Here is a 57,537-nt window from a genome sequence, read left to right as displayed (position 1 = left end):
GTTATGCAGTGCATGACCATGACCACTATTGAACGGGACGAGTTCGAGGGACTGCGGGCCGCCGTCGAGAACGGCACGGGCCTGGCCGGCTGGCACGGCGGGATCGCGGATTCCTACCGCAACAACTCCGACTACCTGCACCTGATCGGCGGCCAGTTCGCGTGCCACCCCGGCAAGCATCCGGACGAACGCCTCGGCGAGCAGTCCGACAACTACGTGCCGTACACCGTGAACATGGTCCCGGCCGCCGCCCACCACCCCATCACCGAGGGCATCTCCGACTTTGAACTTGTCACCGAACAGTACTGGGTCCTGGCCGACGACTACATCGACGTCCTTGCCACCACTACCCAGAAGGTCCGGGAGTGGGACCCCTGGCACCGTGAGGTGACCTCACCGGCCATCTGGACCCGCCAATGGGGCAAGGGCCGGATCTTCGTCGCTACCCCCGGCCATCGCGTCGACATTCTCCAGGACACCAATGTCCGCACCATCATCGAAAGGGGCCTGCTGTGGGCAAGTCGCTAGACGCAGGAGAGCACACAAGAGTAGGAATCATTGGCTGCGGCGCCATCATTGCCCAGTATCTCGCGAATTTCCGCCGGCTGGACCAGATCGAATTGGTGGCCGTGGCCGACCTGGACCCCGTGCGCGCGCAGGCCGTTGCGGACGACTACGACGGCGTCCGCGCACTTTCCGTGGACGGCCTCCTGGCCGCGGACGACGTCGACCTGGTCCTGAACCTGACCATCCCCGCGGCCCACGCCGACATCGCCCTGAAGGCCATTGCCGCCGGAAAGAGCGTTTACGGGGAGAAGCCGCTCGCGGCAACCACCGCCGAAGCACGGCAGGTGCTGGATGCGGCACGCGAGGCGGGCGTCGTCGTCGGCTGCGCCCCCGACACGGTGCTCGGCACCGGGATCCAAACCGCCCGCAAGGCGATCGACGACGGCCTGATCGGCGCCCCGATCAGCGCAACAGCCACCATGGTGACGCCCGGCCATGAACGCTGGCATCCCAACCCGGACTTCTACTACCAGCCCGGCGGCGGGCCCCTGCTGGACATGGGTCCCTACTATGTGAGCGCGCTGGTCACGCTGCTGGGCCCGGTGGTCTCCGTGGTCGGCGCCGCCAGCCACACCCGCAGCCAGCGGACCATCGGCTCCGGGCCGCGCGCTGGTGAGACCGTGCCGGTGGCGGTCGACTCGCATGTCACTGGGGTGCTGGTGCATGCCTCCGGCGCCCTGTCCACGCTGCTCATGAGCTTCGACGCCGTGAAGTCCAAGTCGCCCAACATCGAAGTCCACGGTGAACGCGGCTCCTTGGCGGTGCCCGACCCGAACCATTTCGACGGCGATGTCCAGGTCTTCCCGCTGGGCGCGGACGACTGGCAGCCCCTGCCGGTCTCTGCCGGCTACGTCGACTCCGGACGCGGTTTCGGGATCGCCGACCTCGCCGCAACACCACAGGGCTCCGAGCCGCGCGCCGGCGGCCAGTTGGCCTACCACGTCCTCGAGGTCATGGAGTCCATGCTGGCTTCGGCCCGGACGGGTTCCGCAGTGCAGATCAAGAGCACGGCGGCCCGTCCGGAACCGGTGGAACTGACGACGCTGGCGGCGCAGGTCGCCGAGGTCAGCTCTTAGGAACTAACTCCGCCCTTGGCCGGGTTCGGCGGCGGCGGTATGTCCGCCGCCGCTTCACCGGTTGCGGGTTCGTTTCTAACTGTTCCGGCTGGCTGGTTGTTCCGGCTGTCTGGCTACGGAGCAGGCTGGTTTCACTCAACCCGGTTCCGGTCATTCCAGATCCTGGCAGCGGCGGTGCGGTGGATCGGTAGGTGTGGCCGGTGGGGGTGGTGAGTTCGAGGGTGTGTCGGGGTCCGGGTCTGGGTTGGGTTTTCCAGCCGGGGAGTTCTTTGGTGTGGTTGCACGCTTCGCACAGTCCGGCGCCGTTGCTCAGTGTGGTGGGTCCGTCGTTGTGCCAGGGGATGATGTGGTCGTGGTGGCGGATGGGGGCGTCGCAGTAGGGGGTGCGGCAGGTGTCGTCGCGGATTTGGATGAAGCGGCGCAGTGGTGCCGGGAAGAAGCGCCGCCGCGAGTCCATGGCGACGAGGTCGCCGGTTGCGGGCATGGTGTAGAGCCGCCGGATCCAGATCTTCAGTTCCTTCAGCGGATCCTTCTGGCCTGTGGTTGAGCCGGAAGGGCTTGGGCCGGAAGGGGCTGGCTGGAGGCGACCCTGCTTTCCTTGTCCCCGGGCCTCTTCCTGGGTGATGAGGTCCCGCGCCCAGGCGCCGGGGACGGTGCCGTAGCCGGGGATCCGGGCGGGTTCGGTGTCGCCTTGGAGGAGGGTGTGGTCGGTCATGACGAGGTTGATCTCGATGCCGGTGATGCCGCCGGGTGTGCCGGTGGTGCGTTCGACGAGGGTGTCGGCCTTGATCTGGTCGCGGGAGCGCGGGTCTCCGGCGCCGTGGAGGCTATCGGCGTGCCGGATCAGGGCCGCGTAAACGGCGACGCCCTGCTGGACCGGGAGCAGCGCGGTCAGGTAGGTCATGCAGTCCGGGGCCGGGCGCAGGCTCACGGACCGCTCCGAGGCGGCATGGCTCGCCCGCTGGGCGACGGAGCGTGGGTCCCTGCGGGTTGCGGCGGCCCGGGCCGCGGCGATGACGGTGCGGGTTCCGGCGCCGGTGAAGGTTCCGGTGTCGGCGGCGAGTTCCTCATCGACCGCGGTCCGGTCGGCCGGACTCAGGCAGGCGGTCTCTTTCACGATGTGCGTGGCGCGCTCTTCGTTGAGCTGTCCGGTGTCCAGGGCGGCCAGGGTGTGGGGCATCTGGACCAGGGCTTTCGCTGTGCCGAGCAGCCGGCCGCCGCGGTTGGGGGACTCGCCCCGGGCCAGGGCGATCTGCTCGGCCACGCCCAGGCTGTGCTCTTTGGGGCGTTTCTTGCCGAGATCCTCGGCCGTCAGGGCGCTGCTGTTGGCCGGGGCTTCATTGTCGGCATGTTCCTCGCGGTGCCGTGCCTCGAAGGTGACGGCAAGCCTGGCCTGCTGCCCGGCCAGCATGTTTTTGACGTTCTCGAAGGCGTGCGTCTGGTCGATCAGTCCGGCATCGTCGGCGCTGAGGTCGGCCGTCAGAAGGGTGGTTGCCGCCGCGACCCGGTCCTCCAAAGCCGGCCGCGTCGTTCCGTGCCCGTGCGCGTCAGTGCTGGTGGCGGCGGCGTCGGCGAACAGCACGTCGGCAAACAGGGCCTCGGGAAAAGGGTCCTCCGGGAACTCATCGTCAGCACTCAGAGCCTCCGGGAAGGGGTCCTCCGGCAAGACGTCGTCGGGGTAGACGAAGTTGGGGTCACCGTCATACAGAAACCCGTCGGGGAACGCAGCAGGCAGGGCGGCGTCGCGCGGCGCCGCTGCTGTCAGTGCTGAATTCCCGATGCCTTCCATGGACACAGTCTTCCAAGGGGTACTGACAATAAAGCGCCGATCGGGCACCACATGAGGGCGGGATTCAAAAAAGTTTTTGAGGTCCGCTTCAGAACGACAACTGGGTGCCGCTGGCGGCGCTACGGCGGTTCGACGGCTCAACCAGCGGCCCGGGTTTCGACAGGCTCAACCGGCGGCCTGGGCCGCCTTCCGCTGCTCCACCCTGTATTGTTCCGCGATGGCAGGCTGGAAGTCCGGCGCGGGGTGCCCGTCCAGCGCCACGTTCCATGCCGGCCGCTCCCCCGTCAGTGCCCAGGCCGCCTGCACGGCAGCTCCCCGGGCCACGTATTCGCCGGGGCTCGGAACCAGCACGGGCAGGTCGAAAACCTGGGCCGCAATGCGCTGGACCGCAGGGTTCTGCACGGCGCCGCCGATCAGCAGAAGCCGCTCGGCCGGGTGGCCCAGGGCGCGGAGGGCATCCAGTCCCCCCGCCAGCCCGCACAGCATGCCTTCGACGGCGGCCCGCGCGAAGTTGCTCCGCGTAGCCGAGGCGATGGTCAGCCCGGAGAAGCTGGCCGTGGCGTGCGGCAGGTTCGGCGTCCGCTCCCCCTCGAAATACGGGACCAGCACCACCCCGCCCGCGCCCGGTTCAGCCTCCAGCGCCAGCCGGGACAGCTCGTCGAAGTCGACCCCCAGCAGCCCGGCGACCGACGTCAGCACCCGCGCTGCATTGAGGGTCACGGCAATCGGCAGGAACAGGCCACTCGCGTCGGCGAAGCCCGCCACCGTCCCACTCGGGTCGCCGATCGGCTCATCGGAGACGGCGAACACCGTCCCGCTGGTGCCCACGGACACGACGACGTCGCCCGCCCGGGCGCCCAGGCCCAGGGCCGCCGCGGCATTGTCCCCGGCGCCAGCACCTAGCAGCACGGACTGCCCTGGCGGCAACGCCTCCCCGGCGGCGGCAGGGTGGATCTGGCCAGGTGACTCGCCGGGTGCCAGGACGCGGGGCAGGATGACGGCATCGCCCGCTGTCCCAGCACCGGCTTCGACGGCGTCGCGGCCGAAGGCCAGGCTGAACAGCTCCAGGTCGTAGGTGCCGGCGGCCGGGTTCCAGTAACCGGTGCCGCTCGCGTCGGAGCGGTCGGTGATGAGCTGCCCCAGGTCGGGTCCCAGCGGGCTGGCGCCTGCGGGGCCGTAGCCCCGCAGGCGCCAGGTCAGCCAGTCGTGGGGCAGGGCGACGGCGGCCACCTGGCTGGCGATGTCCGGCTCATGATCGCGGACCCAGCGGACCTTGGTGACCGTGAAGGAGGCCACGGGTACCAGGCCGGTCCGCTTCGCATAGTCCTCCGCGCCCACTTCTTCGGTGAGGGCCGCCGCTGACTCTGCCGAGCGGGTGTCGTTCCAGAGCAGGGCCGGCCGCAGGACCTTGCCCTCCCGATCCAACAGCACCATGCCGTGCTGCTGGCCTCCCACGGAAAGCGCGCTGACCCCGGCGAGTCCCCCGGCGTCGTCGAACGCTTCGGACAGCGCCCGCCACCAGTGGTCCGGGTGGACCTCGGTACCGTCCGGATGGCCGGCACGGCCCTCCCGGACCAGGGCGCCGGTTTCCGCGTCCACCACCACGACCTTGCAGCTTTGGGTCGAGGAATCGACCCCGGCAACGAGTGACATAGGAGCAGCCGTCACCGTATCAGCGGGCGCCGAGCAGGTGCTCGATGAAGAGCTGCTGAAGCTTCACGAAGCCGAAGCCCTTGCCGCCGAAGTAGGCGTCGGCGTCGAATTCCTCGTAAGCGGACTTGTCGGCGAGGAGCTGCTCGTAGCCTTCGCCCGGGTTCAGGGTGGGGACGTTGATCTCGGAAACCCGCGACGCCTCCAGGGCAGCCTGCACGTCGGGATCGGCGCGGAAGGCCTTGGCGCGCTCCTTCAGAAGCAGGTAGGTCTGCATGTTGGCGGCCGCGGAGTCCCAGACGCCGTTGATGTCCTCCGTGCGGCTGGGCTTGTAGTCGAAGTGGCGCGGCCCGTTGTAGGCCGGCCCGCCCTGCGGACCGCCGTTCTCCAGCAGGTCGACCAGGGAGAAAGCGTTCTGAAGGTCCCCGTGGCCGAACACCAGGTCCTGGTCGAACTTGATGCTGCGCTGACCGTTGAGGTCAATGTGGAAGAGCTTGCCCTGGTACAGCGCCTGGGCAATGCCGTGGGTGAAGTTCAGCCCGGCCATCTGCTCGTGGCCGGTTTCGGGGTTGATGCCCACAAGCTCCGGGCGCTCGAGGGTCTCAATGAACGCCAGCGCGTGGCCGAGGGTGGGCAGCAGGATGTCGCCGCGCGGTTCGTTGGGCTTGGGCTCGATCGCGAAGCGGATGTTGTAGCCCTTGTCCGTCACGTAGTCGCCCAGCAGGTTCACAGCCTCGCGGTAGCGCTCGAGGGCACCGCGGATGTCCTTGGCGGCGTCGTACTCGCTGCCTTCGCGTCCGCCCCACATCACGAAGGTTTCAGCGCCCAGTTCGGCGGCGAGGTCGATGTTCTCCAGGACCTTGCGGAGGGCAAAGCGGCGCACACCCCGGTCGTTGCTGGTGAAGCCGCCATCCTTGAAGACCGGGTGGCTGAACAGGTTGGTGGTGACCATGGGCACCACCATGCCGGTGGCCTTCAGCGCACCGGTCAGGCGGTCGATTTCCCGCTGCCGGTCAGCCGCGGAGCAGCCGAACGGGAACAGGTCGTTGTCGTGGAAGGTAATGCCGTAGGCGCCCAGATCGCTGAGCCGGTTGATGGCCTCCACGGTGTCCAGCGGCGGGCGGGTCGCGGAACCGAACTGGTCCTGCGCCTCCCAGCCGACGGTCCACAGGCCGAAGGAAAACTTGTCATCACGCGTGGGCTGAATCGCCATTGAGTGCTCCCGATTGGTTTGGAGGGACCTGTCCCGCAGGCAGATCCGGAAAATGTTCCACACACAAACATATTCGCTTCTGGCCGCCTGTCAACCATTTTTTCGGGACGAAATCCGGAGACATGACACCACCAAACCCTATCCGCGCGACCCCATAGGGTGTTATGTTCTCTAGAACACCAAACGAAGGGCGCGCAATGGTCAGCGAAGCAGGAACTGAGCTGCACACCGAGGAGTACAACTGGGCAGGCAACCTCAGGTACGCCGCGGCGGAGGTGCGGGAACCGCAGACCGTGGCGGAGCTTCAGGACCTGGTTGCCGGCACGTCCCGGCTTCGCGCGCTGGGCTCGCGGCACTCCTTCAACCGCATCGCCGACACCACCGGCGCCCTGGTCTCGCTGGAACACCTGGCGCCCGCCATCGAGGTGGACTCCGCGAACATGACGGTGACAGTGAGCGGCGGCACGCGGTACGGAACCCTGGCGGCAGAGCTGCAGCGGCAAGGCTACGCGCTGCACAACCTGGCTTCCCTCCCCCACATCTCGGTGGCCGGGGCCGTCGCCACCGCCACCCACGGATCAGGTGACCGGAACGGCAACCTGGCCACCGCCGTCGCCGGCCTCGAACTGGTCACCGCCGACGGCGCGATCCTCACCGCCCGCCGCGGCGAAACCCCGGACTTCGACGGGATGGTGGTGGGCCTTGGCGCCCTGGGCGTGGTCAGCAGCCTGACGCTGGACATCGAGCCTACCTTCCCGGTCGCCCAGACCGTCTTTGAGGGTCTTTTCTGGGACCAGGTGCTGGAGAATTTCGACGACGTCACCTCCTCGGCCTACAGCGTCAGCCTGTTCACCGACTGGAGCGGGGACCGGATCGGGCAGGCCTGGCTCAAGGCCAGGACGGAGGAAGCAGGAGTAGCGGACCGCCCCAGTTTCTATGGCGGCAGCCCGGCCGCCGAAGCCCGGCACCCCATCGCCGGCGTGTCCGGCAGCACCTGCACTCAGCAGTTGGGCGTCCCGGGCCCGTGGTCGGACAGGCTGGCCCACTTCCGGATGGAATTCACTCCGAGCAAGGGCGACGAGCTGCAGAGCGAGTACCTCGTCCCCCGCGAGCACGCCGTGGACGCCATCGAGGCCATGCGCGGGCTGTCCCATCTGGTGACTCCGCTGCTGCTGGTCTCCGAAATCCGCACCATGGCCGCGGACAGCCTCTGGCTGAGCCCGAACTACGGAACCGACAGCATCGGCCTGCACCTCACCTGGCGGCAGGACCAGCCCGCCGTCGAGGCCGTGCTCCCGGTGATCGAGGCCGCACTGGCGCCGTTCGGCGCCCGTCCGCACTGGGGCAAGCTGTTCGACGGCGATGCCGCCAGCCTCGCGCCGCTTTACCCGCGCTTCGCCGACTTCAAGGCCCTCGCGGGGCGCCTCGATCCGGAGGGGAAGTTCCGCAATGACTTCCTCGACACCAAGGTCTTCGGCAGCTGATATCGTTCCGATGATGTCTTCACCTCGCCAACGGGCTGCCCCGACCGCCCCGCCCAGCGAGCTGGACCCCTCCCGGCGGAATAACCTGGCGCTGATCACGTCCCTGGTCCACCATCACCGCGTCCTCAGCCGGGCCCAGCTGACCAAAAGGACCGGGCTCAACAGGTCAACGGTCGGAACCTTGATCGGCCAGCTGGCTGCGCTCGGCCTGGTCTACGAGACGGCGCCCACCGGCGAGGCGCAGGTGGGCCGTCCGAGCCCCGAAGTGCGTCCGAGCCCTTCCATTGCGGCTCTTGCTGTCTACCCGGAGATCGATGCGGTCACCATCGGGCTGGTCAACCTGGGCGGCATCGTCCAGAAGAAGATCCGGTTCGCCACCGAACGGATCCCCAGCGCACGGGAGGCGGTCAACATCGCCGCCGCCGTGATCGAGGGAATGCGCACGGAGCTGGACCACTCGTACCGGATCACCGGGATCGGTGTGGCGGTGCCCGGCCTGGTAAACCCCGACGACGGGACGGTCCGCCACGCGCCGCACCTGGGTTGGCGGGACGAGCCTGTTGCCCGGATGCTGGGCGAAGCCACCGGTTACGCCTGCCAGGCCGCCAACGACGCCTCGCTCGCGGCCGAGGCGGAGCTGATCTTCGGGGCCGGCGCCGGCCGGGACAACCTCGTGTACCTCAACGGCGGGGCCAGCGGCATCGGCGGCGGGATCATTTCCAACGGCATGCTGCTCCGCGGCGCCTCCGGCTACGCCGGGGAACTGGGCCACACGTTCGTCCGCACCTCCGGCGAACAGTGCCACTGCGGCGCCACCGGTTGCCTGGAAACAGAGGTGTCCCAGGGACGGCTCTTCGAACTGCTCGGCCTCAGCGGCGGCGACACGACCCAGCTGGAACAGGCACTCCGGGGGTCAGGCAGCCCCGCCGTCGCCGAGGAAATATCCCGGCAGCTGGGCTTCCTGGCCATCGCGCTCCGGAACGCCGTTAACACCTTCAACCCTGAGGTGATCATCCTCGACGGCTTCCTCGGGGTCCTCTACGCGCTCGCGCCGTCCACCCTCGACGGCCTGCTGCTGTCCCAGGCGATGGACGGGCCCGCCGCCCAGGCCAAGGTGCACCCCGCGGCGCTCGGCTCCAACCTGATGATGGTCGGCGCAGCGGAACTGGGGTTCGCCCGGTTCCTGGCGGACCCCACGGGATTTGGGACTACCGGGCTGGGTTCCGTCGCGGAATAGCGACGGAACCCAGCTACCTACCGGAACCCAGCTTCCTACCTGCCGAAAACGACCTCGTAGGTCCGGGTCTGGCTCCCGTCTTCGCTCCGGACCGTGACGACGGCGGTTCCAGACTCTGATTGCGAAACGGTGACCACCGCGTACGGGTCAGCAGCCGTAGCCGTGACTTCCCGCCGCGCTCCCTGGACACCGGTCCGGTAGGAGGTGACGTCCGGATCGAAACCGGGCAGCGGCTGGCCGTTGACGAGAATTGCTGCCGCGGTCGCGTCGGAGGACTGGCCCGGAGCCAATGCCAGGACCTGCACTTCGCTGACCGTCATGTGGGTGTTCGGCCGGGCGGTGAGCACCACGCGGACGTCCTTGGTGTCCACGTTGGCAACCGGAACCGTGACCACGGGGGCGGGGCTGCCGCCGGGGACCCGGACCGCCGTGCCCGTGTTCTGCCACGTGCCGTCGGCCGCCTTGGTCTGCACCTGGAGGCTTTGGGCATAGCTGTCGGTGGATCCGTCGCGGTAGAAGTGGACCTTCACGCCGGTCACCGTCTTCTGGCTGGCCAGAGCCACGGACAGGGTGTCGGTGGCGTTCTTGGTGCCCGACTTCCAGTTGGACCAGGCCTTGTCCGTCAGGTTGCCGTTGCCCAGCCCGGCTGTGCCGTAGCCGGGTTCGGTGAAGGTTGCACTGAACGTGGCGCCGGGGTCATCGGCCACATTGTCTGCGGTCCCCTCCGTGACCTGGATCTGCACGGTGGCGGGCAGCGTCCGGCCGTCAGCGGCGTCGGCGGTGCCCGAAACCGTGGCCACGCCCGTCTCGGTAAACGGTCCAGCGGCATCCCAGACAACGGGCCGCTCCACCTTGCTGCCGCCGGCAGTCACCGCCGTTACGGTGGCAGGCAGCGCGGGCGTTCCGCCTGCATAGGTCTTGGCCCGGGCCGGAAGCGTCGCCACCAGCGTGTCGACGGTGACCTTGGCTGTCACCGGATGCGCAGCACCCAGCACGTCCGTCGCCGTTCCGCGAACATCAACGGTTCCGGGCTTGTTCCACCGGTTCTCCGGCGGCATCGCCCAGGTCACGGGCAGTTCACCGCGGGCACCGTCACGGTAGACGGGAACCACCGTTGGCGGCAGCTGCGGAGCGGTCCCGGGCACGGTGAAGGCCGCGACGTTCTGGAATCCCTGGACAGTTTCGTCGATGACCCGCCAGCGCTGGTTCTCGCCGGAGTTGGCGGTCCACAGGGTCACCGGTGATCCGTCCGCGGTGGCGTGCCCGCCCACCTCGAGGAGCCGGCCGGTGGCCGCGTTGACGAACGTGTAGGTGCCGTCGCCGGTGGTGGACATGGTCCACTGGGAGGCGTCAGCCGGCGCTTCCTCCGCCGGTACCAGCTGGGGCGTTCCGTCGACGACGGCGAGCTGCCGGCCGCCGTCGGGCGTTTCAATCGCGTAGCGGGCACGGCTGCTGTTCCCGCCGCTGACGCGGCGGATGTTCCACTGCTGGTCGGCGCCCGAGCCGGAACGGATGACGGCGGCGCTGCCGGTTCCCTGGGTAAGGGACTTGCCGCTTTCCACACCCTGGAGCCGGTAGACGTGGTCCGCCTGAACCAGCGCGGCGTCCTCGGCCACGCCGTGCACACCATTGACGAGGAACGTCGTGACGGATTCGGCCGGTACCGTGAGGACCGCGGTGCGGTCCTTTCCGACGGCGACCGGCTCGCCCTGCACCAGCGCTCCGGAGGCGTCGCTGGTCACCGGCGTCACGGTGGCGTTGCCCTGGACGGCTTCGAAGCCGGAAAGGTCCAGGGCAACCTGGCGCTGGACCTTGCTGTCGTTCACGTGCACCACAGTGGCTCCGGAGTCGGAGACGGCGGCCGCGCTGTTCGTGTCGTCCACCTTGACCAGGCGGTCCCCGGGCTTGATGTAGTGCGTGAAGTTCCGCGCGGTGTTGAACTTGGTGTTCGTGTAGATCGGGCAGCTTTCGAGGGTGTCCCCGGCAGCACAGTCGAAGGGCAGCTGGATCTCGCCCCAGTTGGAGCCGATGGCGCTTTCGCCGCCGGGCTTCATGTTGTTGTAGTCCTCAACGGGCTGCCAGAACACCCAGGCCTCGGGCTCGAGCTCGCGGAGGTCATTGACCATGTGCTGGGCCAGGCCCAGGCCGGGCTGCATGCTCGTGAAGTTCTGCCCGTCCAGCCAGGAGCCGCCGGTTTCGCTCATCCACAGGGGCTTTTCCTCGCCCTTGGCGATGTCCCGGACGGCTGTCCGCTGCCCGGTCCCGTAGGTGTGGACGTTGAGCTGCGCGACGTTTGCCTTGGCGTCGGCGGAATAGCTGTTCCAGTTGCTGGCGAAGGTCGAGGGGTTGGTCTCGTCCATGGCGCTGATGACGGCGCCGGTGTCCGCGCTCGCCAGTGCCTTGGCCAGGGACTGGACCACCTTCTGCTGCAGTTCGGGGCCCATGTGGGCGCCTTCCTGCCGGCCACCGACGGGCTGGCCCGCCGAATTCAGGGTGGTTCCCCAGTACGGCGTGTTCGGTTCGTTCATGGGATCGATGGTGTCGATCTTGATGCCGTGCGCTTTCTCCAGCTCCTGGACGACGCCCACCAGGTAGGAGGAGAAGTCGTCAACGCTCTCGGTCCGCAGCTGGTCCTGCGAGGAGTTGAAGCCGCCGGAAACGTAGCCGCTGACCGTCTGGAACCACGGCGGGGAGTTGCTGAAGGCTTCCCAGTGCGTGATGTCGTTCTTGATCCGGTCCACCCACCAGCGCTGTGTCTGGTCGGCGTCGAGGTTCCAGTGGGCCGGATTTTCCGGGTCCCACCAGTCCTTGTCCTGCCGGGTGGTGCCCTCGGGGGCCTTCCACCAACCTTCAACGGCGCCGCCGGCCCGCAAGTAGTCCTTCACGTCGGGCGCGTTGCCGCCGCCGACGTTGTACCGCGCGATGTTGAGGTTCAGCCCCTCGTCGCCGAAGACCATGTCGGCAAGCTTGCTGCGGATTTCTTCCGGATAGTCGCCGGTGGCGTTGGCGAACCAGACCAGGCTGGTGCCCCACCCTTCGAAGGCCTCGCCCTGGTAGGAGGGGTCCGGCCGCACGGTGACGGCGCCGGCCGGCACGGGTTCGTCGGCTGCCTTGACCGGTGCCTGCGCGGCGGACGCGGGTCCGGCCATGAGCCCTGCGGAGAAGACCGCCGCGGTGATTCCGGCGGCGGTCACGGCCCAGGGCCGTCTGGATCTGTTCGTCATTGAATTCCCTTCGGTGCGGTGATGCTGCTGGTCTCTGGGGACTGCTGGTCTATTTGGGGCTTTTGAGGACGGCCACGCCGCGGGCGGCGAGCTTGGCGGTGCCGTCGCCCGGCCCGGTGCCCGCGAGCCCGGCCCCGGGGACCGCCGAGATGTCGACGGCGTGGTCCGTTCGGTTGATCAGGAAAAGGAAGCGTCCGTCCTCCCCTGTGCGGACGGCGAGTTCGACGGCGCCACACAGTTCCGCGGGCAGTTCAGACTCGACCCCGGCCAGGGCCGCGAATTCCCGCAGGACAGGGACCAGGCCGGCGGGTCCGAGCCGTGTCGCCACGTAGCCGGCGGATCCGCTGCCCACGCTGCGCCGGGTTACGGCCGGTTCGCCGGCGTGCTCACCGGAGGCGAACCGGCGCAGGGCCCTCGTTTCGCCCGAGGTGGTGGCAACGGAGTCCGCCCACAGCGTGCCGGTTGACCCGTCGTCGAGCGTGGCTTCCTCTCCGGGCGCCAGCGGGCCGAACTCTTCCACCCGGATCCCCAGCAGATCGCTGAGGGCGCCGGGGTATCCGCCGAGCCATACATGGTCGTTCTGGTCCACGATGCCCGAGAAGTAGGTGGTCACGAGATGCCCGCCGGACTCGACGAACGCGGTCAGCCGCGAGCGCAGCTCCGCCGGCACAACGTGCAGGACCGGTGCGATGACCAGCTGGTAGCCATCAAGGGAGGCTGCCGCCGGGAGGACATCGGCGCGGATGCCGGTGGCCAGGAACGCGGAGTACCAGTCCAGTGCCTCCTGCCGGTAGCGGAGGCGGTCACTCGGATGGGAGTCCAGCTCGCTGGCCCACCAGGAATCCCAGTCGAAGAGGATCGCGGCCCGTGCCGGCTCGCGGCGGCTGCCAGTGACCGGCGAGAGTTCGCCCAGGGTGCGTCCCAGCGCGGTGACGTCGCGGAAGAGCCTGCTGTTGCTGCCTGCGTGCGAAACCATCGCGGAGTGGTATTTCTCTGCTCCCGCGCGCGACTGCCGCCATTGGAAGAAGCAGACCGCGTCTGCGCCGTGGGCCACATGGGTGAGCGAGTCCCGGGCGAGCGCACCGGGCTTCTTGGGCGTGTTCACGGGCTGCCAGTTGACGGCGCTGGTGGAGTGCTCCATAAGGAACCAGGGGTTGCCGCCGGCGATGTTGCCGGTCAAGTTCGCGGAGAAGGACAGTTCGTCATGGTCCTGCGGTCCCGGGACCACGTAGTGGTCGTTGGAGACGAAGTCGACGTCGGCGGCCCAGGCGGCGTAGTCCATTCCCTTCGTCTCCCCCATCACCATGAAATTGGTGGTGACGGGGATGTCCGGGGTGATGCTGCTGAGGATCCGGCGTTCGGCGCGGAGGTAGTCCCGCAGCGAGTCCGAGGAGAAGCGTTTGAAGTCCAGCTGCTGCGTGGGGTTCGGGTAGGACGCCGCCTTGCGAGGCGGGAGGATGTGGCTCCAGTCGGCGTAGCGCTGGGACCAGAAGTCGGTCCCCCAGGCGGTGTTCAGCTCCTCAAGGGTGCCGTAACGGTCCTGCAGCCAGCTGCGGAAGGCGGCCGCGGCGTCGTCGGAATAGTCGTAGATGTTGTGGCAGCCGAGCTCGTTGGAAACGTGCCAGGCGCAGACGGCGGGGTGGTCCTTGTAGCGCTCCGCCATGGTGCGCACGAGCGTCAGTGCGTGCTCGCGGAACACCGGCGACGTTGGCCGCCAGTGCTGCCGGCCGCCCGGCCAGAGGGTTTCGCCGTTCTGGGTGACAGGCAGGATTTCCGGGTGTTCGGCCGCGAGCCACGGCGGCGGGGACGCGGTGGCGGTGGCGAGGTCCACGGCAATGCCGTTGGCGTGGAGCAGGCCGATGATGTCGTCGAGCCAGGAAAAGTCCCAGCTGTCCCGCGCGGGCTGGATGCGTGCCCACGAGAAGATGGCGAGGGAGACGATGTTGACCCCGGACTCCCTCATGAGCCCCACATCCTCTGCCCAGACCTCGCGGGGCCACTGTTCGGGGTTGTAGTCGGCACCGAAGGCCAGCCTCTTGGTGTCCGGGGACGGCCAGCGCAGCCAGCGGTGGTGGGTGGTGTGGGTCATGGAGTTCCTCTTGTTGGGCGCGGTCGGGTGGCCGCGGACGCGCCGGGCTGGCTGGCGCGTCCGCGGAGATGGGTGGGTTGCTGCGGGCTCTTATTCCTTGACGTTGAAGCCCTGCTCGGTGCCGTACTTGACCGAGGCTTTCTGCCACGCGGTCAGGCCGTCCTTGAGCTTGGTGCCGGAGACGTAGGCCTGGCCTGCGGTGTCGTTGAAGATGCTGTTGGCGTAGACCTGGAAGGGCAGGTAGGACCAGCCGGCGGGAACGTTCTTCGCTGATTCGGCGAAGATCTGGTTGGCCTTCTGGCCCCCGAAGTACTTGAACCCGGTGTTCTGGAACTTCTCGGACGCGAGGTCCTTTGACGTGGCGGGGAACGCGCCGCCGTCGATCCTGGCCTGGACGCCTTCCTCAACGTTGGAGTACTTCAGGAAGCCGTATGCCAAGGCTGCCTGGCTGCTGGCGGCGGGGATGGCCAGCGAGCTGCCGCCGTTTTCGGCGCTGCTCTTGGCGCCCTTCTCCCACTGCGGCAGGGGTGCGACCCGCCATTTGCCGGCCCCGTCGGCAACGCCGGAGGCCAGGTTCCCGGGCATCCACGCGCCGGTGGAAAGGGTGGCGATGGTGCCGTTGCCGAGGCCCTTGTACCACTCGTCGCTCCAGGAGCTGATGGGGGCCAGGAGGTCCTCGTCGATGAGCTTTTGCCAGGTCTCGGCGAACTTGGTGGACCCTTCGTCCGAGAAGTTCACGCCGACGTTGGTGCCGTCCACCTGATAGGGCTTGCCGCCGGCCTGCCAGATCATGCTGGTGGTGAACCCGGCGTCGCCGGTGTCGTTGGCGATGTAGGCCTTGGGGTCAGCCTTCTTCAGCGCGCGTCCGGCCTCGAGGAATTCGTCCCAGGTGGTGGGCACTGCGATGCCGTGCTTGTCGAACAGTTCCTTGTTGTAGAACAAAGCCATGGGGCCGGAGTCCATGGGGAGGCCGTAGACGCCGCCCTGCGCCTGCACCGAGGACCACGGGCCGGCCGTGAACGTACCGTCGAGGTCTGCGGCGCCGAACTGGCCTAGATCCGCCAGTGACTTGCTGAGCGCAAACTGCGGAAGTGCGTAGTACTCGATCTGCGCGACGTCCGGCACGCCGGAGCCGGCGGAGATCGCGTTCTGCAGGGCGGTGTACTGGTCGTTGCCGGTGCCTGCGTTGACCAGGTTGACGTCCACGTTGGGGTACTTGGCCTCGAAGCCCTCGGCGACTTTCTTCAGCGACTGGTCCCAGGCCCACACCGTCAGCTTGCCGCCTTTCTGGAGGGCGGCTTCGACGGCGTCGCTGTTGACCGTTTGCTGCGGCGCCGCGCTGCCGCCGCCTCCGCAGGCGGTGAGCCCCAGGGCGAGTGCGGCGGCGACGGCGGAGCTCTGCAGCAGGCCGCGGCGGGTCAGGGTCTTGATCATGTCTTCCTTCTAACTGCGTTGTTGGGTGGGACGGGCGTTATTCTTTGACGCTTCCGGCGGAAAGGCCGGACTGCCAGTAGCGCTGGAGCAGCAGGAACGCTGCGATCAGCGGCAGGATGGTGAGCAGGGAACCGGTGATGACGAGGTTGAAGATGGCCTCCCCGCCGGCGGTGCCGGCCTGCGCGTTCCAGGCATTCAGGCCCAGGGTGAGGGGGTACCAGTCCGGGTTTTTCAGCATGATCAGTGGCAGGAAGTAGTTGTTCCAGGTGGCCACCATGGTGAAGAGCAGCACGGTGACAATGCCCGGTGTCAGCAGCGGCAGGCAGACCTGGAAGAAGGTGCGTGCCTCGCTGGCGCCGTCGATCCGGGCGGACTCCATGATCTCGGTGGGGATGGCCTCGGCGGCGAAGGTCCACATGAGGTACAGGCCGAAAGGCGAGATGAGCGAGGGGATGATCACGGCCCACGGGGTGTTGGTGATGCCCATCTGGCTGAACATGAGGAACGTGGGGACCGCGAGTGCCGTGCCGGGAATGGCCACCGCTCCGATGACGACGGCGAATACAGCCTTCCGGCCGGGGAAATCGAACTTGGCCAGCGCGTAGCCGCCGAGGACGGCGAGGAAAGTGGCACCGCCGGCGCCGAGCACGACGTAGAGGACAGTGTTGGCGAACCAGCGAAGGAAGATTCCGCCGTCGTAGGTTGCTGTCCGGGTGATGTTGTCCCAGAGGGCAAAATCGCCGTCGAACCACAGGCCGAAGGAGTTGAGCAGTCCGTCCTGCGTTTTGGTGGCGTTGACCAGGAGCCAGAACAGCGGGGCCAGGCTGTAGAGCAGGACAAGGCCCATCAGGAGAGTCAGTGCCAGGCTGCGGCGCGGGCGCCGGGCCCCGGCGGCGCGTGGGGACCGCAGGCGCGGGTTACGGAATTTCAGCGGGGACGACGTTCCTGCGGCGGCGATGCCGGGGCGTGCGGCTGACTGGACGCTCATTGTCAGCGCTCCTTTCGCATGCCGCGGACCTGGACGGCATAGGCAATGGCCATGGTGATCAGCCCCATGATGATCGCCACCGTGGCGGAGTAGTTGTACTGCTGCCCGGAGAACGACAGGGAGAAGGCGTACAGGTTGGGCGTGAAGTAGGTCGAGATGGTGTTGGGTGAGAGGCTCTTGAGGATGCTGGGCTCGTTGAAGAGCTGGAAACTGCCGATCACGGAGAAGATGGTGGCCACCACGATGGCGCCACGGATGGCCGGCAGCTTGATCGCGGCGATGACCCTCAGCTGGCCGGCGCCATCGATCTCGGCGGCCTCATAGAGGGACTTGGGGATGACGGTCAGCGCCGAGTAGAAGATCAGCATGTTGTAGCCGATGAACTCCCACGTGACGATGTTTCCGATGGAGGCCAGCACCAGTTCGGAGGAGAGCGGGCTGGGCAGGTTCAGGCCGAAGGCCTGGTTGATGTTTCCCACCAATCCGAATCGGGTGCCGTACATGAAGCCCCACATGAGGGTGGCGACGACCGCGGGCACGGCATAGGGCAGGAAGATCGAGATCCGGAAGAACGACTTCCCGTAGAGCCTGCCGCTGTCCAGGGCGAGGGACACAACGAGGGCGATCATCAGCATGACCGGCACCTGCACTGCCAGGAACAGCGAGACCCGCCCCAGCGCGGACCAGAACTGAGGGTCCCCCAACGCCCTGGCGTAGTTGTCCAGGCCCACGAACGCCGTGCCGCCAATGAGCTGGTTGCGGAAGACGCTCAGGTAGATGGAATAGGCGATCGGGGCAAGGAAAACCAGGCCGAAAACGGCCATGAACGGGCCGATGAACCACCAGCCGGCCCACGAACGGCGGCCGGCGCGACGGCTCGTGCGGCGGCCCGTGCGGCGGTTCGTGCGGCCCGCCGGGGCAGCCGCTCCGGCTCGCGCCGCGACTTGTGGGGACGTCATTGTCATGAAAGGTCCTCTTTAGGGCTGCGTCACCCAGCGGGCGACAGAACGTGTTCTGTTTACGTAAACATCCATGTGAGCTTTTGTGAGTGTTTGCGCAAACATGATTGGTACGATGGTGACATGGAGCACGAACCCGGTCAACCCCCGGCCCGCAATTTGGTCCCTGTGAAGGAGGCGGCCGGCGCCGCGCTGCGGCGCAAGCAGCAGGTCTCCATGGCCGACGTCGCCAAGCTCGCCGGGGTCTCGTCCCAAACGGTTTCCCGAGTGACCAACGGGAGCCCGGACGTCATCGAAAGCACGCGGCGCCAGGTCATTGCGGCGATGAACGAGCTGGGATACCGGCCGAACAGCGCCGCCCGGGCGCTTAAGCGGGGCAGTTTTCGGACCATCGGGGTGATCACGTTCTCGCTGTCCTCGCTGGGCAACATGCGCACGCTGGAGGCCATCGCACTGCATGCAGCCCGGCAGGACTTCGCCATTACGCTGATCCCGGTGACGGCACCAACGCAGGCCGGGATCCAGGGTGCGTTCTCGCGCATGGGCGAACTCGCCGTTGACGCGGTGATCGCCATCATGGAGGTCCACCTCCTGGATGCAGCGACCGTGACGCTGCCTCCGGGCGTGAAGGTCGTCGTCGTCGACTCCGACGCCGGAGACAGCTACAGCGTGGTGGACACAGACCAGGCGGACGGCGCCCAAAAGGCCGTCCAACACCTTTTGGACCTTGGCCACGAGACCGTCTGGCACGTGGCCGGCCCCGAGGAGTCCTTCGCCAGCGAACGCCGCGCCGCCGCGTGGCGCAGCACGCTCACTGCCGCCGGCCGTCCTGTCCCGCCTGTGCTCCGCGGTGACTGGTCAGCGGACTCCGGCTACGAGGCCGGGCTCCGGCTCGCCGACGAACCCGGCTGCACCGCCGTCTTCGCCGCGAACGACCACATGGCCCTCGGCCTGCTCCGCGCCTTCCGCGAAAAAGGAAAAGCAGTCCCCGAAGACATCAGCCTGGTCGGCTTCGACGACGTCCCCGAAGCCTCCTCCTACGCTCCCCCACTGACCACGGTCCACCAGAACTTCGCTGACGTCGGCAACCGGTGCGTCGACAACGTCCTGCAGCAGATCCGCACGAACACCACCGAACCCGGCGTCACGCTGGTGCCCACCGACCTGGTGGTCCGCGCAAGCACAGGAGCCCCGAAGGGGAAATAGGTCACATCCCCCAAGAATCGATTGCCGCCGAGGGAGGCTCGGTGGATAATGGTTAGAGAAGCTAATTAGCTTTGCTAACTAACTTGCTGACGAAAAGGAGGCGCACTTCCCCAATGCCTGCGACCCGAGCGGCACACCAAGAGACCCCCCAATCCATCAGGCCGGACATCCTGGCGATCGACCTTCGGACTGCCGTGATGCGGACCTCCCGCCGGCTCCGCGTTGAGGCCACCGGTGACGTCATCACGCCGGGCCAGTACACGGTGCTGGCCCAGCTCCACAGCGACGGTCCGAGCACCCCCCGGGAACTTGCGGAGCGGGAACATGTGCAGGCGCCCTCGATGACCCGGATCGTGAACGCCCTCGCAGAGCTGGGATTTGTGTCCCGCTCAGCGCATCCGGAGGACGGCCGGCAGATCCAGGTGGGCATCACGCCTGCCGGCGTGGACGTCCTGGAGGAGGCGCGGGGCCAGCGGACCGCCTGGCTGGCGCAGCGGGTCGCCGGCCTGAGCCCGGAGGACAGGCTGACCCTGAGCCGGGCCGCACACATCATGCAGGAGATGAGCGCCCGATGAGCGCCACCTTCCGGGCATTGCAGAACCCCAACTACCGGTTGTGGGCCAGCGGAGCCCTTGTGTCCAACATCGGCACCTGGATGCAGAGGGTCGCCCAGGATTGGCTGGTGCTGACCGTCCTCACCGATCATTCCGGCACCGCCGTCGGCATCACCACGGCGCTGCAGTTCCTGCCCATGCTTCTGCTTGGCCCCTATGCAGGGGTCCTCGCCGACCGGCACCGGAAGCGCGTGATCCTGCTGTGGACGCAGTCGGCCATGGGCCTGTGCGGGCTGGTCGTTGGGCTCCTGGTGGTGACCGGTGCGGCGCAGCTGTGGCAGGTGTACGCAGCCGCCCTCTGCCTTGGGCTGGCCAGCGCCATTGACGGGCCCGCACGCCAGTCCTTCGTCTCCGAACTCGTGGGACAGGACGATATCGCCAACGCGGTGTCCCTCAACTCCGCCTCCTTCAACACTGCCCGGCTTACGGGACCTGCGATCGCCGGAGTGCTCATCGCCTGGGTTGGCACCGGGCCTGTTTTCCTGCTCAACGCCGCCAGCTTCGCCGCCGTCCTGATCTCACTGGCCCGGATCCGCACAGCAGAGCTGGCCCCGACCACGCTGGCAGTCCGCAGCAAACACCAGGTAGCCGAAGGCCTGGGCTATGTGCGCCGGCGTCCGGATCTGGTGCTGATCCTTGCCCTGGTGGGCATCCTGGGGGCCTTCGGCATGAATTTCCCCATCACCAACGCGCTGATGTCCACGGCGGAATTCGGAATGGGGCCCGGTGAATTCGGGCTCCTGGGCTCCATCATGGCCGTCGGGACACTGGCCGGAGCACTGCTGGCAGCCCGCAGATCCGGCCCCCGGCTGCGCTTCCTGCTCGGCGGAGCGCTTGGCCTCGGTTTCTTCACCCTGGTCGGCAGCGTCTCGCCGTCGTTCTGGCTGTACGCCGCCGTCCTCGTCCCGGTCGGGCTCGCCTCGATGACCTTCCTGAACAGCTGCAATACGAGCATCCAGCTCTCGGTGGAGCCACAGTTCCGCGGCCGGGTGCTTGCCCTCTATCTGGCAACCCTGCAGGGCGGAACCGCTCTGGGAGCCCCGCTCATGGGCTGGCTCGGCAGCACGTTCGGCGCCCGCTGGTCAGTGGCCGCCGGCGGCGCCGTCGTGCTGCTGACCGGATTGCTCGCAGTGATTGTGGTGGTCCGGAGCAGCCGCCTCACCATGCGGCAGCAGGTTATGGCTTCCTTCCCGTGGAGGCGGGCTGCGCGGAGGGGCGGCTTCGTCAGCCCTTCCCCGGGAGGGCGTACTCCAGAATGAAGTCGCTCTCCACCGAGTCGCCCAGGGTGAACGACTTCGTCCCAACCTTCGTGAAGCCCGACTTCCCGTAGAAGCGGATGGCCTTGGCGTTCTGGCTGTTGACCCCCAGCCAGACACTTGCCGCGCCCTGGTCCGCAGCCCAGTCCAAGGAGGCCCGCATGAGCGTGGAGGCTGCGCCCCGTCCATGATGGTCCGGGTGCACATAGCACTTGCTCAGCTCCACGGACCGGTGTGCGCCCAGGGCGCGGAGTACATCGGGGTCCGTTGACTGCCGGTCGATGAGCAGGGTGTACCCGTCAAGCCGGCCGTCCTGCTCCAGCACCATGACGGCAATTTTGCGGTCGGCGAGATACTCCACGAACCTCTCCTCGCTGAGCGTCCGCTTGAGGTGGAGCTGAATGTCCTCCGGCGCGGAGTCGGGCGGGCAAGCGAGCGGGAAGGTCGCCGCCGCCAACTCAGCAAGGGCGGCAGCATCGCCGGCAACAGCCTTCCGAATCATTGATACTCCAAAGCGTGAGAGCGGGCAGAAATCAATACAAGGATTGTAGGCCGCCCCGGAGTTAGCCGCAGGTCAGCGGCTGCCGGGCACCTTGTGCTCAACGGCCCACAGCCGGCATGGCGGACGGCGTCAACCTTCGTTGACGCACGACGGTGGCGTCAACTATGGTTGACGCCATGGAGGTGGACCGGTTGAAAACCTTGGTGGGATCCATGGACGGCGACAATCCGGTGAATGGCCTGCAGGCCGTGGCTGAGCTGCACCGGGAGATCGGGCGGGCGGAAGCTGCCCTGGTGCGGCGGGCCCGTCTGGCGGGTTTGTCATGGGAGGCGATTGCGCACGCCCTCGGCGTCAGCAAGCAGGCTGTCCACAAGAAGTACGGCAAGAGATAAACGTGAAGAAACAGGAGACTCCGCCGGTACTGGACTGGTCAGTACCGGCGGAGCCCCTGTTCTTTAGCGGATCAGAGCCGAATCACAGCTGGCTGTGCAGGCGCTCCAGCTCCGTCCTGGTGACGGGCAGGACCGTGCCGTGGCGCGGTGCGCGGGGCAGCTCGTAGTTGGTGGACAGCTTCCAGTTGGGGTTTTCCAGGCTGGTGCTTTCCAGCGGGATGTAGCCGCGGCCGCCGAATTCGTCGACGAACAGGTAGTACTTTTCCTCGGTGTTCGACTTGAAGATGGTGGGCCCTTCCACGCCGCCCGTTCCGGCCTTCTTGCCGATGCAGTTGGCCATGAGCGTCCAGTTGCGCGGGTTCGTGGCGGGCACGTCGATGGCGAGCAGGTCGCTCGACTTTTCCTGCATGATGTCCAGGCAGCCGGAGACCTGCCCTTCGTCCTTGGTGAACCGGTAGTAGGTGTCGCCCTCCTTGATGACGGTGGAGTCAATGACCGAGTTGCCCGGGTCGTTCCACACCTTGGCCTCGGTGAAGGTCCGGAAGTCCCGTGTGGTGGAGTACATCATCTTGTTGTAGGTGCCGCCGGTGTGGCTGGGGTCGTTGTCGGCGTAGAGCTTGGAGGCCCAGTACACGACGTAGGCGCCAATCTTCTCGTCGTAGTGGGCTTCCGGAGCCCAGGTGTTCCCCGCGGTGTCCGGCGAGACCTTCACGTGCCGCTGCCCGGACCAGTTGACCAGGTCGGTCGATTCCCAGACCTCGATGTACTGGCTGCCCTGGCGCTGGGAGGAGTCCCAGCTGGTGCCGCTGCCGATGGAGAGGTCCGTGGCGATCATGTAGAACTTGTCACCCTCCGGGGAGCGGATGATGAACGGATCGCGCAGGCCCTTGGTGCCGAGCCCGGACTTCAGGATGGGCTTTCCGCCGTTCAGCTCGTCCCACTTGAGTGCGTCGTTGCCGCGGCTGGCCGCCATGTGGATGTTCTCGCCCGCGAGGTCGTTGCCGGTGAAGTACGCGAAGGCGTAGCCCTCCTTGGCCTCGGCCTTGGGCAGCGGCAGCACCGTGACGCGGAATTTCTTCCTGGCCTTGGTCTTGCCGAGGGAAACAGTGGCGTGCAGGTTGAGCCTGGCCTGCTCGCTGCCGTAGGCCGGCCGCGTCACCTCGCCGGTGGCAGTGACCACGGACTCGTCGCTCGACGTCCACTCCACCTTGGTTCCGTGCAGCCCCGCCGTGGGAAGGGTGATGTTCCCGCGGATCGCGTCGGCATCCCACACGGTCAGTGCTGCGGCGGACTCGCTGACCTTCTGGTCGTCGCTGATGTCTTCCGGCACCGTCACGGTGAACGCTTTCGACGCCGATGCCCCGCTTGAGGTGGCCGTGGCGGTCAGCGTCACGGTGGTATCACCGGTTCCGTTGGCCGGACGGGTGACCGCCCCCTGGGCTGAGACCGTGGCCGGATCCGAGGAGGACCAGGTGTAAGCCGAGCCGTTCGGGCCGGTAGTGGGCAGCTTCAAGTTGGCGGTCACTGCAGAAGTGTCCCCGAGCGAGAGGTCCTGCAGGTCGAGGGCAACCCGCTGTTCCGGGGAAACGTATCCGAGCTCGCGCACCTCGCCGGCCGAGAGTGCACGGTTGTAGATGCGGAAGTCGCGGACCTGGCCCTTGAGGTACTTGTCGCCGCTGTAGACGGACCGCCCAAGGTAGTTCGCCGTCGTCGTTCCTCCCCCAATGCTTCCCGGCGTGATGGTGACGCCGGTCTTCCGGGCGACTTCGGTGCCGTCCTCGTAGAGGACGGCGGTTCCGCCGCTGAGGGTGTAGGTGATGGTTTTCCAGGCTCCGCGTGACAGGTCCCGGTTCGCGCTGGTGGTCTGCTCCGTGGCCCAGTTGCCGGTGGCGATGGAGGTCCGGTATGCGTTGCCCGTGGTGAAGAGGTAGCCGTTGCCGGTGCCGTTGGTGGTGTTGCCCATCCCCCAGATGAAGTAGGGGGCGCCCTGGTCTGTCGCGATCTTCACGTCCGTGGAGACGGTGATGGAGTCGAGTCCGCGCATGACGTCGTTCGGGAGCCGGACGTGGGCATTCGTCCCGCCGAGCTGCAGGCCTTCGCCGCCCAGGGCGGTGGCGTCACCGCTGATCACACCGTTGCGGCCGTTGCCGGAGCTGTCCTCCGCCACGGTCCCGGCGGATTCCGTCAGGTTGTACTTGAGGACCAGGCCATAGTCGACGGCGGCGTGGGCCGGCGCCGCGGCGACCAGCCCGCCGAGCGCCAGGGAAGCGGAAGCGGCCAGTGCGGCCGCCGTCGTCATGGCCGGGCCCGTCCGGGCCCGTGAGTGGGTAGGGAGCATTGAGACACTTTCGTTCGGGCGGCCCGGGGCCGCTGTGATTGGGCGCAACGGGAGTTGCCTACTTGCGTGTGGCGTCTGCCAGCCGGATGAAGGTCACCGACTTCGGCTCGAACTCATACGTGAATTCGGGTCCCGCGCCCTTGAAGGTGCTTGCAGCCGGAGCCAGGTTCTGCGCGTCGGCGGTCTGGGTGAGGGTGGTGACCGCGGCGGAGGTGCCGATGTTGGCTGCACCCGCCACCTTGATGTCCACGGGCGCCTTGGCTGCGGAGGTGTTGACCACCTTCACGATCGTGTCGCCGGTTTTAGCGTCCTTCGTGACAACGGAGTAGACGGGATCGGCCTGCGTATCATCCACCGTGCCCCACAGGACGTTGTCCAGGTAGAGCTTGGCGGTGCGTCCTGAGACCACGATCCGGATGTCGTATTCATGCCCGGTCTGGATCACGGTGTTCTTTTCGATGACGTTCGACTTGCCGCCGTTGACGGCCTTTTCGACGACGGACTTCGAGTTGTTCCAGCCGCCCAGGTTCCACCAGAAGTAGTTTCCGGTGTCCTTGACCCCGAAGGAGACGAGGAAGCCTTCCGAGCCGGCCAGCTTGGTGGCCTTGGTGCTGAGCGTGTAGTTGCTCCAGTCGGCGCTGCCGGCGGTCACCATGGTGTTTTGCGCGGTGGTGCTCGACTGGACGTAGCCGCCGTCCTTGATGGACCAGGTACCCGTCCCGTTGCCGGTCCAGGCATCCGCCGTTCCGGAGAAGTCGTCGCTGAAGAGCGTGGCACCATCCGCCCCGGTGACCTTCACGTCGTCGTACCGTGCGGAGGTGGCCCACGTGGACAGGCCGATCTTGCCGGAAATCGGCACCACTGTGGAAGCCGGGTTGTCCTGCGTGCTCGGCACCACCTGGTTGCCGACGTTGTTCATGAACAGCTTCTGGACCTCGTAGTTGGGGGTGGTCCGGACAGAGGTGCCGTTGAAGAACATCATGTCCGGGCTCCACTGAGTGTTGGCCTCGTTGGCGATCAGCGGTGCGTAGGACGCCATCTTGACCACGTCGGCGTTCCGCTCCAGGCCGGTCATATAGGAGGCTTCCGCCAGTGCGTTCTCGGGCCTGTTCCCCTGCGACGCGTACTCGCCGAGGAACACCTTGTAGCTGTTGCGGTCGTAGGAGTCGTAGCGGTGGTTGTTGTTCAGGAACCAGGAGGGGGTGTTGTAGTAGTGCTCGTCGACGAGGTCCACACCTGTCTGGGCGTTGAAGCTGGCGAGGTCGTCGAATTCCGGTCCTTGGCTGAACGGGCCGGTGTTGCCGATGATCTTGATCTCGGGGTGCGCCTTGCGGACGGCGTTGTAGAACTGGGTGAAGTACTGCTTGAACTCCGGCTTGTACTCCTCGTTGCCCAGGGAGATGTGGTCGAGGTCGTACGGTGCCGGGTGGCCGTAGGCGATGCGCTTGGCGCCCCACTCGGTGCTCGCGTCGCCGTTCGCGAACTCGATCAGGTCCAGGGTGTCCTGGATGTACCGGTCGAGTGTCGCCTGGTCCGGGGCACGGTTGGAGTCGCCGCAGCCGGTCACGCCGACCGGAACCACCGGCACCGGAACGGCCCCCATGTCCTCGGCCCACTGGAAGTACTCCATGTAGCCCAGCCCATAGGTCTGGTTGTAGCCCCAGAAGTTGCGGTTCGCGGGGCGCTGCTCCACCGGACCGATGGTGTCTTTCCACTGGTAGGTGCGGGCACGCGTGTAGTTGGGGGCCGAGTAGGTGTCGTAGCTTCCGGTGTTGACGATGCAGCCGCCGGGGAAGCGCAGGAATCCGGGGTGCAGGTCATTAATCTTTTCGGCGAGGTCTTTGCGGAGGCCGTTTTCCCTGCCGTTCCAGGTGTCCTGGGGAAACAGCGACACCATGTCGAGGCGGACCGTGCCGGTGCCCTGGACGAGGGTGGTGAGCCGGCCGGCGCCCGTGGAGGACTTGGGCGAAAGGGTCACCTCGTACTTGGCCCAGCGGTCACCCTTAACCTTGATGGTGGCGATGTCCAGGCGGGTGCCTTCGGGCGTCTCCAGCGTCACGGCCAAGGTCGAGCCGGACGGGTTGGAGGTGCGCGCCCACACGGAGTAGCTGTACTTTTTCTTCGCCTCGAGCTTCTGCCCGGCGTTCCAGCCGCTGTTGCGCACGCCCACTCCGGCGCCGCTTCCCGCGCCAGCCGCGGAGGCGTCGATCTGCAGGTAGTTGCGGTTGTTTTCATTCAGCCGGTTGCTGTCATTGACGACGGCGACCGTTCCGTCGCTGCCCCGCTTCAGGGTTTCCCAGGCGGTCATCGGAGAGTAGGCGCGGTTGTCGGCGGAGCTGAACTCAAACGACCGGTTCTGGACGAGCTCCGCGTAGATGCCGCCGTCGGCGCCCTGGTTGATGTCCTCGTAGAAGGCACCGTACATGGTGGGGTCGATCGAAGGCCCTGACCCGGCGGCGTTGATGCTGATGGTCCGGTTCTCGCCGGACTCGGCATTGGCGCCCAGGGCGGGGGCCAGCGTCAGCAGCGCGGCTGCCAGGGACCCGGTGAGCACCAGGGTGCAGGTCCGTTTGGCGGGACTTGAGGGTTTTGATGGCATGGAAGGGATGGCCTTTCTCCATTGAACGGTTCGCCGGCAGCCGGTGTTAACGCTAACAAAAGGGCCGACCGGAGTTGAGTATTCGACATCTTTTCGCTCTTGTAAAGGGCATTCCCAAAAATCAACAGACCTTGCACGGCTCGAGCGAAATTGTGAACAGGGATACTTGACGACCCAATTGTTAGCGTTCACAATGATCCACAGAGCGCATCAGCTCACTTGCAGCAATGGCGGTGTTTGAAGTCTCCCGCCTGCATGTAACTAACGCTTCCGGGAGGATGTTGTGTTTAAGAAATCCCTGCTTGCGGTGGCCGCCGCATCAATGCTTACCCTCACTGCCTGCGGTGGAACGGCCGGCGCCGGCAGCGCTGGCGGAGACAAAATCACTATGGGCTTCGCCCAGGTGGGCGCCGAAAGCGGCTGGCGCACCGCCAACACCAAGTCGGTCCAGGACTCCGCCAAGAAGGCCGGCGTCGACCTGAAGTTCTCCGACGCCCAGCAGAAGCAGGAGAACCAGATCAAGGCCATCCGCTCCTACATCCAGCAGAAGGTCGATGTCATCGCGTTCTCCCCCGTGGTGGAGTCTGGCTGGGACACGGTGCTGAAGGAAGCCAAGAACGCCAAGATTCCGGTCATCCTGACGGACCGCGCGGTGGACTCCTCGGACAAGACGCTCTACAAGACCTTCCTCGGCTCCGACTTCGTTGAGGAAGGCAAGAAGGCCGGGGACTGGCTGGTCAAGGACTCCAAGTCAGCAACCGACACCGTCAACATCGTCGAAATCCAGGGCACCACTGGATCCGCACCCGCGAATGACCGGAAGGAAGGCTTCGCGGAAGCCATCAAGGCTGACCCGAAGCTGAAGATCGTCGCCTCGCAGAGCGGCGACTTCACCCGCAGTGGCGGCAAGCAGGTCATGGAGGCCTTCCTCAAGAACAACGCTGACATCGACGTCGTGTTCGCCCACAACGACGACGAGGGCCTCGGCGCCATCGAAGCGATCGAAGCCGCCGGCAAGGTTCCCGGCAAGGACATCAAGATCATCACCATCGACGCCGTGAAGGACGGCATGACCGCGCTGAGCAACGGCAAGATCAACTACATCGTCGAGTGCAGCCCCATGCTCGGTGACCAGCTCATGGATCTCGCGAAGAAGGTCATTGCCGGCGAGAGCGTGCCCGAACGCGTCGTCACCGAGGAGACGACCTTCACGCAGGAGCAGGCCAAGCAGGTTCTTGCCAGCCGCCCGTACTAAGCCGCGGCGCCCCTGAACGTCCGTGCGGCGGCGGATCACCGCCGCCGCACGGCACACCAATCACAGGAAAGACACGAGGATGAACGAAATCGTTCCGGTCGTCGAGATGACCGGCATAGCTATTGGATTCCCAGGGGTTAAGGCGCTCGACGGCGTCGACTTCCGCCTCTTTCAAGGTGAGGTCCACGCCCTGATGGGTGAGAACGGTGCCGGCAAGTCAACGCTGATCAAGGCCCTGACCGGCGTGTACACCATCGACTCCGGCACCATCACGGTGCTCGGTGAACCGAAGCGGTTCTCGTCCCCCGCTGAGTCCCAGGCGGCCGGCATCAGCACCGTCTACCAGGAAGTCAACCTCTGCCCCAACCTCACCGTGGAGGAAAACGTCCTCCTGGGCCGCGAGCCCCGCCGCCGCGGCTCCATCGACTGGAGGGGCGTGCGGACGCGGACCAGGGAGGTCCTGGCCGAGCTGCAGCTGGACCACATCGATCCCGGTTCGCTCCTGTCCACGCACTCCATCGCGGTCCAGCAGCTCATCGCCATCGCCCGGTCGGTGGAGATCAACGCCAAGGTCCTGATCCTGGATGAACCGACGTCGAGCCTGGACGCCGACGAGGTCAGCCAGCTTTTCCGCGTCATCAGGGACCTCCGCGACCGGGGCGTCGCCATCCTTTTCGTCTCCCACTTCCTGGAACAGGTCTACGAGATCTCCGACCGCATGACGGTCCTGCGCAACGGCAAGCTCGTGGGCGAGTACCTGACCCGCGATCTCTCCCGCATGAGCCTCATCTCCAAAATGATTGGCAAGGACATGGAAGCCCTCGCCGAACTGGACCAGGCCCCTGCCCGGACCCGCGCCAGCAGCGGAACCGGCGTCCCGCCCTTCATCGAGGCCCAGGGCCTCGGACGGAAGGGGTCCGTCTCCAACGTGGACCTGTCCGTTTATCCGGGTGAAGTGGTGGGCCTGGCCGGCCTGCTCGGTGCCGGCCGGACCGAGATCGCCAGGCTCTTTTTCGGAGCTGACAAGGCCGACGAAGGCTCCATCAAGGTCAAGGGCGCGGGCCAGAAGATCCGTTCGCCTCGGGCGGCCATCGACAAGCGCATCGGATTCTGCTCCGAGGACCGCAAGGAGGAAGGCCTCATCGGCGACCTCACCGTGCGCGACAACCTGGTGCTGGCCATGCAGGCCAGCAAGGGCTGGGCACGCCGGATTCCCCGCAAGGTCCAGGACGAGCTGGTGGCTGAATACATCGAAGCCCTCGACATCCGGCCGGCCAACCCCGACGCACTCATCCGCAACCTCAGCGGTGGCAACCAGCAGAAGGTGCTCCTGGCCCGCTGGCTGGTGACCCGCCCCGAACTCCTGATCCTCGACGAGCCCACCCGCGGCATCGACATCGGAGCCAAGACCCAGATCCAAAAGCTCGTTAACGGACTCGCCGCCGACGGTATGTCGATCCTCTTCATCTCCTCCGAACTTGAGGAAGTGCTGCGCGTGAGCGACCGGATCGCGGTCATCAAGGACAGGGCGATGGTCGCGGAAATCAACAACGACGGCGTCTCCGTGGAAGACGTCATGACGGTCATCGCCGGAGGTGCCCAGTGAAATCCCTTGTGAAACACCGTCTTGCGTGGCCGGTGATAGCCCTGGCAGCGCTGCTGCTGCTGAACCAGATCTTCCGCCCCGACTTCCTGGGCCTTCGGATGCAGGACGGGCACCTCTACGGCAGCCTGATCGACATCATGCGCAACGGCGCCCCGACCATCCTCATCGCGCTCGGCATGACCCTGGTCATCGCGACCAGGGGCATCGACCTCTCAGTCGGCGCAGTGGTGGCGATCGCCGGCGCCGCCTCGTGCGCCTACATCGCCGACTCCCCCGACCCCGGGTCCCCGGTGACGGCCGCGACGGCAGTCCTCATCGCCGTCGTCGCCGGCCTCTTCCTCGGCGTCTGGAACGGCTTCCTGGTCTCCACCATCGGCGTGCAGCCGATCATCGCCACCCTTGTCCTCATGACAGCCGGCCGCGGCGTCGCCCAGCTCATCACCGGCGGCCAGATCGTCTCGGTGTCCAACGACCACTACAAGTCGATCGGCGCCGGATACCTGTTCACCCTGCCGATCTCCATCCTCATCACCGCGGCCGTCTTCGCCCTGGCCGCCGTTCTCACGCGGCGCACCGCACTGGGAACCCTGATCGAGGCCGTCGGCATCAACCCCGTCGCCAGCCGCCTGGCCGGACTCCGCGCGCGGAACATCATCTGGATCGTCTACGTCTTCAGCGCCATCTGCGCCGCGATTGCCGGCCTGATGATCAGCTCCAACGTCACGGCGGCCGACGCCAACAATGCCGGGCTCTACATCGAAATGGACGCCATCCTGGCCGTCGTCATCGGCGGCACCTCACTGGCAGGCGGGCGCTACACCCTGGTGGGAACCGTCGTCGGGGCGTTCATCATCCAGACACTGACCACCACCGTCTACACCCTCGGGATCCCGCCGGAGGTGACCCTGGTGTTCAAGGCGCTCGTGGTCATCACCGTTTGCCTCCTGCAGGCGCCCAAGGCGCGGAACCTGCTCAACAGCCTCAAGGCAGCACCCAAGCCCGCCGCAAAGGAAAAGGTCGCCATCTAATGTCCCCGCTGTCCACGCTCACGCCCCTGCCCCTCAAGAAGCCGTCGCCGGCGCGTAACCGCCTGCGCGGAGGTGCCCGCTACGCGCCGACCCTGGCCACGGTGGGCCTGTTTATCGCCATGTTCGCCGTGGGGGCGGGGATGTATCCGAGCTTCCTCTCCGGCCAGGTCTTCCTGAACCTGTTCATCGACAACACCTTCCTGATCGTGCTGGCCGTCGGCATGACCTTCGTGATCCTCACCGGCGGCATCGATCTGTCGGTTGGGGCCGTCGTCGCACTGTCCATGATGGTGAGCGCGACGCTCCTCCAACAGGGCTGGAACGCCGGGGCCGTCATCGTCCTGGTGCTGATCATCGGCGGCGGGCTCGGGCTCCTGATGGGGCTGATCATCCAGTACTTCGACATCCAGCCGTTCATCGTGACGCTGGCGGGAATGTTCCTGGCCCGCGGCCTCTGCTATGTCATCAGCCTCGACTCGATCCCGGTGACCGAAGGGTTCTTCACCGGCATGGCGCAGGCACAGATCCCGCTGCCCGGCGACCTCTTCGTCTCGCCCGGCGTCCTCCTGGCCCTCGGAATCGTGGGCATCGCCTTTTTCGTCCTGCACCACACCCGCTTCGGCCGGACCGTCTACGCCATCGGCGGCAACGAACACTCCGCCATGCTGATGGGCCTTCCGGTGAAGAGCACCAAGATCCTGGTCTATGCCCTCAGCGGCCTCTGCTCGGCCGTCGCCGGCATCCTGTTCTCCTTCTACAGCCTCTCCGGCTACAGCCTGGCGGCGCAGGGCATGGAGCTCGACGCCATTGCGGCGGTGGTCATCGGCGGCACCCTGCTGACCGGCGGCACTGGATACGTCCTGGGATCCGTCGTCGGCGTGCTGGTGCTGGGGATCGTCCAGACCTTCATCGCCTACGACGGCACCCTCAGCTCCTGGTGGACCAAGATCGTCATCGGCGGCCTGCTCCTCGTTTTCATCCTGCTGCAGCGGCTCTTCGCCCGGAAAGCCGGCTGACTCTTTATCTGTCCCGCTTTGCCCGTTCCTTACTCCCCGCACGTCGAAAGGACTTTTTCAGCATGAATGATTCCGTCAACCGCCAGTTCTCCCGCCGGTCCTTCCTGGGATCCGGAACCGCCGCGGCCGCAGCCTTCGCCGTCGCGGGTGCCGGTGGCGGGGCCCTGACGGCGGCGCCCGCCGCTGCCGCCGCCGTCGATCCGGCTCAGGTGATCAACCCGGTGGTTCCGCAGCGGGCGGACCCGTGGCTCATGAAGCACACGGACGGCAAGTACTACTTCACGGGTTCCGTGCCCGAGTACAACCGCATCATCGTCCGGTCCTCCCCCACCATCGCGGGACTCGGCAGCGCTTCGGAAGCGGTGGTCTGGACGCGGCCCGCCTCCGGAACCATGGGCGGCCACATCTGGGCTCCCGAACTGCACCACTTCGACGGCCAGTGGCACATCTACTTCGCCGCCGGCGACAGCAGCGACGTCTTCCGGGTGCGGATCTACGTGATTTCCACTGACGACGCCGATCCGACCACCGCAGTGTGGGGTCCGCCGGTCCGCGTGTACACGCATGCGGACACCTTCTCCCTGGATGCCACCACCTTCGAGCACGAGGGCACGCGCTACCTGCTGTGGGCCCAGAGCGACACCGGCGTTAACTCCAGCCTGTACATCGCGTCCATGTCCTCACCGTCAACGCTCTCCAGCGCCCCGGTCCGCATTGCTGTTCCGACGCTGGACTGGGAGACCCGGGGCTACAAAGTGAACGAAGGCCCCGCCGTGATCAAGCGGAACGGACGCATCTTCGTGACCTTCTCCGCCAGTGCCACGGACGCCAACTACTGCATGGGCCTGCTGACAGCGGACGCGACTGCCGATCTGCTCACTGCAGCCTCGTGGACGAAGACTCCCGTCCCCGTCTTTGTCACCACGGAGGGCTCGAAGCAGTACGGTCCCGGCCACAACTCGTTCACCGTCGACGAGGCCGGCAACGACGTGCTGGTGTACCACGCCCGGTCCTACCGCACCATTGTCGGCGACCCGCTGTACGATCCCAACCGGCACGCCCGGGTCCAGCGGCTGTACTGGAACGCGGACGGCACGCCGAACTTCGGCGTGCCGGTGGGCGACGGCGAACTGCCGGTCCGCCTGGAGCCCGCCTCAGGGCCGGGCACCTTCCTGGCGCACGACGGCGTCGCCGTCACGGCCGCGTCCTCCCCTGCACTGGGGTCATCCCAGTTCCGCATCTCGCCGGGCTACGCCAAGAAGAACTCGGTGGTCATCGAACCGGTGCTGGCCAAGGGCCGCTATCTCCGGGTGCAGGGATCGTCGGTGACCATCGCTGCCACGGAGGGGGCGTCGTCGGCCTTCCTTAAGCGGGGCGGCCTGTCGGATGGTGCCGGTGCCTCCTTCGAGTCGGTGGACGTCCCGGGCTCCTACCTTGTGCTTCAGCAGGGTGCCCTGGCGTTGGCGAAGGTGGGCAAGAACGAGCGGCCGGCGGCCACGTTTTTCCTGCGCTCCTAGTCCTTTTTGGATCCTGAGACTCCCGCGCGCTGGGCGCGTGGGTGACTGCGAATCACTGGTGATGTGGTGGTTGTGCATCTGGGCAGGGCCGGCGGTTTCCCCGCCGGCCCTGCTGTTGCCCATCCGAAAGGGTAGTCAGAACCGTCAGAAAACGGCGTTACCCCTGCCCGCTGGTTTCGGAATCATGGATGTCAGGCAGAAAACACCAGCAGCAGCTGGTTCAAGTACTAATCGAAAGGAAAGACCATGACTCGGGAAGAAGCTTACGCAAGGTGCCCACCCGACTCGTATGTCGAGTTCTACGGCGGCCGGTGGCTCGTCGTGCCGTTCGCGCCGGTTGAGCAACCACAGTTCTTTGTTTGCTCGCCGGAGAGCGTCGGCGCCTTTAGCGCCGCCCGCGGGCTCGAAATAGCCAGCTTCGAACATTCACGGGCAGCCTGAACTTCCCACGGAACCAGGCATTGGCCTGCCGGGCGGGCCGCCGGGGGACCAGGACGAACAGGCTCGCCAGCACCATGACGACTCCGAGCCATCCGAGGGCGGGCAACCGCTCCCCCACGACGACGACTGCCAACACGGCGGCGACAACGGTTTCCATGAGGGAAAGACCCGTCGCGGTGCTCGCGCGCACGCGCGCCAGCCCCCAGCCGAACAAGACGTAGCCGGCGAACATCGGGACCAGCGCCATGTAGGCGCCCACCGTGAAATTGCCCCAGGACTCAAGCAGCGGCCGGCCCGTCACGGCAAGCACCGGCATCAGGAGCACTCCGCCGAGCCCGAAGACCGCGCCCATGGCGGCCCGGGATGACACTCCCCCGCCGATCAGGCGGTGGGCGGCCCACGAGTACAGCGCGTAGGTAACGCCTGCGACGAGCCCCAGAACGATTCCCGCCGGCACGGCCCAAGGTTCAGCAAGGGCGCCCGGGCGTTCCGCACTGTCGCCCGCAAAACACAGGAGTCCGGCGCCCGCCACGCCGATCAGCGCGCCGAGCATCCAGCGACGGGTCAGCACTTTCTGCTCCGCCAGCCGCTCGATGATGGCCGACGCCAAAGGGGCCGAGCCGATCGAGACCACCGTTCCGAGCGCTACGCCGGAAAGGTGCATGGAGCTGTAGAAGGCAAGGGGGTAGACGGCGACCGCCGCAGCACCCATGGAGACAAGCAGCCATCGCACGCGGAGGCTGCCCCAGTGGTTGGCAATCGGCTGCACCGCGTACAGCGCCTGCAGCACTCCGCCCACGCCCATTGCCACGGCTCCGATAGCCAGCGGACTCACCGACGGCGCTAACGTGGCGACGGTTCCGGTAGTACCCCAAAGCGCCGACGCGCCCACAACAAAAATAGCGCCCAGGAGGGGCCCGTCGAGTCGTCCAAGCACAGCCCTCATAGCTCCTCCAGTAATTGGGCAGCAATCATCCGGGCCTCACGCAGGCAGCGGTCTCCACCTTCAAGGCCGGCCCTCGCCATGGAGCCCTCGAGCAGGAACGCCAAATGCCGGGCCACCCTGCCCGCCGCCTCATCCTGCTGCGGCAACAGGTCCGCCAGGTGCTTGAGCAGGAAGCCTTCAACTTCCTCCTTGTGCTGCCGTACGGCCTGCCGCCCGGGAGCGCCCGCCGGCAGTTCCGCGGCCGCGTTGAGCAGGCCGCACCCCCTGAAACCGTGCTCGTAGGCGAAGTTTGCGTGGTCGATGTAGGCGTCGAACACGGCCAGGACACGATCCTGCGGAGTAACCGCCACCGCGGCCCGCTCCCGGTACAGGGCGAGCCATTCTTCGTGTCGGGCAGCGAGGTAGGCGGCCACCAGGTCCGCCTTGGACGCGAAGTTGTTGTAGAGGCTTTTCTTGGCCACCCCTGCCGCCGCCGTGATGGAGTCGATGCCCGTGGCCACAACGCCGTCGGAGTAGAAGAGCCGCGCCGCCGCCTCAAGGAGGGATTCACGGGCTGGCCGCTTCGTTGCGGGCCGGCCTTCAGGTGAAGTCATGGTTTGTACCTTCGACAGAAAACAGCGAGTAGGTAGACCAGTCTACCTACATTCACTCCGCACGCAAATCTGTGTCTTGCTTCACACCCCAAGCGGGGATAAGATTACCCATGATTGTTAGCGCTAACAGAAATGTTGGCGCGGCCGGGGTCTCCGCTCCGGTGATGACAGCCTCCGGTGCCGCTCCTGCGGAACGGCCTCGGTACGCCGGACATAAGTGGCCGGCCCTGGCGAAAAGTACATACGCTTTCCGCTCAAGCACCGATTCGTGGCCCGACCAGGCCACGGAAGGAGAATAACGTGAGAATCAAGAAACTCCTGGGCGCCGTCGCCGTCGTCCTGGCTGTTACGGTGGGGGCCACCGGCTGCGGCAGCCGTCCCGGCGCCGCCACCAACTCCAGCAGCGCCGACGCTGCCGGTGCCCTGGTGGGAATCTCCATGCCGACGCAGACGTCGGAACGCTGGATCGCGGACGGCAAGAACGTCTCCGAATCCCTGACCAAGCTCGGCTACAAGACGGACCTGCAGTACGCCAACGACGACATCCCCACCCAGGTCTCGCAGATCGAGAACATGCTGACCAAGGGCGCCAAGTCCCTGATCATCGCCGCCATCGACGGCACCACGCTGACGGATGTCCTGGCCAAGGCCAAGGAACAGAACGTTAAGGTCATCGCCTACGACCGGCTGATCAACGGCACCCCGAACGTGGACTACTACACCACCTTCGACAACTATGAAGTGGGGGTCCAGCAGGCCACCTCGCTGCTGACCGGGCTGGGCCTGGTGGACGCCTCCGGCAAGAAGGTCGAGGGCAAGGGCCCGTTCAACGTGGAACTCTTCGCGGGCAGCCCCGACGACAACAACGCCAACTTCTTCTGGACCGGCGCCATGGACACCCTGAAGCCGTACCTGGATGCCGGAACCCTCAAGGTGCCCAGTGGCCAGACCAAGTTTGAGCAGGCGGCCATCCTGCGCTGGCAGGCGGCAACCGCCCAGAAGCGGATGGAAGACATCCTCACCGCCGCGTACGGCTCAGGCAAGAAGCTCGACGGCGTGCTGTCGCCCTATGACGGCCTCTCCATCGGCATCATCTCGGCACTGACCAGCACCGGCGGCTACTCCAAGGGCTCCCTGCCGGTCGTGACCGGCCAGGACGCGGAAAAGGGCTCGGTGAAGTCCATCGTCGCCGGCGAGCAGTACTCCACGATCTTCAAGGACACCCGCAAGCTCGGCGAGCAGGCCGTGAAGATGGTGGACGCAGTCCTGAAGGGCCAGCAGCCCGAGACCAATGACACCGAGACCTATAACAACAAGGTCAAGGTGGTCCCGGCCTTCCTGCTGAAGTCCGTGATCGTCACCAAGGACAATTACAAGCAGGAACTCATCGACTCCGGTTACTACACCGACGCCGACATCAAGTAGCAGTACCCTCTCCTGACAGCACGGCGGGGCGCCTGCAGCCGCGGGCGCCCCGCACCACCCGAACAGATCAGCCCCAACAGTCAGCTCATCGAGATCAGCGGGAATTAACCAATGAACGTACCCATTCTTCAGATGCGCGGGATCACCAAGACCTTCCCCGGCGTCAAGGCCCTCCAGGATGTCACCCTGGATGTGAACCGCGGCGAGGTCCACGCGATCTGCGGCGAAAACGGGGCAGGCAAGTCCACCCTGATGAAGGTGCTCTCCGGCGTGTACGCCCACAACACCTTCGAGGGGGACATCCTCTTCGAGAACGAACCGTGCGACTTCGCGTCCATCAGCGACAGCGAGAAGCGCGGGATCGTGATCATCCACCAGGAGCTTGCCCTGAGCCCGTACCTGTCCATCGCGGAAAACATCTTCCTGGGCAACGAAATGGCTACCCGCGGCTGGGTCGACTGGCGCAAGACCAACCTGGAGGCGGCCAAGCTGCTGGCCCGGGTTGGCCTGGATGAAAACCCGATCACCCCCATCCAGCACATCAGCGTGGGCAAGCAGCAGCTCGTCGAAATCGCCAAGGCGCTGTCCAAGGAGGTGAAGCTGCTGATCCTGGACGAGCCCACCGCGGCCCTGAACGACGAGGACTCGGACCACCTGCTGGACCTGATCCTGCACCTGAAGGGCCAGGGCGTCACCAGCATCATCATCAGCCACAAACTCAACGAAATCCGCAAGGTCGCGGACGCCGTCACCATCATCCGCGACGGCAAGTCCATAGAAACCCTGCGCGTGGACCAGGGCCAGATCACCCAGGAACGCATCATCCGCGGCATGGTGGGCCGGGACCTGGACAGCCTCTACCCCGAGCGGGAACCCCGGATCGGCGAGGAAGTCCTGCGCATCGAGGACTGGACGGTCCAGCACCCGCAGGACCACAGCCGCACCGTGGTGCACAGTGCCAGCCTCAACGTCCGCAAGGGCGAAGTGGTGGGGCTCGCCGGCCTCATGGGAGCCGGCCGCACGGAACTGGCCATGAGTGTCTTCGGCCGCACTTACGGCCGCGCGGTCTCCGGAAGGGTGTTCAAGTACGGCAAGGAAATCAACACCTCCACCGTGCCCGAGGCCATCCGCCACGGCATCGCCTACGCCACCGAGGACCGCAAGCACTACGGGCTGAACCTGATCGAGGACATCAAGCGGAACATCTCCATGGCTGCCCTGCCCAAGATCGCCAAGCGCGGCTGGGTGGACAAGAACAAGGAAACCACGGTGGCCAACAGCTACCGGAAGAGCATGAACATCAAGGCCCCGTCCGTTGCCGCCATCACCGGGAAGCTCTCCGGCGGCAACCAGCAAAAGGTGGTCCTCAGCAAATGGATGTTCTCCGACCCCGACGTGCTGATCCTGGACGAGCCCACCCGGGGCATCGACGTCGGCGCCAAATACGAGATCTACACGATCATTGCCGAGCTGGCCGCCCAGGGCAAAGCCGTCATTGTGATCTCCTCCGAGCTTCCCGAGCTCCTGGGCATCTGCGACCGGATCTATACCCTGTCCGCCGGCCACGTCACCGGTGAAGTCCCGATCGCCGAGGCCTCCCAGGAAACCCTTATGCACTACATGACCCAAGAGAAGGAATAACGAGCCATGTCCGCCCTACGAGAATCCCTCGGCTTCCTGGCAAGCCGCCTCCGCCAGGTCGGCATCTTCGTCGCCCTGATCCTGATCGTCCTGCTGTTCCAGGTCCTCACCGACGGGATCCTGCTGGAACCGCAGAACGTCACCAACCTCGTCGTCCAGAACAGCTACATCCTCATTCTGGCCATCGGCATGGTCATGGTCATCATCGCCGGCCACATCGACCTCTCCGTCGGTTCCATCGCCGGCTTCATCGGCGCCGTCGCCGGTGTCATGATTGTCCACTGGGGCTGGGCCTGGTGGGCGGCGATCCCGGCCTGCCTCCTCGTCGGCGCTTTGGTCGGCGCGTGGCAGGGGTACTGGATCGCCTACGTCGGCATCCCTGCCTTCATCGTCACCCTCGCCGGCATGCTCATCTTCCGCGGCCTGACCCTGATCACCCTGAAGAACCAGCAGATCACCCCGTTCCCGGACGAGCTCCGGGCCCTCGGCGGCGGCTTCCTGCCGGACATCTCGGGCGGCACCTCCGTGCTCGAATGGCTCACGGTGATCCTCGGCGTCGGCGGCACTGCGGCCCTGCTGTTCCAGTCGATCAAGGAACGCCGCGTCCGCCGCAGGTTCAACCTGGAAAACGAACCCATGGCCTGGTTCGCCACGAAGACCGCGTTCATTGCCCTGCTGATGCTCGTCATCACGTTCCTGCTCGCCAGCTACCGCGGCACCCCGATCGTGCTGATCGTCCTTGCGGGCCTGGTCATCGCCTACTCCGCGCTGATGAACAACAGCATCTTCGGCCGGCACACCTACGCCATCGGCGGGAACCTGCACGCCGCGGAGCTCTCCGGCATCAAGACCAAGGCTGTGACCTTCCGGCTCTTCGTGAACATGGGTGTCCTCGCTGCACTGGCCGGTCTCATCTTCACGGCGCGGCTGAACTCCGCCCAGCCTGCCGGTGGCACCGGCTTCGAACTGGACTCCATCGCCGCCGCCTTCATCGGCGGAGCAGCGGTCCAGGGTGGCATCGGAACCGTGGCCGGAGCCATGATCGGCGGCCTCATCATGGGCGTCCTCAACAACGGCATGTCGATCCTCGGCCTCGGTACGGACTACCAGCAGCTCATCAAGGGCCTGGTGCTCCTGATCGCCGTCGGCTTCGACATCTTCAACAAGAACCGTGCCGGCGGCGGGTCCTCCATCACCAAGCGCTTCAAGCTCAGGACCACACCGCCGGCGACCGAAACCAAGGCACCGGCGCAAACCCAGGCACCGGCATCAACTAAGGCAACGGCCGAATCAGCCGCGCCGGTGGCTGCCGGCAGCCGCGACTCCGGCAACGCATAACCCACCGGCCAACAGCAAGCAGAAAGGACACGCCATGACCGCCCTCCTCGATTGCATCGATATCCACGTCACCAGCCGGCACGCCCTGGACGAACACCTCGAGGCCGCCGTGAAGGACCTCCAGGAACTGGCGATGCTCACGGGCACGCACGGCATCCTGGTCACGCGCCACAGGCCGGGAAACTACACGGCCGCGCTTTCCGACCAGGTCCCGTTCGGCATGACGCGCGAAGTGATTCGCTGAAGTTAGCTCGTGGTGTACGGCAGCACCAGCCGGGACGGGTGTGCGGCGTCGCGGTAGATCTTGTGGGTGACGGGCCGGCCCACCGGCAGGTGGAAGGCATCCGGTGGGAGCAGCGAGTTGTGTCCGTCGGCCAGCGGCTCGGCGTTGGACAGCTCCGCCGTCAGCACGTGGCCCGGCTTGAACGCGTTCGCGAAGGGGTAGAGGCGAAGGACGTACTCCTCGATCTGCCCCGGCTCCACGGGCACGGAACGGGTGTGCGGGTGATGCGGGTTGCCTTCACTGGTGCGCTCGTCCAGTTCGCGGTGCGAGGCCTTGAGGTAGCCGCTGGTAATGAGCTGGCGCTTGCCGTTGGGAGCGTAGTCCCACAGACGCAGGATGAAGTTGGTGTCCGGCTGGTCGATCTCGGCAAAGATGTGCGCGGCGCCGGTGCCGATCATCTCGGTGTCCTCCTCGAAGGGGGGCGTGGACCAGCAGATGATTTCCACCTTGTCCGTCACTGTGAGCGGCGCCTGGTAGAAGCCGTCCGGGACGGCGTATTCGGCCCCCATCAGCTCGGGTTCCGGCGAGAGCTTGTGGCGCGGGCGCAGGTACAGCGAGTTGTACGCGACCTCCTTAGGCGGCCACTGGTCCGCGGTCGCCAGCTCTCGGGAGCCCTCCACGAAGACGCTCACGGCCGGCTCGTCCATGACCCCGTTGTCGATGCCCTTGATCCAGTAGTCGTACCACCGGAACATCTTGTCGTGCTCCTCGATGAAGGGCCGCGACTGCATGGGCGGGTAGGGCCCGACGGTCAGCTTCTTGGGGCCCTTCAGCTCATTGAACAGCTCGATGGTCCCGTCCATCGTCCAGCCGCGGCCCTGGTCGATCTGCAGCCAGACCGGTATGTCGATGTTCCGGGCCAGGGTGATGGGATTGCGCTCCTCGTACCAGTCGCCGTCGAGCTCGTTCATCACGATGTCGAACCAGGCCTCGTGGTTCTTGGGGTAGTTCAGGACGTGGACCAGGTTGGGCCACGCGGCGACGTCCGGATCCTGCAGGCGCTTCGCGACGAGCGCCTTCAGCTCCCCGGGGGAGTATCTCTCGATCATGCGGGACTTGACGTTGTCGGTGAAGGCCCACCCGGAGTCGCCGCCGCGGCCCTCGCGGGCAGCCCGCGGCATGAACCACATGACGCCGCCGTGATAGGTCGTTTCGTAGAAGTCGTAATGGCCGCCTGACACGAAAATCGCCTTCAGGTGCGGTGGGCGCTCGGCGGCCGCCAGGACCTGCATGGAGCCGAAGTAGGAGATGCCCACCATGCCGACGTTGCCGTCGCACCAGGGCTGCTCCGCGACCCACTCGATAAAGTCGTACGCGTCCTGGCCCAAGGACACACCGCCGGCGTTGTAGTTGCCGATGTGCTCACCGCCGGAGTGGCCGGAGCCGCGCAGGTCGCCAATGACGTGGACGTAGTCCTCCTTGACGATGCGGGCGATGTCACCGGCTTCGATGCAGCCGTCCCACATCGGGCTGGGGCGCCGCTGCGGCGGGGTGGTGAGTGCCAGCGCCTGCAGTTCCTTGCCGTACGGGCTGAGCGCCACCAGCGCAGGGCGCGGCTTGTCCTCGGCGCCCTGGTAGGCGTCCGCGGCGAGCTCGACGCCGTCGCGCATCGGGACCCGAAGGTCCTTGCGGACGGCAATCTTTTCGCTGCCGGCATTCAGTAACTGAAAGTCATCCATGAGTGCTTATCTCCTCATTTTCGGGCGAATGGTCCGATGCCGTGCGGTAGCCGTGCAGCGTCGTGAAGAACGGGGACGGCTCCAAGGCTGGATCGCCGTCGTAGTTGAGTTCCCCGGCGACCCGGGCGAACGGCGAGTACGGCGAGTCCGTATGCTGCAGTCCGGCTGCAAGGCAGCCGCAGGCTGCCTTCCTGACGCGGGTCTCGATCGCCAGGCTCTGCTGAAGGGCTTCCCGGGCCTGCCCGGCGTCGAGCTCCACGCCGTAGGGTGTGCCGTCCGCACGGCGGTACGGGTGACCCAGGTAGAGGTGCCGCGGGCGGATTTCATCGCGGAGGTGCTGCAGGCTTGAGCGGTAGCCGGCCGGGTCCACAAAGCCGGGGAACCCGTTGGCGGCGCCCTGGACCTGTACGGCGTCGCCGACGAACACGTCGTTTTGTCCGTCAATGACATATGCCACTGAACCGCGGGTGTGGCCCGGGACTGAATGTACCGAGACGGTGACGTCACCGCCGAGGGAGATGCTTTCACCGCCCCGCACCAGCATCGTCGGCTCCATCTCGCCCGAGATGACAGCGTTCGTGGCGGCCGTCAGCTTCGCCTCGCCGTCGGGATCATGCAGATACTGCGCCCGGCCGGAAAGGTATTCGTCCACATGGGCCCGGCGCGAGCGGAGCAGCGGTGCATCGGCCTCGTGGATGACAACCTGCGCGCGCCGCCCGGTGAGTTCCCACAAGGCGTAGGCACCGCCGATGTGGTCGATATGTCCGTGCGTCAGCAGGATCCAGCGGACGTCCTCGATGCGGCGGCCAATCGCTTCCAATGCCGGCAGCATCCCTTCGGCGGGCGAGGACGCGATCCCCGTGTCGACAATTGCGGGCTCCGGGGCGTCGATGAAGAAGCTGTAGAGGCCGAACCGGCCCCACGGGGAGACCACCGGGTGGACAGCGACCGGTTCCGTCATTGTCCGGCCCCGGCATCCAGGGATTCATGGTTCAGGGATTCACTGTTCAGGTATTCACCCGCCTCCTCGAACGCCCGGTAGTACTCGGGGATCCAGGCGAAATTCTGGACGAAGCCGTGGTTGGCCCCCTGGTAGCGGCTGACTGTTGCGTCGCCGCCGGCCTCCGCCAGGCGCCGGCCGTACAGTTCGCCTTCGTCGCGCAGGGGGTCGTGCTCCGCAGTGATGACCAGTGCCGGCGGCAGGCCGGCGAGGTCCGCGCGCTTGATGGGCGACACCAGCGGGTCCGCCGGATCAGCCCCGTTTTCGAGGTAGAAGGCGTTGAAGGGCAACAGGGCCGCCGTCTCCAGCCCGTAGCCGACGGCGTTCTCCCGCAGCGAGGCGTAGCGGTCGACGTCGAAATCCAGGTCGAGGGACGGGTAGAACAGCACCTGATGGGTGATCCGGTCGAACCCGTCGTCGTGGGCAATCGCTGCAACGGCGGCGACGAAGTTGCCGCCTGAGCTGTCACCGGCAATGGCGAGGTTCTTTCCGTCCCAGCCCAGGCTGTTACCTTGCTCGGCGGCCCAGCGGACCACGCCGTAGCAATCGTCGAGGCCGGCCGGGAAGGCGGCTTCGGGGGCCAGCCGGTAGCCCACCGAAATGACCTTGTGCCCGGTTTCCTTGGCCAGGGCCCGCGCGAGTTGGTCATGGGTGTCCAGACTGCCCAGGAAGAACGCACCGCCGTGGAAGTACACCAGCAGGCCGAAGGCGTCTGCGTCGGCCGGAGTGTAGATCCGCACTGGCACCTCGCCCGACGGCGTCGCCGCAACCATGTCCTCGACGGCGTGGAGCGGGAGGCGTTCTTTCAGCGGCGGGACCTGGGCGGCCTCGCCGGCACGCATGGCCTCGGGGGTCAGCGCCGAACCGTCAGGTGCCGGCAGGGTGCTGAGAATCTTGGCGATTTCGGGATGAATGGTCATGGCGGTCAGGCTTTCGCGGCTGCGGCGGGCTGCCGGGACGGTGGATTCTGGCTGGAGGGCTTCTGCCCGGGGAAGACGTCGTTGACTTCTTCCGCGCTCCAGCCCTGGCGGGAAATACGTTGCAGCTCGTCCGTCACCGGTTTGCGCGTTGCTTGGAACAGAGCCAGTGCTTCCCTGACGGAGCCCGCCTGGGCGAGCGCGTCGGCGAGGGCGCCGGCGTCCTCGATGGCAGAGTTCGCACCCTGGCCCTGGTGGTGCAGCATCGAGTGTGCGGCGTCGCCCATCAGCACAACCGAGTCCGTGTGCCAGGTGTCCAAGGGGTCGATGTCGTAGACGGCGCGGATGTTCACCGCGTCCATATCCAGGCCCCGGGCGATCTCAACGATCCGCTCGTCGAAGCCTTCCACCGTGTGCAGCAGCTCTTCCTTCGTGACCGTGGGCGCCCAGGTGCCGTCCGGGTTCAGTGCTGTGATGTCGAAGGACATCTGGTTGCGGTGGCGCAGCGGCAGCAGGTAAACCTTGGTGCCACTGCCCATGTACATCCGCAGGTTGTCATCCACCACCATGCCGTGGGCGTCGCCGGCGGAGATTACCACGCGGTAGGCGTGCTCGCCGGAGAATACCGGGATCTTGTTGCTGAACAGCCGCTCACGCACCACGGACTTGATACCGTCGGCACCGACCACCAGATCGGCGTCGGCGGTCCGCCCGTTGGTGAAGGTGAGGACGGAGCGGCTGCCCTTGTCCTCGATGGTCTCCAGCTTGTGGCCGAGCTGCACCATGCCCTCGGGGAGCACGCCGAGCAGGGCCTCGATGAAGTCGCCGCGGTGGATGAGGTAGGTCTGCTTCTCGTCGCCGGACTCGGGCCAGGTGTCTTTCATGATCGGCTCGCCGGTTGCGGTGAGGATCTCGAAGTAGTCGCTCGGCGAGCTTACCTTGGCGATTGCGTCGAAGATGCCCCACTGGCGGAACCGGGCCATGGTGGCGGGACGGAGGCCGATGCCGGCGCCGACCTCGCGCATCTGGGTGGCCTGTTCGTAGACCGTGACGTCGGCGCCGAGCAGGCTCAGTGCCTTGGCTGCTGCCGCGCCGCCGTAGCCTGCACCGACGATGGCGATTGTGAGGTTCTTGATGTCCGTAGCCTTCATGGATTCATCTCTTTCTTGGCTCTTTCTTGGCCCGGGCCATGCCTGGGGAACGTTTAGTTGTGCTGTCCGGGGTCAGACGCCCAGCGACAGGAAGTCGGCGGGGTTGTCCTCGAGCAGGAGCTTGAGGGTGGCGTTGTCGATGCCGGCAGCGCGCATGTCCGGGATCATGTCCTCGAAGATGTAGTTGATGGTGTGGCCCTTCACGCCGGGCCAGCCCAGGGGGCTGCAGTTTGCGTCGGCCGAGACGAGCAGCTTGTCCGCATAACCCTTGTTCACGAGATTGACGAAGTGCTCCATGCGTTCGGCGCGCCTGCGGCCCCAGAACGGCGGATCCGGCAGCTCAAGGTCGTAGCCAAAAGTGTCGAAGCCGATGCGGCCGCCCTGCTCGTAGATCCAGTCGTGCGGGGTGACCGGGGCGTTGAGTCCGTCGTCGGCGTGGCCGAAGAGCACACGGTCCAGGGACAGGCCCTCTTCGTTGAAGATGTTCACTGCCGGTTCGGGGTCGATGGCCAGGTGGGTGAGGATGGGCGCACCGGTGACGACGGCGGCGCGGGCCGCGGCCCTGTAGATGCGCTTGTCCAGCTCCGTCATGCGTCCGCCACGGCTCACGCCGACCTTGATGACGCCGGCCTTGGCACCCGTGTTGCCGATGCCGACGGTGATCTCGTGGATGAAAACTTTCGCGAGGTAGTCCACGGTCGCGCGGGAGAAATGCGGCAGGGCGGTATCGCCGCCGACGAAGCCCGTGCAGGCGACGATGTGCACGCCGGTTTTGCGGGACAGGGACTTGTAGTAGTCGACGTCGCGGCCGTTGCAGATGCCGGTCGCGTCCACGAAGGTACCGCCGCCGTATTCGCGGAACTTCCGCAGCTTCGGCACGGTTTCCTCGTAGGCCTGCTCCGGCGACTTCCACCATCTGGTGTCCAGCTCGGACCCGGGCATGCCGTAGCCGATGTGTTCGTGGACAGCCACGATTTCCAGTTCTTCGGCCGGGATGGTTCCCAGCACTGTGTTGACCTTGGTCATTGGTTCACCTCAGGGGTTCGAAAGCTTGTTGTGTCTTGGCCGGAACGCACTTGGCGCACGGTCAGCAGCTTGCGCGGGTTGTCCACGAGGATGCGCCGGGCGTCTTCGTCGCTCAGGCCGCGGGCCTTGAGGAATGGAACGAACGTGCTCAGGACGTGGCTGTAGGGCAGGTTGTACTCCGGCAGGCCCTTGGCCACGCCGATCGAGTTGCCCGAAAGGATGATCCTCCCGGTGTGCCCGGCCCGGACGAGGTCGAGCACCAGTCCGGCGCGCTCGGTGTCCGTGAGGTAGTCCGCGTGTTCGTTCAGGCCAACGTGGTCGATGCCGACGAAGGCTCCGCGGCCGGCCACCTCGAGGGCGGAGCCGGCTGCGTCCTTGCGGTCCAGCCCGCCGACGAGCACCCGGTCGGCCCCGATCTGCTCGTCCAGGACGATGTCAAGATCATGCAGGACATCGGCGCCGAAGCGGATGGAGACCGGAACGCCGGTATCCCTGGCGGCACGGGCGGAGCCGCGGAACAGACTCTCTTCGGTCGGCGTCATGCCGGCACGGTCGGCGACCGTGGCAACGATGCCCGCAGCGGCGCGGCGCTCCACCCTCGGAACCACCATTCCTTCGATAACCTCCTTGCCGAAGAGATCGCCGAACTTCTCGGCCGGCCACGGGGTGGGTGGGTTGGTCTGTGGAGTCAGGAAGTATCCGCCGAGTTCTTCCTCGGGGCCCAGGCCCGAGGAGGCGACGATGTGGACACCGGTGGACCTGGACAGTGCCTCGTAAAGCTTGAGGTCGCGGCCGTGGAACATCCCGGTGCTGTCAACGATCGTCTTCCCGCCCTGCTCGCGGAAGTCCGTGAGCTTGGCGGCCAGGGCGTCGAAGATCTCCGCCCGGTCCATGGAGATGTCGGGGGCGTACTGGGCACCTGGCAATACGGACAACAGGGCCTCATGGACTGCAACAACGCCCAGCTCAGACGCAGGTACCGGACCCAGGACCGTATTGACGGTTTGCCCGGCGGCGGCATCAATCGCTTGGCCGGTGCCGGCGGCATTGGGGTGACTCACGTGGGTTCTCCCTAGAGGTTCGGGGTCTGAATGGAGGGGGCGCCGCGGAGAGCCCGGCTGTGCCACGCTCCGTTGCGGTGAAGCCAGCATCACACAAATCTTTACACAACGTCAAGAAAACTTTCGTTTAAGAATTTCCTTGACACTATGTAATGAATCACTACAGACTGATGGGCATACCACCCGGTCATCCGAAACAAAGGAGTTTCATCGATGAGTCAGACCGTCTCTTTGCAGAGCAGCGGCTCTGTACGGGCCACGTTCATAGCCGCCTACAGCGCGGTTACCCTGGCCCAGATCACCAACGCACTGCCCGGTGCCCTCAATGGCACCTTTGCCGTGGAATTCCGTACCTCCGGCGCAGGCCTGACCTGGATCGCAGGCATGTTCATGATGGGCATCGTGGTGTTTGAGCTCAGCTGGGGCCTTCTGGGCGATCTGTTCGGCCGCAAGAAGCTGCTGTACGCCGGCGCTGCGGTCAGCATCGCGGGCTCCGTCCTGGCGGCGCTGGCCACCACCACCGAGATGATGATCGCCGCGCAGGCCGTCGGCGGAATCGGGGCCGGCATCCTCTTCCCCATCTCCCTGTCCATGATCGCGGCCATTACGCCGGACCACCGCGCCCGGGCGAAGGTGATTGCCACCTGGGCCGGGTTCCTGTCACTGGGCGCGGTGATCTCCCCGATGCTGGCAGGACTGACGGCGCAGGCCTTCACCGTCGCGGGTCCCGCGGCAGGCGCGCCCAACGTTTTCAGCGGCTGGCGCGTGGCCTACTACATTGCCGCGGCGGTCGCCGTCGCCGTCCTTATCGTGGCTGTCAGGGCGAAGGACTCAGCAGCGGCGGCGGGCCGAAAACTCGACCTCCCGGGCCAGATCACCCTCGCGCTCGGATTGATCGCCGTCCTGTTCGCCACCGTCCATGCGGTCGACGCCGGTTTCGGCAGCGCCGAGGTCATCGCAAGTTACGTTGTGGGCGCCGTCCTCCTGGTCGCCTTCGTCGTCATCGAAACCCGCACCCCGCAGCCGCTGATCCACCTGTCGCTGTTCAGAAACAGCGCCTATTCGATCACGGGCGTGGTTGCCGTCTCCGGCATGTTCGCCTTCCTCGCTGTCTGCTACAGCACCAGCGTCGCCGTCGGCGGACTCGCCCTCGCCGAAGCCTGGAAGGTCGGTGTGCTGTTCGTCTTCATCCAGGGCCCCGCCTTCGCCTTCATCCCGGTGGTGGGCTGGCTCATCCATCACGTGGCCCCGCGCTGGGTGCTCACCGCGGGCTTCTCGTTCATGGCCTTGTCCGCGTTCTGGCTTTCCACGTTTTCCCTGGGCACGCCCGAGACCTTCGGCGGAACTCCATGGACGGCGTTCATTCCGCCGCTCCTGCTGCTGGGCATCGGATTCGCGCTCACGGTTGGCTCCATTACCGCCGTCGCCATCAACACCGTCCAGCCGCAGCACATCGGCATGGCCTCAGCTACCACCAACCTCCTGCGCGACCTCGGTTTCGCGCTGGGACCCGTCATCGGTTCAGCCATTGCGTTCGGCGTCGGTGCCACGGCCTTCGCCGGTCCCCTCGCCGGGATCCTTGGCGGGGCAGGGCTGCCAGCCGAGGCAGTGGCCGGTCTTTCGCACGTGCCTCCACTGGGCTACCTCGCGGGCTGGGACGGCGTCATCGCGCAGTTCTCCGGCCAGGCAACGGCCAGCGGCGCACCCGCCCAGGCCATCGACGGCATGGTCAAGGCACTCACGTCCGCGCAGCCGCAGATCCAGGGCGCGGCCGGGACGTCCCTCGGCCAGGGTTTCCAGACGGTCTACCTCGCCGCCGGCATCGCAGCAATCCTTTCCGCAGTCCTGACGCTCTTCATCTCCGCCCGCTCCTCGGCACCCACGCACGATGCCGTCGCGGAGACCACTGAAGCCAGCTCCGAGGCCGTCGTCTGAGACTGACAGCCTCCGGCTCCCGATCACCGACCCATCAAACCATCCGCAAGGAGAACACCGTGACTGCACCCACCGAGTCGGACATCGACATCTGGGACGACGCCATTCTCGTCGACCCGTACCCCGCCTACGCGGCACTGCGCGAGCAGGCCGCCGTCGTCCACCTTCCAAAGAACGACGTGTACGTCCTCACTCGCTACGACATCATCCGTGACGTCCTCGGCGACCCGGCGACGTTTTCGTCCACCACCCTCGGCTTCAACCCCATGGTGAATGAGGCGCTGCAGGGCACGTCGCTTGCCTCCGACCCGCCACTGCACACCCAGCTGCGCGCGACGCTGTCGGCCAACCTCACGCCGCGGGCCCTGCGCGGCCTCAAGGTCACCATCGACGAGAAGGCTGACAAGCTGGTCGGCGAACTCGTGGCCGACGGCAGCTTCGAGGCCATCGACTCCCTGGCACGGGCCTTCCCGCTCGAGATTGTCGCCGACCTCATCGGCTTCAACGGGCATGTGAAGGACAACATGCTGCGCTGGGGACAGGCCGCGATGCAGGTCATCGGGCCGATGAACCAACGCACCCAGGAGAGCTTCCCGATCGCCGGTGAGCTGTACGGCTGGTGCTCCTCGGTCAGCGCCGATGACCTCACTCCCGGCTCGATCGGCCGCGGAATCTTCGACGCCGAGACGCGCGGCGACATCCCGGAAGGCTCCGCGGGACACATCATCCACCAGTACCTTGGAGCAGGAGTCGACACGACGATCGCCTCGATCGGGAACATCATGGCGTTGTTCGGCCGCCACCCGGAGCAGCTGCGGCTCGTCCGCGAGAACCCGGAGCTCATCCCCGCAGCTTTCGCCGAGGTGCTGCGCTACTGGACTCCGCTGCATATTTGGGGCCGCACCGCGACCCGCGACGTGGAGATCGACGGCGTCACGGTCCCGGCGGGCGCCCAGCTGGGGATCCTCTTCGGCGCCGGCAACCGCGACCCCCGCCACTACGAAAATCCCGACCGTTTCGACGTCACCCGCAACCCCGTCGACCACCTCTCCTTCGGCTACGGCCCGCACGGCTGCGCCGGCCAGGGCCTCGCGAAGCTTGAAGGCCACGCGGTCATCGAGGCGCTCGCCCGCCGGGTGAAGACGCTGGAGCTCGCCGACGAGGCCCGCGTAGCAGGCAACATCACGCGAAGTCTCGAAAAACTCCAGGTCGTGAAGGTGGAAGCGGCATGAGGATCGAAGTCGACCGGCCCCGCTGCGAGGGCCACGGCCTCTGCGAGGAAGCCGCACCCGCACTCATGCACCTCGACGACGACGGCGAGCTCGTGCTCGACTCCGCCGAGGTGGACGGAGCGGAACTGGGCGCCGCGAACGCGGCGGTGCGGGTGTGCCCCGTCGCCGCGCTCAAACTGGTGGCCACATGATCGCGGGCACCGCGGCCATGCGCCGGATCGTCGTCGTCGGCAACGGCATCGCCGGCCTCACCGCCTGCGACTCGCTGCGCGCTGCCGGTTTCGACGGCGAGCTGACGGTCGTCGGCGCCGAGCGCCACTCCCCCTACAGCCGCCCCGCCCTGTCCAAGGCACTGCTCCACGGTATCGACGGCAACGGCGATGACGAACTGAACGCCCACGAGCTGCCCGAGCCAACCCACGACGCGACTGAGCTGCTCGGTGTCAGCGCCGCAGGTCTCGACGTCGGCGCCAAGGTGGTGAGGCTCGACGGCGGCCATGAGCTGCCGTACGACGGCCTGGTTATCGCCTCGGGTTCGCGGGCCAGGCGGCTCGGTGGCGGGTCCTTTGACGACGGCGTCCATGAGCTGACCCTGCGCACCATCGAGGACGCCATCGCGCTGAAGCATCGCGCCGCGGCGCGCCCGTCCGTCGTCGTGATCGGCGGCGGACCGCTCGGCATGGAAGTGGCGTCGGGCTGCCTGCAGTCCGGTTGCGAGGTGACGCTCGTTTCCGACGGCGCGCCCCTCTCGCGGCAGCTGGGCGGTTATCTGTCCGGAGTGTTCACTGCCGCCGCGCTCGGGCGCGGATTGCGGATCGTCAGCGGTGGGAGAGCCCGCCTCGTCGGCGCCGGGGCGGGGACGCTGGTAGTCCTTGACGACGGCACCGAGCTGGAGGCCGAGCTCGTGGTCACCGCCGTCGGTGACGAGCCGAACACTGAGTGGTTGGCCGGCTCGGGGCTCCTGACCGACGGGGCGCTCCGCGTTGACTCCCGGGGACGGCTGCGCCCGGACGTCGTTGCCGCCGGCGACGTGGCGTTCTTCCCGACCCGCCGCGGGTTGGGGCGGGTGCCCCTGTGGACGAGCGCCATCGAGCAGGCCAGGGTAGCCGCCGCCGGCCTGCTCAAGGGAGACGCGGCACCCGAGTTCGACTTCCAGCCGTACTTCTGGACCGAATGCTTCGGCCTGTCGCTCAAGGCTGCCGGGTTCACGCCCGTGGCCCGAGATCCCGATTACATAGAGCCGGGTGAGGGAGAGTCGTCCGTGCTCCTGCGCTGGGCGGCCGACGGCGGCCCGGCTGGCTCGGACGGGTTGGGGACCGCCGCGGCGATCAATTACCGGATTCCCGTTCCGAAGCTGCGCCGGCTGGCCGGAGCGGGCCTTTCTTGACAGCGTGCCAGCTACTTTGCGGCCGCGCATCCTTTGCTCCCGCCGCGCATGGACGCCTCACGTCACGTTAGGATTGCTTCATGCCATCGCTGCGAGAAGCCCAGAAGCAGCTCACCCGGGACACGATCGTGGAACGGGCGCTCGAGCTCTTCACCGAGAAGGGCTACGCCGCAACGAAAATCGAGGAGATCGCTGCGGCGGCCGGCACAACCCGGGTGACCTTCTACGCGTATTACCCCTCGCGCGCCGACCTGATGAAGGACTTCATGGCGCGGGTCAACGCCGTACTCGAGCGCGCCGACGGCCCGGACAGTGGCTCCACCGCCGTCGAACTGGTTGAAGTTGTCCGTGCGGGCCAGCTGTCCGGCATTCTCGCCTGGCTGGAGTCGCGTGCGGCACTCTGGCCGACATTCCGGCCCTACCTCGACGTACTCGACGAAGCCGCCGTCGTCGACCCCGAGGTGCGGACCCTGGTAGAGGGGTGGCACGAGGAAGTCATCTCGGACATGGTCCGGGGAATGAAGCTGGCCGGGCGCTTCCCGGAGGAGACACACCACATCCGCGGAACCCTCGCCTTCACGCAGCTCGACTACGTTGCCACGCTCTGGACGCGGCGCAAGCTGGAACCCAACCGCGAACACGCCCTCGAAGTGCTCGCCGACAGCTGGTACCACCTGCTCTGCGACGAAGCCTGAGTCAGCTTGGCGGCGCCTATCCAGGAGCGGTCGTGGAGCCCCGCATCACGAGCTTGGGGTTGAGGACCGAGGCCGCTCCCGAAGGGCCGTTGGCCATGTCGGACAGGAGCATCCGGATGCAGCGAGCACCGAGCTCCTTGAAGTCCTGGTTCACCGTGGTCAGCGGTGGGACGAAATAGCCGGCCTCCGGCTGGTCGTCGAAGCCCACCACGCTGATGTCCTCCGGCACGCGCAGGCCGGCCTCGTTGAAGGCGCGCAGTGCCCCCAGGGCCATCTGGTCGTTCGCCGCGAACAGTGCGGTGACGTTCCCGGCTGCCGCCAGTTCGAGGCCGGCGCGGTAGCCGCTTTCGGCGCTCCAGTCGCCCTGGATCAGCACACCCTCCGGCAGCCCGGCCTGCTCAAGCGTGCGCCGCCAGCCGTCAGTGCGGGCCGCGGCGTCAATCCAGTCCCGCGGGCCCGAAACATGGGCGATTGAGGTGTGGCCGAGGTTCACCAGGTGCTGCACGGCAAGGCCTGCGCCAACGCGCTGGTTCACGGCGGCGACCGTCAGGTGTTCGTCCGCCCCGAACCCCACGGCAACCAGCGGGACGGACAGTGCCATGGCATGCAGCGATTTCAGCATCGTCTCGTGCGGAACGATCACCACGATCCCGTCGACGGACTGCAGCAGAAAGTGTTCGAGGGCGTCGCGGATTCCGGAGGGCGTCACTTCGCTGAGGCTGGCCATGCTGACGGCATAGCCCTCGTTCCGGGCTGCCTGCTGGACGCCCAGCAGCATGTTCGCCGGGCCGTAGTGTGCCGTGCCGGCGCCCAGGACTCCGATGGCCTGCGAACGCCTGGTGACCAGGCTGCGGGCCGCGGTGTTACGGCGGTATCCCAGCTCGGCGATGGCGCGTTCCACACGTCTGCGGGTAAGGGCGCTGACGTTGGGATGCGTGTTCAGCACGCGCGAAACGGTCTGGTGGGACACGCCTGCGAGACGCGCCACGTCCTCCATGACGGGAGGACGTGGCGTGGTGTTTGGGCTCACTGCGTCGAATGGGTCACGTGGCGAAGATGCTCCAGGATGCCTCGTGCGTGGCGCCCGGCTCCAGCCGGACCAGGTCCACGCCGCTGTTGAAGGCATCGGGCGGGCAGGTCATGGGTTCCACGGCGAGGCCCAGCCGGTTGGGGGCCGGGGGCTGCTTGTCGGCGGTGTGGATCTGGAGCCACCGGCAGGTACCGTTCCAGGCCATTCCGACGCCGGTTCCGCCCGGGTCCCGGACCAGCACCCGGGCCTGCCCATCGCCGTCGAACGCTATGTCCGTGAAGGCGTGATCAATCTCAGTGGCACCGATGGCGCGCGGCGCCCGGAAGTCGAACTCATGCCCTTCCACGGTGCGCGTTTCCTTCGGCAGCAGCCTGTCGGGAGTGACCTCCAGGAACTCCCCGGCAGGGATTTCGAGGGTCCACTCATCGAGGGGCGACGGACCGGCAACCAGGTAGGGGTGGGGGCAGACTCCGTAGGGCGCCGCGGTACCGCCAACGTTCACCGCCGTGACCTGGCTGAACAGGCCGTCCCCGGACAGCCGGTATTCGACGACGATCCGCACAGTATGCGGGTAGCCCGGCGCCGGACCGGCGGTGCAGGAAAGCGTCACTGAGGATTCGTTCTGCGACTCCAGGTCCCAGTCCAGGGGGAACACCAGCCCGTGGAGGGCGCAGCCACGCTCCGGCTCGTTGACCGGCACCTCCAACTCGCTGCCGTCGAACGTGTACCGGCCGTCGGCGATCCGGTTGGGCCAGGGCGCCGCGACAATGCCGCGGTAGTCGGGGATGGGCCCGCCGGCCGGGAACGGAACGATGAGGTCCCGTCCCCGGTGGCGAAGCTCCCGCAGCGCGCCTGCCTGTGCCGTGACCACGGCGGTGTACTCCCCCGCCCGGATGTTGAATTCGGCCCCAGCCCCGTATCCGGTCACAGCCTGCCGGCCAGCCTGTAGTAGGCGGCGTTCCAGGCCAGTTCCTTCTTGAACTGCTTGAGGGTGGTGCCTTCGTCGATGGTGAGTAGCTCGGTCTGGGCGATTTCGGCGAAGTCCTCGAACACGTCCACGCCCACCTGGGTGGAAAGAACCGTGTGGTGCGCAGCCCCGGCGGTGAGCCAGGCGGCGGCGGACGTGGCGAAGTCGGGCTTCGGCTCCCAGAGGGCGCGCGCGACCGGCAGGTTGGGCAGCGGCTCGTCGAGGTCGACGACGTCGACGGCGTTCGCTACGAGGCGGAAGCGGTCGCGCATGTCGGACAGTGCAACCACGACGCCGGGGCCGGCGTCGGTGTCGAAGACCATGCGGACCGGGTCCTCCTTGCCGCCGATGCCCAGCGGGTGGATTTCGACGCGCGGCTTGGTGGCGGTCAGCGAGGGGCAGACCTCCAGCATGTGGGCGCCGAGGATCCGCTCCTGGCCCGGCACCAGGTGGTAGGTGTAGTCCTCCATGAGCGAGGCGCCGCCGGGCAGTCCGGCGCCCATGACCTTCGCCGCGCGGATCAGGATGGCCGTCTTCCAGTCGCCCTCGGCGCCGAAACCGTAACCGTCGGCCATGAGCCGCTGGACGGCCATGCCCGGCAGCTGCCGCAGCTCGCCGAGGTCCTCGAAGGAGGTGGTGAAGGCAGCGGAGCCGTTGGCTTCGAGGAAGCTGCGCAGCCCGAGCTCGATGCGGGCGCTGTAGCGGAGGGATTCATGGCGGGCTCCGCCGGAGCGCAGCTCCGGGGCCACATCGTAAAGCCGCTCGTACTCGGCCACCAAGGCGTCGACGTCGGACTCCGCGGCGCCGTGGACGGCGTCGGCGAGTTCGTTGACGGACCAGGTGTTGACCGAGACGCCGAAGCGCAGCTCTGCCTCGGTCTTGTCGCCCTCGGTGACAGCGACATTGCGCATGTTGTCCCCGAAACGGGTCAGCTTCAGGTTGCGGACGGCGGCCCAGCCAGCGGAGGCGCGCTGCCAGACGCCCACCTGGCGGGCCACCTCCGGGTTGGACACATGGCCCACGACGGTCTTGCGCGGCACACCCAGCCGGGACTGGATGTAGCCGAACTCGCGGTCGCCGTGGGCGGCCTGGTTCAGGTTCATGAAGTCGAAGTCGATGTCCGCCCAGGGCAGTTCCACGTTGGCCTGCGTGTGCAGGTGCAGGAGGGGCTTGCGGAGCAGGTCGAGGCCCTGGATCCACATCTTGGCCGGGGAGAACGTGTGCATCCACGCGGTCACGCCTATCACCGAGTCGTCGGAGTTGGCTTCCAGCGCGGTGCGCCGGATCGCGTCCGAATCCGTCAGCACGGGCTTCCAGACGAGCTTGACCGGGACCTCGGAGGACTCGTTCAGGGCGGCCGCGATCTCCTGGGACTGGGCCGCCACCTGCTTCAGGACGTCCTCACCGTAGAGGTGCTGGCTGCCGGTGAGGAACCAGACCTCGTAGTGCTCGAGGGAGGTGTTGTTGGCGCTGGGCATTGGTGTCTCCTTGAAAGTCTTGGGTGTGCAGGGGCCGGACTTAGCGTCCGTATACGTTCTGGTAGCGGTCGTAGAGCGACTCGATCTGCCCCTGGTCGATAGCGAGCGGTTCGCCGAGCTGGCGGGAGATGTGGACCGTGCGGGCCACTTCCTCGCACATCACGGCGGCCTTGACCGCGGAACGGGCGTCCTTGCCGATGGTGAATGGGCCGTGGTTCTGCATCAGCACCGCCGGGGAGTTCGATCCCTGCAGGGTCTCCACGATGCCGCGGCCGATCGAATCGTCGCCGATGAGCGCGAACGGGCCCACCGGGATCGGGCCGCCGAACTCGTCGCCCATCATCGTCAGCACGCACGGGATCTCCTCGCCCCGCGCCGCCCAGGCGGTGGCGTAGGTGGAGTGGGTGTGGACCACGCCGCCGACGTCGGGCATGTTCCGGTAGACGTAGGCGTGCGCGGCGGTGTCCGAGGACGGCGTCAGGTCCGGATTGTCCCACTGGGCGGGTACACCTTCGGCGTCGGCGCTCAGGCTGCTGACCGGGGTGCCGTAGAGGTCGGTGACCACCATGGCTTCGGGGGTCAGGGCGTCGTAGGAGACGCCCGAGGGCTTAATGACCATGAGGTCGTAGCCGGGGATCCGGCCGGAGACGTTGCCGGCGGTCCAGACCACCAGGTCGTAGCGGGTCAGCTCGGCGTGCAGTTCGCAGACCTCCCGGCGGACGCGGGCAATGGTTTCCAGCAGCGCACTCATGCCGAAACCTCCTCGGTGAGCAGGGGCTGGGCGTCAGTTGACTGGGCGGCGGCCGGCTGGACGGCGTTGCGCTGGATGGCCTTGAGCCGGTGCATGACGTCGTTGGTTCCCCTGCCAAAGTAGTCGTGGAGGGTCCGGTACTCCTGGAACAGTTCGTCGTACGCCGCGACGTTTTCCGGGATGGGGGTGTAGACGGCGCCGGGTGCGGCGCCCATCGCCTCGGAGGCGGCACGGACATCGGCGTATTTGCCGGCGGCGACGGCGGCGTGGATAGCCGAACCGAGTGCCGGGCCCTGCGTGGAGCCGATGGTGGAGAGCTGCAGGCCGGTCACGTCCGAGTAGATCTGCATCAGCAGCTTGTTCTTCAGCAGGCCGCCCGCGACGATGAATTCCTTCACCGGCACGCCGGAATCCCGGAAGGCCTCCACGATGGTGCGGGTACCGAAGGCAGTGGCCTCGAGCAGCGCCCGGTAGATGTCCTCAGGCCGGGTGGCCAGGGTCTGTCCGACAACCACGCCGGAGAGCTCGTGGTCCACCAGCACGGAGCGGTTGCCCGAGTGCCAGTCCAGGGCGATCAGGCCGTGCTGGCCGATCGCCTGCCCGGAGGCCAGGTCCGTCAGGTATTCGTGGATTCCCTGCCCGGCCTCGGCCGCGGCCTGGTGGTATTCCGGCGCGACACCGTACTTGGTGAACCAGCCGAAGATGTCTCCCACGCCGGACTGGCCGGCCTCGTAGCCCCAGAGCCCGTCGACAATGCCGCCGTCCACTACGCCGCACATTCCCGGCACCTCATGGAGTTCGGCGCCGTTCATGACGTGGCAGGTGGACGTACCCATGATGGCCACGAGCTGGCCCGGTTCCACGGCCTTCGCTGCCGGGGCGGTGACGTGTGCGTCGACGTTGCCGACGGCGACGGCGATGCCCTCCGGGAGCCCGGTCCAGCCGGCGGCCTCGGCGGTCAGGTAGCCAGCGGCGTCGCCCAGGCGTCCGATGGTGTGGTCCAGCTTGGTGCTGACGAAGTCCTTGAACTGGGGGTTCAGGGCGGCGAGGAAGTCATCGGACGGATAGTGTCCGTCCTGGTAGATGCCCTTGTAGCCGGCGGTGCAGGCGTTGCGGACGTAGTTGCCGCAGAGCTGCCAGACGATCCAGTCGGCGGCTTCCACCCAGTGGTCCATTTCGGCGTAGGCCTCGGGGTCCTCTTCCAGCAGCTGCAGCCCCTTGGCGAACTCCCACTCCGAGGAGATCAGTCCGCCGTACCGCGGCAGCCATGATTCGCCGAGCTCGGCGGCGAGTGCGTTGATGCGGTCCGCCTGGCCCTGCGCGGCGTGGTGGCGCCACAGCTTCACATACGCGTGCGGGCGGTTGGCGAAGCCGGGTACCTCGTTCAACGGGGTGCCGTCTGCCTTGACGGGCACCATGGTGCAGGCCGTGAAGTCCGTGGCGATCCCGACGACGGCGGCCGGGTTGATCCCGGCGTCAGCGATCGCAGCGGGAACAGCGTGCCGGAGCACGTCGCGGTAGT

Annotated in this window: 46 protein-coding genes (2 of these 46 cut by a window edge); 22 read left to right on the top strand and 24 right to left on the bottom strand. The window is 66.7% G+C overall.

Going from position 1 to position 57,537, the window contains the following annotated elements:
• Together AC57BR_RS13780 and AC57BR_RS13775 are read left to right on the top strand one after the other, a co-directional pair.
• Nucleotides 1–528, top strand: the 3' portion of a protein-coding gene (locus AC57BR_RS13780) for a ThuA domain-containing protein (protein WP_496361469.1). It extends 171 nt beyond the left edge of the window; only the last 528 of its 699 coding nucleotides appear in the window; its start codon lies off the left edge, out of view; it ends in the stop codon at nt 526–528.
• Complete coding sequence (locus AC57BR_RS13775) at nt 513–1,643, top strand: Gfo/Idh/MocA family protein (RefSeq protein WP_496361467.1); 1,131 nt, start codon at nt 513–515, stop codon at nt 1,641–1,643. Before AC57BR_RS13780 ends, AC57BR_RS13775 begins: the two co-directional genes overlap by 16 nt.
• Here AC57BR_RS13775 and AC57BR_RS13770 read toward each other — a convergent pair.
• From AC57BR_RS13770 to xylA, 3 genes are all read right to left on the bottom strand, one after another.
• Nucleotides 1,633–3,432: an HNH endonuclease gene (locus tag AC57BR_RS13770; RefSeq protein ID WP_496361465.1), complete on the bottom strand. Its 1,800-nt coding sequence runs from the start codon at nt 3,430–3,432 to the stop codon at nt 1,633–1,635. The two genes, AC57BR_RS13775 and AC57BR_RS13770, sit on opposite strands and share 11 nt — an antisense overlap.
• 165 nt (nt 3,433–3,597) lie before the next feature.
• Nucleotides 3,598–5,085 carry a xylulokinase gene (xylB, locus tag AC57BR_RS13765; RefSeq protein ID WP_496361463.1) on the bottom strand — a complete coding sequence of 496 codons (1,488 nt, stop codon included), beginning with the start codon at nt 5,083–5,085 and terminating at the stop codon, nt 3,598–3,600.
• A gap of 19 nt (nt 5,086–5,104) precedes the next feature.
• A complete protein-coding gene (gene xylA / locus AC57BR_RS13760) occupies nt 5,105–6,295 on the bottom strand; it encodes a xylose isomerase (protein WP_496361461.1) in 1,191 nt (396 codons plus the stop codon).
• A gap of 197 nt (nt 6,296–6,492) precedes the next feature.
• Between xylA and AC57BR_RS13755 the strand changes: the two genes are divergently transcribed.
• Both AC57BR_RS13755 and AC57BR_RS13750 read left to right on the top strand, forming a co-directional pair.
• Nucleotides 6,493–7,779, top strand: coding sequence for an FAD-binding protein (locus AC57BR_RS13755; protein ID WP_496361459.1), 1,287 nt, complete (start codon nt 6,493–6,495; stop codon nt 7,777–7,779).
• 13 nt (nt 7,780–7,792) lie between these two features.
• On the top strand, nt 7,793–9,016 hold the full coding sequence (locus AC57BR_RS13750; RefSeq protein ID WP_496361457.1) for an ROK family protein: 1,224 nt from the start codon (nt 7,793–7,795) through the stop codon (nt 9,014–9,016).
• Nucleotides 9,017–9,051: 35 nt separating this feature from the next.
• On the opposite strand, the gene AC57BR_RS13745 is transcribed toward AC57BR_RS13750, so the two are convergent.
• The 5 genes from AC57BR_RS13745 to AC57BR_RS13725 form a co-directional block, all read right to left on the bottom strand.
• Nucleotides 9,052–12,240 (bottom strand): Ig-like domain-containing protein, encoded by a 3,189-nt coding sequence (locus AC57BR_RS13745; protein ID WP_496361455.1) that lies wholly within the window; start codon nt 12,238–12,240, stop codon nt 9,052–9,054.
• Nucleotides 12,241–12,289: 49 nt separating this feature from the next.
• A complete protein-coding gene (locus AC57BR_RS13740; protein WP_496361453.1) occupies nt 12,290–14,329 on the bottom strand; it encodes a beta-galactosidase in 2,040 nt (679 codons plus the stop codon).
• Between the two features lie 90 nt (nt 14,330–14,419).
• On the bottom strand, nt 14,420–15,763 hold the full coding sequence (locus AC57BR_RS13735; RefSeq protein ID WP_496361451.1) for an ABC transporter substrate-binding protein: 1,344 nt from the start codon (nt 15,761–15,763) through the stop codon (nt 14,420–14,422).
• Between the two features lie 37 nt (nt 15,764–15,800).
• Complete coding sequence (locus AC57BR_RS13730; RefSeq protein WP_496361449.1) at nt 15,801–16,751, bottom strand: carbohydrate ABC transporter permease; 951 nt, start codon at nt 16,749–16,751, stop codon at nt 15,801–15,803.
• A gap of 2 nt (nt 16,752–16,753) precedes the next feature.
• Nucleotides 16,754–17,710, bottom strand: coding sequence for a carbohydrate ABC transporter permease (locus tag AC57BR_RS13725; protein WP_496361447.1), 957 nt, complete (start codon nt 17,708–17,710; stop codon nt 16,754–16,756).
• A gap of 123 nt (nt 17,711–17,833) precedes the next feature.
• Here AC57BR_RS13725 and AC57BR_RS13720 point away from each other — a divergent pair, with 123 nt between their 5' ends.
• The 3 genes from AC57BR_RS13720 to AC57BR_RS13710 all read left to right on the top strand — a co-directional run bounded on the left by AC57BR_RS13720 (nt 17,834) and on the right by AC57BR_RS13710 (nt 20,789).
• Nucleotides 17,834–18,916 (top strand): LacI family DNA-binding transcriptional regulator, encoded by a 1,083-nt coding sequence (locus tag AC57BR_RS13720; protein ID WP_496361445.1) that lies wholly within the window; start codon nt 17,834–17,836, stop codon nt 18,914–18,916.
• 113 nt (nt 18,917–19,029) lie between these two features.
• A complete protein-coding gene (locus AC57BR_RS13715) occupies nt 19,030–19,491 on the top strand; it encodes a MarR family winged helix-turn-helix transcriptional regulator (RefSeq protein ID WP_496361443.1) in 462 nt (153 codons plus the stop codon).
• A complete protein-coding gene (locus tag AC57BR_RS13710; protein WP_496361441.1) occupies nt 19,488–20,789 on the top strand; it encodes an MFS transporter in 1,302 nt (433 codons plus the stop codon). The genes AC57BR_RS13715 and AC57BR_RS13710 overlap by 4 nt, the downstream gene beginning before the upstream one ends.
• On the opposite strand, the gene AC57BR_RS13705 is transcribed toward AC57BR_RS13710, so the two are convergent.
• On the bottom strand, nt 20,755–21,288 hold the full coding sequence (locus AC57BR_RS13705; RefSeq protein WP_496361439.1) for a GNAT family N-acetyltransferase: 534 nt from the start codon (nt 21,286–21,288) through the stop codon (nt 20,755–20,757). The genes AC57BR_RS13710 and AC57BR_RS13705 overlap by 35 nt on opposite strands.
• A 176-nt stretch (nt 21,289–21,464) precedes the next feature.
• On the opposite strand from AC57BR_RS13705, the gene AC57BR_RS13700 reads away from it, so the two are divergent.
• Nucleotides 21,465–21,680: an AsnC family protein gene (locus tag AC57BR_RS13700; protein WP_190605760.1), complete on the top strand. Its 216-nt coding sequence runs from the start codon at nt 21,465–21,467 to the stop codon at nt 21,678–21,680.
• Between the two features lie 82 nt (nt 21,681–21,762).
• Here the strand turns inward: AC57BR_RS13700 and AC57BR_RS13695 are convergent, their stop codons facing one another.
• A complete protein-coding gene (locus AC57BR_RS13695) occupies nt 21,763–24,018 on the bottom strand; it encodes an immunoglobulin-like domain-containing protein (RefSeq protein WP_496361436.1) in 2,256 nt (751 codons plus the stop codon).
• Between the two features lie 58 nt (nt 24,019–24,076).
• Nucleotides 24,077–26,617, bottom strand: a complete 2,541-nt coding sequence (locus AC57BR_RS13690) for an alpha-L-arabinofuranosidase family protein (RefSeq protein WP_496361434.1) — start codon at nt 26,615–26,617, stop codon at nt 24,077–24,079.
• A 283-nt stretch (nt 26,618–26,900) separates the two neighbouring features.
• On the opposite strand from AC57BR_RS13690, the gene AC57BR_RS13685 reads away from it, so the two are divergent.
• The 5 genes from AC57BR_RS13685 (at nt 26,901) to AC57BR_RS13665 (ending at nt 33,039) form a co-directional block, all read left to right on the top strand.
• Complete coding sequence (locus AC57BR_RS13685; protein ID WP_496361432.1) at nt 26,901–27,872, top strand: ABC transporter substrate-binding protein; 972 nt, start codon at nt 26,901–26,903, stop codon at nt 27,870–27,872.
• Between the two features lie 79 nt (nt 27,873–27,951).
• The gene (locus tag AC57BR_RS13680) at nt 27,952–29,478 is read left to right on the top strand and encodes a sugar ABC transporter ATP-binding protein (protein WP_496361430.1); all 1,527 of its coding nucleotides are present in this window, start codon (nt 27,952–27,954) and stop codon (nt 29,476–29,478) included.
• Nucleotides 29,475–30,506 (top strand): ABC transporter permease, encoded by a 1,032-nt coding sequence (locus AC57BR_RS13675; protein WP_496361428.1) that lies wholly within the window; start codon nt 29,475–29,477, stop codon nt 30,504–30,506. Before AC57BR_RS13680 ends, AC57BR_RS13675 begins: the two co-directional genes overlap by 4 nt.
• Nucleotides 30,506–31,522 (top strand): galactofuranose ABC transporter, permease protein YjfF, encoded by a 1,017-nt coding sequence (gene yjfF / locus AC57BR_RS13670; RefSeq protein WP_496361426.1) that lies wholly within the window; start codon nt 30,506–30,508, stop codon nt 31,520–31,522. Before AC57BR_RS13675 ends, yjfF begins: the two co-directional genes overlap by 1 nt.
• 62 nt (nt 31,523–31,584) lie before the next feature.
• Nucleotides 31,585–33,039: a family 43 glycosylhydrolase gene (locus AC57BR_RS13665; RefSeq protein WP_496361424.1), complete on the top strand. Its 1,455-nt coding sequence runs from the start codon at nt 31,585–31,587 to the stop codon at nt 33,037–33,039.
• 385 nt (nt 33,040–33,424) lie between these two features.
• Here AC57BR_RS13665 and AC57BR_RS13660 read toward each other — a convergent pair whose 3' ends face one another.
• The gene (locus tag AC57BR_RS13660; protein ID WP_496361422.1) at nt 33,425–34,426 is read right to left on the bottom strand and encodes a DMT family transporter; all 1,002 of its coding nucleotides are present in this window, start codon (nt 34,424–34,426) and stop codon (nt 33,425–33,427) included.
• Complete coding sequence (locus tag AC57BR_RS13655) at nt 34,423–35,019, bottom strand: TetR/AcrR family transcriptional regulator (RefSeq protein ID WP_496361420.1); 597 nt, start codon at nt 35,017–35,019, stop codon at nt 34,423–34,425. Before AC57BR_RS13655 ends, AC57BR_RS13660 begins: the two co-directional genes overlap by 4 nt.
• 300 nt (nt 35,020–35,319) lie before the next feature.
• Between AC57BR_RS13655 and chvE the strand changes: the two genes are divergently transcribed.
• The 4 genes from chvE (at nt 35,320) to AC57BR_RS13635 (ending at nt 39,667) form a co-directional block, all read left to right on the top strand.
• Nucleotides 35,320–36,444 (top strand): multiple monosaccharide ABC transporter substrate-binding protein, encoded by a 1,125-nt coding sequence (gene chvE / locus AC57BR_RS13650; RefSeq protein ID WP_496361418.1) that lies wholly within the window; start codon nt 35,320–35,322, stop codon nt 36,442–36,444.
• A gap of 111 nt (nt 36,445–36,555) precedes the next feature.
• Nucleotides 36,556–38,085, top strand: coding sequence for a multiple monosaccharide ABC transporter ATP-binding protein (mmsA, locus tag AC57BR_RS13645; RefSeq protein ID WP_496361416.1), 1,530 nt, complete (start codon nt 36,556–36,558; stop codon nt 38,083–38,085).
• 6 nt (nt 38,086–38,091) lie between these two features.
• A complete protein-coding gene (gene mmsB, locus AC57BR_RS13640; protein WP_496361414.1) occupies nt 38,092–39,423 on the top strand; it encodes a multiple monosaccharide ABC transporter permease in 1,332 nt (443 codons plus the stop codon).
• Between the two features lie 34 nt (nt 39,424–39,457).
• Complete coding sequence (locus AC57BR_RS13635) at nt 39,458–39,667, top strand: hypothetical protein (RefSeq protein WP_496361412.1); 210 nt, start codon at nt 39,458–39,460, stop codon at nt 39,665–39,667.
• A gap of 2 nt (nt 39,668–39,669) precedes the next feature.
• On the opposite strand, the gene AC57BR_RS13630 is transcribed toward AC57BR_RS13635, so the two are convergent.
• The 6 genes from AC57BR_RS13630 to AC57BR_RS13605 form a co-directional block, all read right to left on the bottom strand.
• Complete coding sequence (locus tag AC57BR_RS13630) at nt 39,670–41,385, bottom strand: CocE/NonD family hydrolase (protein WP_496361410.1); 1,716 nt, start codon at nt 41,383–41,385, stop codon at nt 39,670–39,672.
• Nucleotides 41,378–42,346: an MBL fold metallo-hydrolase gene (locus AC57BR_RS13625; RefSeq protein WP_496361408.1), complete on the bottom strand. Its 969-nt coding sequence runs from the start codon at nt 42,344–42,346 to the stop codon at nt 41,378–41,380. Before AC57BR_RS13625 ends, AC57BR_RS13630 begins: the two co-directional genes overlap by 8 nt.
• Nucleotides 42,343–43,305, bottom strand: a complete 963-nt coding sequence (locus tag AC57BR_RS13620) for an alpha/beta hydrolase (protein ID WP_496361406.1) — start codon at nt 43,303–43,305, stop codon at nt 42,343–42,345. The genes AC57BR_RS13625 and AC57BR_RS13620 overlap by 4 nt, the downstream gene beginning before the upstream one ends.
• Before the next feature lie 5 nt (nt 43,306–43,310).
• On the bottom strand, nt 43,311–44,453 hold the full coding sequence (locus AC57BR_RS13615) for an FAD-dependent oxidoreductase (RefSeq protein ID WP_496361404.1): 1,143 nt from the start codon (nt 44,451–44,453) through the stop codon (nt 43,311–43,313).
• A 72-nt stretch (nt 44,454–44,525) separates the two neighbouring features.
• On the bottom strand, nt 44,526–45,479 hold the full coding sequence (locus tag AC57BR_RS13610; protein ID WP_496361402.1) for a phosphotriesterase family protein: 954 nt from the start codon (nt 45,477–45,479) through the stop codon (nt 44,526–44,528).
• Entirely contained in the window at nt 45,476–46,540 is a 1,065-nt protein-coding gene (locus AC57BR_RS13605) for a phosphotriesterase family protein (RefSeq protein ID WP_496361400.1), read from the bottom strand. The genes AC57BR_RS13610 and AC57BR_RS13605 overlap by 4 nt, the downstream gene beginning before the upstream one ends.
• 213 nt (nt 46,541–46,753) lie before the next feature.
• Between AC57BR_RS13605 and AC57BR_RS13600 the strand changes: the two genes are divergently transcribed.
• The 5 genes from AC57BR_RS13600 to AC57BR_RS13580 all read left to right on the top strand — a co-directional run bounded on the left by AC57BR_RS13600 (nt 46,754) and on the right by AC57BR_RS13580 (nt 51,789).
• Nucleotides 46,754–48,475, top strand: coding sequence for an MFS transporter (locus AC57BR_RS13600; RefSeq protein ID WP_496361398.1), 1,722 nt, complete (start codon nt 46,754–46,756; stop codon nt 48,473–48,475).
• A gap of 59 nt (nt 48,476–48,534) precedes the next feature.
• Nucleotides 48,535–49,707 (top strand): cytochrome P450, encoded by a 1,173-nt coding sequence (locus tag AC57BR_RS13595; RefSeq protein WP_496361396.1) that lies wholly within the window; start codon nt 48,535–48,537, stop codon nt 49,705–49,707.
• Nucleotides 49,704–49,898 carry a ferredoxin gene (locus AC57BR_RS13590; RefSeq protein ID WP_496361393.1) on the top strand — a complete coding sequence of 65 codons (195 nt, stop codon included), beginning with the start codon at nt 49,704–49,706 and terminating at the stop codon, nt 49,896–49,898. The genes AC57BR_RS13595 and AC57BR_RS13590 overlap by 4 nt, the downstream gene beginning before the upstream one ends.
• Entirely contained in the window at nt 49,895–51,094 is a 1,200-nt protein-coding gene (locus AC57BR_RS13585) for an NAD(P)/FAD-dependent oxidoreductase (RefSeq protein WP_496361391.1), read from the top strand. Before AC57BR_RS13590 ends, AC57BR_RS13585 begins: the two co-directional genes overlap by 4 nt.
• 80 nt (nt 51,095–51,174) lie before the next feature.
• Entirely contained in the window at nt 51,175–51,789 is a 615-nt protein-coding gene (locus AC57BR_RS13580; protein ID WP_496361389.1) for a TetR/AcrR family transcriptional regulator, read from the top strand.
• Nucleotides 51,790–51,805: 16 nt separating this feature from the next.
• Here AC57BR_RS13580 and AC57BR_RS13575 read toward each other — a convergent pair whose 3' ends face one another.
• The 5 genes in view from AC57BR_RS13575 to araB are tightly spaced (at most 46 nt apart) and all read right to left on the bottom strand, a layout consistent with a single transcriptional unit that may run on beyond the window.
• Nucleotides 51,806–52,786, bottom strand: coding sequence for a LacI family DNA-binding transcriptional regulator (locus AC57BR_RS13575; RefSeq protein ID WP_496361848.1), 981 nt, complete (start codon nt 52,784–52,786; stop codon nt 51,806–51,808).
• A gap of 46 nt (nt 52,787–52,832) precedes the next feature.
• Nucleotides 52,833–53,747, bottom strand: a complete 915-nt coding sequence (locus AC57BR_RS13570; RefSeq protein WP_496361387.1) for an aldose 1-epimerase family protein — start codon at nt 53,745–53,747, stop codon at nt 52,833–52,835.
• Entirely contained in the window at nt 53,744–55,264 is a 1,521-nt protein-coding gene (gene araA / locus AC57BR_RS13565; protein WP_496361385.1) for an L-arabinose isomerase, read from the bottom strand. The genes AC57BR_RS13570 and araA overlap by 4 nt, the downstream gene beginning before the upstream one ends.
• Nucleotides 55,265–55,304: 40 nt before the next feature.
• Nucleotides 55,305–56,015 carry an L-ribulose-5-phosphate 4-epimerase gene (locus AC57BR_RS13560; protein WP_496361383.1) on the bottom strand — a complete coding sequence of 237 codons (711 nt, stop codon included), beginning with the start codon at nt 56,013–56,015 and terminating at the stop codon, nt 55,305–55,307.
• On the bottom strand, nt 56,012–57,537 hold the 3' portion of the coding sequence (araB, locus tag AC57BR_RS13555; protein WP_496361381.1) for a ribulokinase. It continues 229 nt past the right edge of the window; 1,526 of the gene's 1,755 nt are visible here — the last part of the coding sequence; its start codon lies beyond the right edge, outside the window; its stop codon occupies nt 56,012–56,014. The genes AC57BR_RS13560 and araB overlap by 4 nt, the downstream gene beginning before the upstream one ends.

The organism is Arthrobacter sp. BGA-UO-ETr-C19 (assembly GCF_059568005.1).
Note: the sequence above shows the minus strand (reverse complement) of the source record. Positions and strands in the feature narration are given on the sequence as shown.

Excerpts from the sequence above, each read along its gene's own strand:
- AC57BR_RS13745 (WP_496361455.1), bottom strand. The coding sequence starts at position 12,240 with ATGACGAACAGATCCAGACGGCCCTGGGCCGTGACCGCCGCCGGAATC.
- AC57BR_RS13695 (WP_496361436.1), bottom strand. The coding sequence starts at position 24,018 with ATGCTCCCTACCCACTCACGGGCCCGGACGGGCCCGGCCATGACGACG.
- AC57BR_RS13690 (WP_496361434.1), bottom strand. The coding sequence starts at position 26,617 with ATGCCATCAAAACCCTCAAGTCCCGCCAAACGGACCTGCACCCTGGTG.
- AC57BR_RS13610 (WP_496361402.1), bottom strand. The coding sequence starts at position 45,479 with ATGACCAAGGTCAACACAGTGCTGGGAACCATCCCGGCCGAAGAACTG.
- AC57BR_RS13750 (WP_496361457.1), top strand. The coding sequence starts at position 7,793 with ATGTCTTCACCTCGCCAACGGGCTGCCCCGACCGCCCCGCCCAGCGAG.
- AC57BR_RS13755 (WP_496361459.1), top strand. The coding sequence starts at position 6,493 with ATGGTCAGCGAAGCAGGAACTGAGCTGCACACCGAGGAGTACAACTGG.
- AC57BR_RS13625 (WP_496361408.1), bottom strand. The coding sequence starts at position 42,346 with ATGACGGAACCGGTCGCTGTCCACCCGGTGGTCTCCCCGTGGGGCCGG.
- AC57BR_RS13600 (WP_496361398.1), top strand. The coding sequence starts at position 46,754 with ATGAGTCAGACCGTCTCTTTGCAGAGCAGCGGCTCTGTACGGGCCACG.
- AC57BR_RS13700 (WP_190605760.1), top strand. The coding sequence starts at position 21,465 with ATGGAGGTGGACCGGTTGAAAACCTTGGTGGGATCCATGGACGGCGAC.
- araA (WP_496361385.1), bottom strand. The coding sequence starts at position 55,264 with ATGCCCAGCGCCAACAACACCTCCCTCGAGCACTACGAGGTCTGGTTC.
- AC57BR_RS13730 (WP_496361449.1), bottom strand. The coding sequence starts at position 16,751 with ATGAGCGTCCAGTCAGCCGCACGCCCCGGCATCGCCGCCGCAGGAACG.
- AC57BR_RS13715 (WP_496361443.1), top strand. The coding sequence starts at position 19,030 with ATGCCTGCGACCCGAGCGGCACACCAAGAGACCCCCCAATCCATCAGG.
- AC57BR_RS13665 (WP_496361424.1), top strand. The coding sequence starts at position 31,585 with ATGAATGATTCCGTCAACCGCCAGTTCTCCCGCCGGTCCTTCCTGGGA.
- yjfF (WP_496361426.1), top strand. The coding sequence starts at position 30,506 with ATGTCCCCGCTGTCCACGCTCACGCCCCTGCCCCTCAAGAAGCCGTCG.
- AC57BR_RS13580 (WP_496361389.1), top strand. The coding sequence starts at position 51,175 with ATGCCATCGCTGCGAGAAGCCCAGAAGCAGCTCACCCGGGACACGATC.
- AC57BR_RS13615 (WP_496361404.1), bottom strand. The coding sequence starts at position 44,453 with ATGAAGGCTACGGACATCAAGAACCTCACAATCGCCATCGTCGGTGCA.
- AC57BR_RS13630 (WP_496361410.1), bottom strand. The coding sequence starts at position 41,385 with ATGGATGACTTTCAGTTACTGAATGCCGGCAGCGAAAAGATTGCCGTC.
- AC57BR_RS13680 (WP_496361430.1), top strand. The coding sequence starts at position 27,952 with ATGAACGAAATCGTTCCGGTCGTCGAGATGACCGGCATAGCTATTGGA.
- AC57BR_RS13660 (WP_496361422.1), bottom strand. The coding sequence starts at position 34,426 with ATGAGGGCTGTGCTTGGACGACTCGACGGGCCCCTCCTGGGCGCTATT.
- AC57BR_RS13585 (WP_496361391.1), top strand. The coding sequence starts at position 49,895 with ATGATCGCGGGCACCGCGGCCATGCGCCGGATCGTCGTCGTCGGCAAC.
- AC57BR_RS13655 (WP_496361420.1), bottom strand. The coding sequence starts at position 35,019 with ATGACTTCACCTGAAGGCCGGCCCGCAACGAAGCGGCCAGCCCGTGAA.
- AC57BR_RS13575 (WP_496361848.1), bottom strand. The coding sequence starts at position 52,786 with ATGGAGGACGTGGCGCGTCTCGCAGGCGTGTCCCACCAGACCGTTTCG.
- AC57BR_RS13620 (WP_496361406.1), bottom strand. The coding sequence starts at position 43,305 with ATGACCATTCATCCCGAAATCGCCAAGATTCTCAGCACCCTGCCGGCA.
- AC57BR_RS13635 (WP_496361412.1), top strand. The coding sequence starts at position 39,458 with ATGACCGCCCTCCTCGATTGCATCGATATCCACGTCACCAGCCGGCAC.
- AC57BR_RS13705 (WP_496361439.1), bottom strand. The coding sequence starts at position 21,288 with ATGATTCGGAAGGCTGTTGCCGGCGATGCTGCCGCCCTTGCTGAGTTG.
- AC57BR_RS13735 (WP_496361451.1), bottom strand. The coding sequence starts at position 15,763 with ATGATCAAGACCCTGACCCGCCGCGGCCTGCTGCAGAGCTCCGCCGTC.
- AC57BR_RS13560 (WP_496361383.1), bottom strand. The coding sequence starts at position 56,015 with ATGAGTGCGCTGCTGGAAACCATTGCCCGCGTCCGCCGGGAGGTCTGC.
- mmsB (WP_496361414.1), top strand. The coding sequence starts at position 38,092 with ATGTCCGCCCTACGAGAATCCCTCGGCTTCCTGGCAAGCCGCCTCCGC.
- AC57BR_RS13710 (WP_496361441.1), top strand. The coding sequence starts at position 19,488 with ATGAGCGCCACCTTCCGGGCATTGCAGAACCCCAACTACCGGTTGTGG.
- AC57BR_RS13720 (WP_496361445.1), top strand. The coding sequence starts at position 17,834 with ATGGAGCACGAACCCGGTCAACCCCCGGCCCGCAATTTGGTCCCTGTG.
- xylA (WP_496361461.1), bottom strand. The coding sequence starts at position 6,295 with ATGGCGATTCAGCCCACGCGTGATGACAAGTTTTCCTTCGGCCTGTGG.
- AC57BR_RS13770 (WP_496361465.1), bottom strand. The coding sequence starts at position 3,432 with ATGGAAGGCATCGGGAATTCAGCACTGACAGCAGCGGCGCCGCGCGAC.
- mmsA (WP_496361416.1), top strand. The coding sequence starts at position 36,556 with ATGAACGTACCCATTCTTCAGATGCGCGGGATCACCAAGACCTTCCCC.
- AC57BR_RS13740 (WP_496361453.1), bottom strand. The coding sequence starts at position 14,329 with ATGACCCACACCACCCACCACCGCTGGCTGCGCTGGCCGTCCCCGGAC.
- xylB (WP_496361463.1), bottom strand. The coding sequence starts at position 5,085 with ATGTCACTCGTTGCCGGGGTCGATTCCTCGACCCAAAGCTGCAAGGTC.
- AC57BR_RS13590 (WP_496361393.1), top strand. The coding sequence starts at position 49,704 with ATGAGGATCGAAGTCGACCGGCCCCGCTGCGAGGGCCACGGCCTCTGC.
- AC57BR_RS13725 (WP_496361447.1), bottom strand. The coding sequence starts at position 17,710 with ATGACGTCCCCACAAGTCGCGGCGCGAGCCGGAGCGGCTGCCCCGGCG.